Annotated in this window: 53 protein-coding genes and 1 pseudogene (1 of these 54 running past the window's edge); 23 read left to right on the forward strand and 31 right to left on the reverse strand. The window is 45.7% G+C overall.

Annotated features, from left to right (window positions below):
- From QUB44_RS04190 to QUB44_RS04230, 9 genes and pseudogenes are all read left to right on the forward strand, one after another.
- Positions 1 to 389 (forward strand): annotated as a pseudogene (locus tag QUB44_RS04190) (ATP-binding cassette domain-containing protein); the annotation flags it as partial.
- Positions 390 to 429: 40 nt separating this feature from the next.
- The gene (locus QUB44_RS04195) at positions 430 to 1230 is read left to right on the forward strand and encodes an ABC transporter permease (protein ID WP_333363512.1); all 801 of its coding nucleotides are present in this window, start codon (positions 430 to 432) and stop codon (positions 1228 to 1230) included.
- 115 nt (positions 1231 to 1345) lie between these two features.
- Positions 1346 to 2248, forward strand: coding sequence for an Rpn family recombination-promoting nuclease/putative transposase (locus QUB44_RS04200; protein WP_333161785.1), 903 nt, complete (start codon positions 1346 to 1348; stop codon positions 2246 to 2248).
- A 44-nt stretch (positions 2249 to 2292) separates the two neighbouring features.
- Entirely contained in the window at positions 2293 to 4293 is a 2001-nt protein-coding gene (locus QUB44_RS04205; RefSeq protein ID WP_333363515.1) for a Gldg family protein, read from the forward strand.
- Between the two features lie 168 nt (positions 4294 to 4461).
- On the forward strand, positions 4462 to 5100 hold the full coding sequence (locus tag QUB44_RS04210) for a DUF4340 domain-containing protein (protein ID WP_333363518.1): 639 nt from the start codon (positions 4462 to 4464) through the stop codon (positions 5098 to 5100).
- A 186-nt stretch (positions 5101 to 5286) separates the two neighbouring features.
- Entirely contained in the window at positions 5287 to 6417 is a 1131-nt protein-coding gene (locus tag QUB44_RS04215; RefSeq protein WP_333363521.1) for an ABC transporter ATP-binding protein, read from the forward strand.
- A 172-nt stretch (positions 6418 to 6589) separates the two neighbouring features.
- A complete protein-coding gene (locus tag QUB44_RS04220; RefSeq protein ID WP_333363524.1) occupies positions 6590 to 7726 on the forward strand; it encodes a spermidine/putrescine ABC transporter substrate-binding protein in 1137 nt (378 codons plus the stop codon).
- A gap of 154 nt (positions 7727 to 7880) precedes the next feature.
- Positions 7881 to 8792: an ABC transporter permease gene (locus QUB44_RS04225; protein ID WP_333161794.1), complete on the forward strand. Its 912-nt coding sequence runs from the start codon at positions 7881 to 7883 to the stop codon at positions 8790 to 8792.
- A gap of 140 nt (positions 8793 to 8932) precedes the next feature.
- Positions 8933 to 9778 carry an ABC transporter permease gene (locus tag QUB44_RS04230; RefSeq protein ID WP_333363526.1) on the forward strand — a complete coding sequence of 282 codons (846 nt, stop codon included), beginning with the start codon at positions 8933 to 8935 and terminating at the stop codon, positions 9776 to 9778.
- Positions 9779 to 9868: 90 nt separating this feature from the next.
- Here the strand turns inward: QUB44_RS04230 and QUB44_RS04235 are convergent, their stop codons facing one another.
- Positions 9869 to 10684, reverse strand: coding sequence for a fatty acid desaturase (locus tag QUB44_RS04235; protein WP_333161798.1), 816 nt, complete (start codon positions 10682 to 10684; stop codon positions 9869 to 9871).
- Between the two features lie 359 nt (positions 10685 to 11043).
- On the reverse strand, positions 11044 to 11856 hold the full coding sequence (locus QUB44_RS04240; RefSeq protein ID WP_333161800.1) for an acyl-CoA desaturase: 813 nt from the start codon (positions 11854 to 11856) through the stop codon (positions 11044 to 11046).
- 80 nt (positions 11857 to 11936) lie between these two features.
- Here QUB44_RS04240 and QUB44_RS04245 point away from each other — a divergent pair, with 80 nt between their 5' ends.
- Complete coding sequence (locus QUB44_RS04245) at positions 11937 to 13184, forward strand: methionine gamma-lyase family protein (protein WP_333363529.1); 1248 nt, start codon at positions 11937 to 11939, stop codon at positions 13182 to 13184.
- Here the strand turns inward: QUB44_RS04245 and QUB44_RS04250 are convergent.
- The 6 genes from QUB44_RS04250 to QUB44_RS04275 all read right to left on the reverse strand — a co-directional run bounded on the left by QUB44_RS04250 (position 13174) and on the right by QUB44_RS04275 (position 18311).
- Complete coding sequence (locus QUB44_RS04250) at positions 13174 to 13911, reverse strand: DevA family ABC transporter ATP-binding protein (RefSeq protein ID WP_333363532.1); 738 nt, start codon at positions 13909 to 13911, stop codon at positions 13174 to 13176. The genes QUB44_RS04245 and QUB44_RS04250 overlap by 11 nt on opposite strands.
- Positions 13912 to 13972: 61 nt before the next feature.
- Entirely contained in the window at positions 13973 to 15127 is a 1155-nt protein-coding gene (gene devC, locus QUB44_RS04255) for an ABC transporter permease DevC (protein ID WP_333363536.1), read from the reverse strand.
- A 41-nt stretch (positions 15128 to 15168) separates the two neighbouring features.
- Positions 15169 to 15501: a DUF2834 domain-containing protein gene (locus QUB44_RS04260; protein ID WP_333363539.1), complete on the reverse strand. Its 333-nt coding sequence runs from the start codon at positions 15499 to 15501 to the stop codon at positions 15169 to 15171.
- Between the two features lie 46 nt (positions 15502 to 15547).
- The gene (locus tag QUB44_RS04265) at positions 15548 to 16180 is read right to left on the reverse strand and encodes a Vat family streptogramin A O-acetyltransferase (protein WP_333363543.1); all 633 of its coding nucleotides are present in this window, start codon (positions 16178 to 16180) and stop codon (positions 15548 to 15550) included.
- A gap of 21 nt (positions 16181 to 16201) precedes the next feature.
- A complete protein-coding gene (locus QUB44_RS04270) occupies positions 16202 to 17719 on the reverse strand; it encodes an HlyD family efflux transporter periplasmic adaptor subunit (RefSeq protein ID WP_333363546.1) in 1518 nt (505 codons plus the stop codon).
- A gap of 19 nt (positions 17720 to 17738) precedes the next feature.
- On the reverse strand, positions 17739 to 18311 hold the full coding sequence (locus tag QUB44_RS04275) for a TetR/AcrR family transcriptional regulator (protein WP_333363549.1): 573 nt from the start codon (positions 18309 to 18311) through the stop codon (positions 17739 to 17741).
- A gap of 320 nt (positions 18312 to 18631) precedes the next feature.
- Between QUB44_RS04275 and QUB44_RS04280 the strand changes: the two genes are divergently transcribed.
- Together QUB44_RS04280 and QUB44_RS04285 are read left to right on the forward strand one after the other, a co-directional pair.
- Positions 18632 to 19093: a GNAT family N-acetyltransferase gene (locus QUB44_RS04280; protein WP_333363552.1), complete on the forward strand. Its 462-nt coding sequence runs from the start codon at positions 18632 to 18634 to the stop codon at positions 19091 to 19093.
- 49 nt (positions 19094 to 19142) lie between these two features.
- A complete protein-coding gene (locus QUB44_RS04285) occupies positions 19143 to 19514 on the forward strand; it encodes a DUF2237 domain-containing protein (protein ID WP_333169875.1) in 372 nt (123 codons plus the stop codon).
- A gap of 119 nt (positions 19515 to 19633) precedes the next feature.
- Here QUB44_RS04285 and QUB44_RS04290 read toward each other — a convergent pair whose 3' ends face one another.
- Entirely contained in the window at positions 19634 to 20446 is an 813-nt protein-coding gene (locus QUB44_RS04290; protein ID WP_333363555.1) for a leucine-rich repeat domain-containing protein, read from the reverse strand.
- Between the two features lie 181 nt (positions 20447 to 20627).
- Entirely contained in the window at positions 20628 to 21827 is a 1200-nt protein-coding gene (locus tag QUB44_RS04295) for a Coenzyme F420 hydrogenase/dehydrogenase, beta subunit C-terminal domain (protein WP_333363558.1), read from the reverse strand.
- Positions 21828 to 22237: 410 nt separating this feature from the next.
- Between QUB44_RS04295 and QUB44_RS04300 the strand changes: the two genes are divergently transcribed.
- Complete coding sequence (locus QUB44_RS04300) at positions 22238 to 22783, forward strand: hypothetical protein (protein ID WP_333363561.1); 546 nt, start codon at positions 22238 to 22240, stop codon at positions 22781 to 22783.
- A gap of 159 nt (positions 22784 to 22942) precedes the next feature.
- Here the strand turns inward: QUB44_RS04300 and QUB44_RS04305 are convergent, their stop codons facing one another.
- From QUB44_RS04305 to psbZ, 15 genes are all read right to left on the reverse strand, one after another.
- Positions 22943 to 23203 (reverse strand): hypothetical protein, encoded by a 261-nt coding sequence (locus tag QUB44_RS04305; RefSeq protein ID WP_333363564.1) that lies wholly within the window; start codon positions 23201 to 23203, stop codon positions 22943 to 22945.
- 2 nt (positions 23204 to 23205) lie between these two features.
- Positions 23206 to 23391, reverse strand: a complete 186-nt coding sequence (locus QUB44_RS04310) for a hypothetical protein (RefSeq protein WP_242725046.1) — start codon at positions 23389 to 23391, stop codon at positions 23206 to 23208.
- 91 nt (positions 23392 to 23482) lie between these two features.
- The gene (locus QUB44_RS04315; RefSeq protein ID WP_333363567.1) at positions 23483 to 24949 is read right to left on the reverse strand and encodes a DEAD/DEAH box helicase; all 1467 of its coding nucleotides are present in this window, start codon (positions 24947 to 24949) and stop codon (positions 23483 to 23485) included.
- A 775-nt stretch (positions 24950 to 25724) separates the two neighbouring features.
- Complete coding sequence (gene rimO, locus QUB44_RS04320; RefSeq protein WP_333363570.1) at positions 25725 to 27035, reverse strand: 30S ribosomal protein S12 methylthiotransferase RimO; 1311 nt, start codon at positions 27033 to 27035, stop codon at positions 25725 to 25727.
- A 271-nt stretch (positions 27036 to 27306) separates the two neighbouring features.
- Positions 27307 to 27930 (reverse strand): Uma2 family endonuclease, encoded by a 624-nt coding sequence (locus QUB44_RS04325; RefSeq protein WP_333161820.1) that lies wholly within the window; start codon positions 27928 to 27930, stop codon positions 27307 to 27309.
- Between the two features lie 229 nt (positions 27931 to 28159).
- Positions 28160 to 28798, reverse strand: a complete 639-nt coding sequence (locus QUB44_RS04330; RefSeq protein WP_333363573.1) for a Uma2 family endonuclease — start codon at positions 28796 to 28798, stop codon at positions 28160 to 28162.
- Positions 28799 to 29244: 446 nt separating this feature from the next.
- Complete coding sequence (locus QUB44_RS04335; protein ID WP_333363576.1) at positions 29245 to 30267, reverse strand: ATP-binding protein; 1023 nt, start codon at positions 30265 to 30267, stop codon at positions 29245 to 29247.
- Between the two features lie 17 nt (positions 30268 to 30284).
- The gene (locus QUB44_RS04340; RefSeq protein WP_333363579.1) at positions 30285 to 31664 is read right to left on the reverse strand and encodes an ATP-grasp domain-containing protein; all 1380 of its coding nucleotides are present in this window, start codon (positions 31662 to 31664) and stop codon (positions 30285 to 30287) included.
- 240 nt (positions 31665 to 31904) lie between these two features.
- On the reverse strand, positions 31905 to 31991 hold the full coding sequence (locus QUB44_RS04345; RefSeq protein ID WP_333363800.1) for a hypothetical protein: 87 nt from the start codon (positions 31989 to 31991) through the stop codon (positions 31905 to 31907).
- Positions 31992 to 32106: 115 nt separating this feature from the next.
- Positions 32107 to 33498: an ATP-grasp domain-containing protein gene (locus tag QUB44_RS04350; protein ID WP_333363581.1), complete on the reverse strand. Its 1392-nt coding sequence runs from the start codon at positions 33496 to 33498 to the stop codon at positions 32107 to 32109.
- 231 nt (positions 33499 to 33729) lie between these two features.
- The gene (locus tag QUB44_RS04355; protein WP_333363584.1) at positions 33730 to 34533 is read right to left on the reverse strand and encodes a class I SAM-dependent methyltransferase; all 804 of its coding nucleotides are present in this window, start codon (positions 34531 to 34533) and stop codon (positions 33730 to 33732) included.
- A 2-nt stretch (positions 34534 to 34535) separates the two neighbouring features.
- Positions 34536 to 35774 carry a sedoheptulose 7-phosphate cyclase gene (locus tag QUB44_RS04360; protein WP_333363587.1) on the reverse strand — a complete coding sequence of 413 codons (1239 nt, stop codon included), beginning with the start codon at positions 35772 to 35774 and terminating at the stop codon, positions 34536 to 34538.
- Between the two features lie 487 nt (positions 35775 to 36261).
- Positions 36262 to 36402 (reverse strand): hypothetical protein, encoded by a 141-nt coding sequence (locus QUB44_RS04365; RefSeq protein ID WP_333363590.1) that lies wholly within the window; start codon positions 36400 to 36402, stop codon positions 36262 to 36264.
- Positions 36403 to 36557: 155 nt separating this feature from the next.
- Positions 36558 to 37148 (reverse strand): 6,7-dimethyl-8-ribityllumazine synthase, encoded by a 591-nt coding sequence (ribH, locus tag QUB44_RS04370; protein WP_333363594.1) that lies wholly within the window; start codon positions 37146 to 37148, stop codon positions 36558 to 36560.
- Positions 37149 to 37360: 212 nt separating this feature from the next.
- The gene (gene psbZ / locus QUB44_RS04375) at positions 37361 to 37552 is read right to left on the reverse strand and encodes a photosystem II reaction center protein PsbZ (protein WP_015177377.1); all 192 of its coding nucleotides are present in this window, start codon (positions 37550 to 37552) and stop codon (positions 37361 to 37363) included.
- Positions 37553 to 37868: 316 nt separating this feature from the next.
- On the opposite strand from psbZ, the gene QUB44_RS04380 reads away from it, so the two are divergent.
- On the forward strand, positions 37869 to 40817 hold the full coding sequence (locus tag QUB44_RS04380) for a CBS domain-containing protein (protein ID WP_333363596.1): 2949 nt from the start codon (positions 37869 to 37871) through the stop codon (positions 40815 to 40817).
- Between the two features lie 132 nt (positions 40818 to 40949).
- Positions 40950 to 41225, forward strand: coding sequence for a DUF2127 domain-containing protein (locus tag QUB44_RS04385; protein ID WP_333363599.1), 276 nt, complete (start codon positions 40950 to 40952; stop codon positions 41223 to 41225).
- A 669-nt stretch (positions 41226 to 41894) separates the two neighbouring features.
- Here the strand turns inward: QUB44_RS04385 and QUB44_RS04390 are convergent.
- On the reverse strand, positions 41895 to 42239 hold the full coding sequence (locus QUB44_RS04390; RefSeq protein ID WP_333333688.1) for a DUF4870 domain-containing protein: 345 nt from the start codon (positions 42237 to 42239) through the stop codon (positions 41895 to 41897).
- A gap of 102 nt (positions 42240 to 42341) precedes the next feature.
- Between QUB44_RS04390 and prfC the strand changes: the two genes are divergently transcribed.
- From prfC to QUB44_RS04410, 4 genes are all read left to right on the forward strand, one after another.
- Positions 42342 to 43970, forward strand: coding sequence for a peptide chain release factor 3 (prfC, locus tag QUB44_RS04395; protein ID WP_333247650.1), 1629 nt, complete (start codon positions 42342 to 42344; stop codon positions 43968 to 43970).
- Positions 43971 to 44194: 224 nt separating this feature from the next.
- Positions 44195 to 44419: a hypothetical protein gene (locus QUB44_RS04400; protein ID WP_333363602.1), complete on the forward strand. Its 225-nt coding sequence runs from the start codon at positions 44195 to 44197 to the stop codon at positions 44417 to 44419.
- On the forward strand, positions 44419 to 44865 hold the full coding sequence (locus QUB44_RS04405) for a hypothetical protein (RefSeq protein ID WP_333363605.1): 447 nt from the start codon (positions 44419 to 44421) through the stop codon (positions 44863 to 44865). The genes QUB44_RS04400 and QUB44_RS04405 overlap by 1 nt, the downstream gene beginning before the upstream one ends.
- A 363-nt stretch (positions 44866 to 45228) precedes the next feature.
- A complete protein-coding gene (locus QUB44_RS04410; protein WP_333363607.1) occupies positions 45229 to 45498 on the forward strand; it encodes a hypothetical protein in 270 nt (89 codons plus the stop codon).
- Positions 45499 to 45726: 228 nt separating this feature from the next.
- Here QUB44_RS04410 and QUB44_RS04415 read toward each other — a convergent pair whose 3' ends face one another.
- Both QUB44_RS04415 and QUB44_RS04420 read right to left on the reverse strand, forming a co-directional pair.
- Positions 45727 to 45888: a PIN domain-containing protein gene (locus QUB44_RS04415; protein WP_333363608.1), complete on the reverse strand. Its 162-nt coding sequence runs from the start codon at positions 45886 to 45888 to the stop codon at positions 45727 to 45729.
- Positions 45885 to 46235 carry a hypothetical protein gene (locus QUB44_RS04420; protein ID WP_333363612.1) on the reverse strand — a complete coding sequence of 117 codons (351 nt, stop codon included), beginning with the start codon at positions 46233 to 46235 and terminating at the stop codon, positions 45885 to 45887. Before QUB44_RS04420 ends, QUB44_RS04415 begins: the two co-directional genes overlap by 4 nt.
- 437 nt (positions 46236 to 46672) lie before the next feature.
- On the opposite strand from QUB44_RS04420, the gene QUB44_RS04425 reads away from it, so the two are divergent.
- Together QUB44_RS04425 and QUB44_RS04430 are read left to right on the forward strand one after the other, a co-directional pair.
- Positions 46673 to 47584, forward strand: a complete 912-nt coding sequence (locus QUB44_RS04425; RefSeq protein ID WP_333363614.1) for a hypothetical protein — start codon at positions 46673 to 46675, stop codon at positions 47582 to 47584.
- Between the two features lie 37 nt (positions 47585 to 47621).
- Complete coding sequence (locus QUB44_RS04430) at positions 47622 to 48137, forward strand: hypothetical protein (RefSeq protein WP_333363617.1); 516 nt, start codon at positions 47622 to 47624, stop codon at positions 48135 to 48137.
- Positions 48138 to 48196: 59 nt separating this feature from the next.
- Here QUB44_RS04430 and QUB44_RS04435 read toward each other — a convergent pair whose 3' ends face one another.
- The gene (locus tag QUB44_RS04435; RefSeq protein ID WP_333363619.1) at positions 48197 to 49528 is read right to left on the reverse strand and encodes a hypothetical protein; all 1332 of its coding nucleotides are present in this window, start codon (positions 49526 to 49528) and stop codon (positions 48197 to 48199) included.
- Positions 49529 to 49842: 314 nt separating this feature from the next.
- Between QUB44_RS04435 and QUB44_RS04440 the strand changes: the two genes are divergently transcribed.
- Together QUB44_RS04440 and QUB44_RS04445 are read left to right on the forward strand one after the other, a co-directional pair.
- A complete protein-coding gene (locus QUB44_RS04440; RefSeq protein ID WP_333363622.1) occupies positions 49843 to 52368 on the forward strand; it encodes a zinc metalloprotease HtpX in 2526 nt (841 codons plus the stop codon).
- Positions 52369 to 53437: 1069 nt separating this feature from the next.
- Entirely contained in the window at positions 53438 to 54001 is a 564-nt protein-coding gene (locus QUB44_RS04445; protein WP_333363625.1) for an RNA-binding protein, read from the forward strand.
- A 339-nt stretch (positions 54002 to 54340) separates the two neighbouring features.
- On the opposite strand, the gene QUB44_RS04450 is transcribed toward QUB44_RS04445, so the two are convergent.
- Together QUB44_RS04450 and QUB44_RS04455 are read right to left on the reverse strand one after the other, a co-directional pair.
- The gene (locus QUB44_RS04450; RefSeq protein ID WP_333363628.1) at positions 54341 to 55348 is read right to left on the reverse strand and encodes a tellurite resistance TerB family protein; all 1008 of its coding nucleotides are present in this window, start codon (positions 55346 to 55348) and stop codon (positions 54341 to 54343) included.
- Between the two features lie 315 nt (positions 55349 to 55663).
- Positions 55664 to 57671 carry the 3' end of a CHAT domain-containing protein gene (locus tag QUB44_RS04455; protein WP_445299867.1) on the reverse strand. The gene runs 4598 nt beyond the window's last position, so only the last 2008 of its 6606 coding nucleotides appear in the window; its start codon lies off the right edge, out of view; its stop codon occupies positions 55664 to 55666.

Below are 57671 nucleotides of genomic sequence, written 5' to 3' on the forward strand. Positions count from 1 at the left end.
AGTCGATCGAACGTTCTCAACCCGAACCCGAACCGATTTTAGATACACCAAAGTCGATCGAACGTTCTCAACCAGAATCCGAACCGATTTTAGATACACCAAAGTCGATCGAACGTTCTCAACCCGAACCCGAACCGATTTTAGATACACCAAAGTCGATCGAACGTTCTCAACCAGAACCCGAACCGATTTTAGATACACCAAAGTCGATCGAACGTTCTCAACCCGAATCCCAACCAGTTGTAAAAAATCGGCCACTTAAAAAAAAGCCACAACCGAGTAGCGATTCTCAACCAGAACAGCCACCTGTTACCAAAAAGCGACAAATAGAAAGAAAAAAACAGGATAGCGACAGCAGCGAAACACCACCCGCAGGCGACTCAGAATGAACCAATTACCAATAGCCAATTACCCATTCCCAATTCCTAAATGTTAGTAATGATTAGTAATATTGTCGCAATTTACCGCAAAGAACTACAAAGCTATTTTGCCTCGCCATTAGCCTATGCCATCGCAGCAGTTTTTTGGCTAATCACCGGCTACTTTTTAATAGCCATCCTCCTAGCCCCCGACGGGTTAATTCCCCAAATCGGCCAGCGAGACCAAATGGGAATTACCGAACCTCCGATCGACGTAGCCTACGAATTCCTGCAACTATTCCTGCGAATAATGGGTTCCCTATCCTTGTTCGTACTACCCGCACTCTCAATGGGACTTTACGCAGAAGAACGCAAACGTGGAACCTTAGAACTATTAGCCACATCGCCCTTAACAAACTGGGCCGTTGCTACTGGCAAACTCCTCGGTGTTTTAACATTTTATACCACGATGTTGGTGCCGCTGCTGTTCTGCGAGGCGATCGCCCTCAGTTCCTCAACCCCACCCGTACCCCCCGGAGTTCTTCTGCTAGGACACGGCGGCTTAATCTTACTAGCAGCAGGAGTATTGTCCCTCGGAATGTTTATTTCCTCCCTCACCGACAGCACAATTTTATCAGCCATCCTCACCTTCACTCTAGTATTATTTCTCTGGGTGATCGATGCAGTCGCCGTCAGTATCGGTGGCCCCTTCGGAACAGCATTAGGACATTTGTCGCTGCTAACAAATTACACCAATCTTGTCAAGGGAGTTTTCGACACCAGCAGTTTAATTATGTTTGCCAGTTACATCATTTTAGGAGTATTTCTGACCGCCCAATCCATCGATGCCTTGCGATATCAGCGTTCTTAAAAACATTAGGTAAGGCAGAGACAGAGAAGGTTATTTTTGCCAAAGTAAAGAGAAGTAAAGAGCAAAGGGAAGGTTATTTTTTCCCTGTTAATCATTCTACAAAATACCTCAAACAATGAGATTTATCAATCCCAAAATCGACTTTGCGTTCAAAAAAATATTCGGTTCCAGCGACAGCAAAGACATCCTGATTAATTTTTTAAACGCCATCCTTTATGAAGCACAGCCGATCATCGAAGACTTAGAAATAATCGACTCCCAACCAGAACCTCAAAATCTCGCAACCCAAGACACACACCTAGATGTCAAAGCCACAATTAACGGCGGCAGAATCGCCCTAGTTGAAATTCAACTGATAAACGTGCCTTCCTTTGGGAACAGAGTTTTGTACAACGCTGCCAGAAGCTACAGCCAACAATTAACAGGAAAAGAACGCTACGAAAGACTAAAAACAGTAATTTCCTTGAAAATTGCCGACTTTGAAATGTTTGAAAATCAGCCAGAATTTTTGTCGCGGTTTGTTTTTCAAGAAAAAGAGCAACAGTTTGAGTGTCCAGATACTGCAATAGAATTAGTATTTATCGAACTGCCAAAATTTACCAAGGAATTAGCAGAATTAGCAACAACAGCAGAGCAATGGATTTACTTTCTCGAAAAAGCCAGCACTCTGGAGACAGTACCAGAAACACTCAGTGCAGTTCCCGAAATTCAGAAAGCTTTTAGAATTGCCACCGAAGAAAACTTCACTCAGGAAGAATTAAATGAGTTGCAGAAGCAAGAATTGTGGATTCAAGACCAGCAGATTGCCATAGATGTAGCAAGAGAACAGGTGACAAAAACCGCTCAACTCTCGTTAATATTGCGTCAGTTAGTGAAGCGCTTAGGCACAATACAACCGGAAACCGAAAACTGCATCCGTCAATTAGGTATACAGGAATTAGAAGAACTAGGAGATGCCGTGCTGGATTTCAACAAGCCGTCAGATTTAACAGCATGGTTGCAGGCTAATGCGATATAGAATAACATCCTCAAACCGGAATTTTGTCACTCAATATTTACATTATGAAAATTAGCAAAACAAATTGGAAATACGTTTTTTTGCTGGGGCCCCTCCTCATCGCAGCGGGGGTAACAGCAGCATTTGTATCTGGAGTATGGGATCCCCTGACAGTCGGTTTAGTTATTGCCGGAGCAGTGACGATCGCACTTTGGCTGCTATATTTGAGTTACGAACAAAGCTTTTGGGGGCAGCGTTCCACTCAAGCCAGCACCAACGCCCTAATTGCTACCCTCGCCGTCTTTGTGATTCTCGGAGTAATTAACTTCATAGCCGTTCGCTATCCCGTCCGCATCGACTTAACCGAAAGCCAACAATTTACCCTTGCCCCGCAGACTCAACAAATACTGCGAAACCTGCAACAAACAGTCAAAGTTTGGGTATTTGACCCCATCCAAAACCCCCAAATTAAAGAATTGCTGCAAAGCTACAAACGCGAGGGAGGCGAAAAGTTCCAATTCGAGTTTGTTGACCCGCAGACCCAACCTGGAAAAGCGCGGGAATTTAGTATTACTAGCATCGGAGAAGTTTACCTGCAATCCGGCGACAAAAAACAAGTTCTGCAAAAAGGTGGCACTGCTTTTGGTAGCGACCCAAATCAAGGTCTTTCAGAGATCAAACTGACCAATGCCTTAGAAGAAATCCTGAGCACTCGCGTTGCTACAGTTTACTTTTTGCAAGGCAAAGGAACCCGCCCGATAAAGGAAGGTCAAGGCGGAATTCAGCAAGCTGAAAAAGCTTTGAAAGATAAATACTACAACGCCCAAACGCTGAATTTGACCGAACGCAAAGAAGTGCCAGAAGATGCAGATGCTTTAATCATTCCGGGGCAGGACAAACCGTTTTCCGATACAGAAATTAAAGCACTAAGAGCTTATCTCGATCGCGGCGGCAGTTTATTGTTAATGGTAGACCCGGCAATTGATACGGGATTGGGCAAATTGCTGGAAGAATGGGGCGTAAAACTAGACGCCCGTTTGGCCATCGATGCTTCGGGCACTGGTCAAAGATTTGGCCTGGGCCCCACGGTTCCAACAGTCAGGCGCTACGGCGAACATCCGATTACTCAAAGTTTTGGCAACGGTATTTCATTTTATCCATTTGCGCGTGCTTTGGAAACCTCGCCAGTAGCAGGGATAGAGGAAAAACCGCTGATTTGGACGAGTCAGGAAAGTTGGGCGGAAAGCGATTTGACGACTAAGAAATTGGAGTTTGATCAGAAGACCGATAAACAAGGCCCGCTATTATTAGGTGTAGCTTTAGTTCGATCGTCCACTGACAGCACTCCCTTAAAGCCCTCACCTTCACCAACACCAACTTCGCCCTCGCCTTCACCCCAAGCATCGCCGACAGATTCACCATCGCCGACAGATTTACTATCTCCGACAGATTCGCCATCACCTTCACCCCAAGCATCGCCGACAACTTCGCCATCTCCGACAGATTCACCATCGCCGACAACTTCGCCATCTCCGACAGATTCCCCATCTCCGACAGATTCACCATCGCCGACAACTTCGCCATCTCCGACAACTTCGCCAACAGCTTCCCCAATCAGCTATTCGGTGATTGTGTCGCAAGAAGCAACGCCTCCAGCATTACCGACGACTTCGCCAACGCCCACAGCATCTCCCACAGCATCTCCCACAGCATATCCAGAAAGTTCGCCAACACCCACAGCATCTCCCACAGCATCTCCCAGTCCAACCGCAACTCCTTCTGTGCCTTCAGCTTCTCGAAAAACATCGCGAATGGTAGTAATTGGCACATCTCAATTTGTGACTAACGGTTGGTTTGACCAACAACTCAATAGCGACGTGTTTCTCAATTCAGTCAGTTGGTTGAGTAAACCAGACCAGCAAAGCTTTTCTATCAGTCCGAAAAAAGCTACCAACCGCCGCATTAACATGACGGCCATTCAAGTAGGATTGCTGGTTTTAGCTTGGCTAATGTGGCCTTTACTCGGGCTGGGAATTGGCGGCGCTATCTGGTGGAAGAGAAGATAAGTTAGTTGACTGTTGACAGTTGTCAGTTGTCAGTTGACAGTTGTCAGTTGACTGTTGTCAGTTGTCAGTTGACTGTTGTTATTAATAACAAACTCCCCAATTCCCAATGCCCAATTCCCAATTCCCAATTCCCAATTCCCAATTCCCAATGCCCAATTCTCAGTTATTATGAAATTGCAGAAAAATACATTAGTATTGATAGCCGTCGCGCTTAGTATGACTGGGTTGGTTGCTTTGTTCGAGATGCAAGTATCTCCGAAACAGGAAGCCGCTAAGGAAGAAAAACAGAAAATTTTTGCTTTTAACTCCGATCGCATACAATTCTTTACAGTCAAAACTCCCGAAAAAATCTTGACTTTTGAACGAGTTTATGCGACAAAAGGAGGCAAGTCTAGCTGGGAAATGAAATTGCCAGTGCAAGCACACGCAAGTCAGGCCTCGGTGGATTTTTTGCTAGACAGGCTGGCAACAGGAAAGAGCGATCGCACGATTAATATTACTGCTGCTAAACTGCCAGAATACGGTCTCGACCAACCCCAAGCTACAGTCACAGTAAAACTGGACAACCAGGAAACTCACCGCCTAGTTTTAGGCAAAACAGACTTTAGCGGCCGCTTCTTGTACGCTCAAGCCAATCCACCGGAAGCGCCCCCTCAAAATTCAGCCCAAAATTTGCCCGTGCTGCTAGTGCCTTTTGACTTTAAAAATGCCGTCCAGCGACCTTTGTCAGAGTGGAAAAAAGCAGAAGCACCCAAAACAGACAAACCGCAAAAACCATCTCCCACGCCAAGTCCTGAGAATAAATAGATGGCCGATTGCTCGAATAGGGTGCGGGGCACAGGACATTCGGTATGACCCGGTAACACTCTGGGATAGAATTTAAAGAACAAATCCCAAAACCTGTTACATCCAACATTCCTCACCTAAAATACAGAAAAGTCTAAACTTAAACTGTATTTAAGTGGCGTGCATTACCCCCAGGAAAGGGCGAATATGTTTCAGACAGCACTCAACCAAGGTACGACAGCAACGGATACAGCGCTTGACGTTGAACTCCGCAAGGTCTTTAAGGTATTTAACGGCGAAACCGCAGTCCGCGGAGTAGACCTCAGCATTCGTCAAGGAGAATTTTTTAGCATCCTCGGGCCCAGTGGCTGCGGCAAGACTACGACGCTGCGCTTAATCGCTGGGTTCGAGACTCCCTCGGCGGGCGAATTGATGATTCGCGGGCAGTCGATGACCAACACTCCAGCTTACCGCCGTCCGGTAAATACTGTGTTTCAAAGCTATGCTTTGTTCGGACACATGAATGTCTGGGACAATATCGCTTTTGGATTGCGGATAAAAAAGCAGGGGAAAGCGGAAATTGAAGAACGGGTACGGGAAGTTTTGCAATTGGTGAAAATGGAATCTTTCGCCAACAGGTTTCCCGGTCAAATGTCGGGCGGCCAGCAGCAACGGGTGGCTTTGGCGAGAGCTCTGGTAAATCGACCGGCGGTTCTGCTGCTGGACGAGCCCCTGGGTGCCCTGGATTTGAAGTTGCGGAAGCAGATGCAGTTGGAACTGTCGAATTTGCACCAAGAATTGGGTTTGACTTTTGTGATGGTGACTCACGACCAAGAAGAGGCGATGAGTCTGTCTGACCGGATTGCGGTGATGCACGAGGGCAGGATTGAGCAAATTGGCTCTCCTGAAGAAATTTATGAGTGCCCGCAGACGGCTTTTGTGGCGGATTTTATTGGCGATACGAATTTGTTTGCGGGTACGGTAGAATCGATCGACCGATCGACTCTCACAGTTCGCACCTCGGCCAATCTGAAAATAATCGTTCAGCAGTCGGATATGTGGAATGGTGTCACAGGCGACTCTGTTGTGGTCAGCGTTCGGCCGGAAAAAGTATATTTGAATCTCTACCAGCCGGAAGTGTCGGTCAACTGTTTTGAAGGGCGGCTCAAAAATACTATGTACATGGGCACGCACGTTCATTACGTAGTTGAGTTGGCGTCGGGCGATAAAATTACTGTACGCCAGCCAAACACCGGCGGCTCTTTCCCAGATCCGCACACGCCGATTTACGCTTACTGGGGAACTACTGATTGTCTCGCTTTGACCGATAGGAATTAGTCAGTTTGCAGTTGGCAGTTGGTATTAGTCATTAGTCATTAATCATTGGTTATTTGTTGGTGGTTGGTTCTCCTAACAAATAACATAGGACAATTCCCAATTACCAATTCCCCAATCTTCAATCCCCAATTCCCCAATCTAAAATCTAAAATCTAAAATCTAAAATCTAACTGTGCCTCCGACTAACTTACCAATTTCCAGGATTTTCCCGGCTAATTCTACACGCCGTCAGTTCCTAAAAAATTCGGCGGCGACAATTTCCGGGTTAGCTCTTTCTAGTTGTGGCTGGCGGCTTGCAGACGTACAATCTGCTCCTCCCGTCAAAGGTGATGCCGACCAACTTTTCATCTATACTTGGGCAGGATATACCGATAACGCTTTGCTCGATCGCTTTGCCGAAAAAACCGGCATTCGCGTAGTGGCCGACGTGTTTAGCTCCAACGAAGAGATGCTGGCGAGAGTTCAAGCCGGTGGCGGCCGCGCCTACAGCGTCATTTACCCGTCTGACTACATGGTGGTTCAGATGACGGAACTCGGGCTGCTGATCCCATTAGACCAGTCGATTTTGGGCGGGATCGATCGGCTCAGAAAACAGTTCCAAAACCCTGTATATGACCCAGGAAACCGCTACAGCGTCCCTTTGAGTTGGGGAACCACAGGCTTGATTTACAACAGCGAACAACTCAAAGAAGAACCTGAAGATTGGAATTATTTGTGGCAGCACAAACAGGAGTTAGCAAGGCGAATGACCCTGGCTAGCGATGTTCGAGAAGTCATGGGCGCTGCGTTGCGGATGCTGGGCTATTCTCTGAATTCTACGAACCCAGAGCACGTGAAACAAGCTTACGAAAAGTTGGTGGAACTCAAACCGGCGATCGCATCTTTTACTACTGATGCTTGGCGGCCTCAAATGCTGACCGGGGACTTGAAGGTAGCTATGTGTTATTCTTCTGATGCTAATGAAGTAATTTCAGATTCAGAGAACGATAAATTGAAGTATGTCGTCCCCAAAAGTGGTTCTTCTCTGTGGACTGACACTTTAGTAATTCCTAAAGGTGCTCCCAATCCCGAAGCAGCTTATAAATGGATTAACTTTATGCTGCAACCCGATGTCGCTGCTTCTTTAGTAGAGCGACTCAGTTTTTCAACTCCTTTGGAAGATGCTTTTAGTTTGTTGCCGCCGGAAGTCCGCCAAAACGACATTCTTTTCCCTCCGGAATCTGTTTTGAAAAAGTGCGAAGGTGTGGCTCCGGTAGGGAAATTTATGGAAGTGTACGATCGCTATTGGACTAAATTAACCAGCGGCTAATCGTCAAACCTAGGGCGGGTTTTACACGCAATTTCTGATTCTTACCCAATATTTACATCAACCCGCCCCCGTACAGCCGATCGCACACTCTATCCGTATTATATCCGCGTTAATCCGCGTTAATCAGCGGTTAAAAACTCAAAAAAATTGCTCTATGGCTGTTTCAACTAGAACTCCCCCTCCTCTTCCTCCCAATTCTTCCTTGAAGGCTGAAACTGTTTCCCCGTGGTCGGCGTGGGCTGGGCCGCTGGCATTGCTCGGCCCTTCTGGATTGTTGCTGCTTTTATTATTAGTCATACCAACTTTGGTGATTTTTCAGCTTAGTTTGGTGCCGAATATTAAACCGGGAGATTTGGTGAATCCTTCGGGAATCGGCAATTACCTGCGAGTGTTTGAGCCGCTGAATTTGCAGGTGATGGGTCGATCGCTCTTTTTCGCAACGGGGACTACTATTCTGTGTTTGCTGCTGGGATTTCCCGTGGCTTACTGGATCGCCCTCAATGTCTCGAAAAAGTGGCGGAATTTAACTTTGTTAGGCTTTGTTTTGCCGCTGTGGACTTCTTCGCTGTTGCGATCGTATGCTTGGATTACAATTCTGCGTCCTACGGGGGTTCTCAACTCGCTGCTGGCACTTGTAGGCATTCCTCCTCTGGAATTGCTCAATCAAAGTTCCGCAGTTTTAATCGGCATGGCTTACAGTTATTTGCCTTATATCGTGACAATTCTCTACGCTTCTTTGGAAAAGTTAGACCGCAGGTTGCTAGAAGCATCTCAGGATTTGGGCGCGAATCCAGTGGAAACTTTCTGGAAAGTGACAGTACCTCAGACAATGCCGGGAATTGCTGCGGGTTCTTTGCTAGTATTTATTAGCTGTTTGGGCGATTTTGTCGATCCGGAGTTGCTTGGTGGAGCTTCGAGCATGACGGCGGCTCGTTTAATTTACAATCAGTTTTTGGGGGCGACTCAAAATTGGGGTCTGGGTTCGGCTCTGAGTATGGTATTAATCTTTGCAGTGAGTATCGGAATTGCCCTTTTGCTCAAATATGGCGATCGTAATGCAATTTAAAGAAGTCATTAGTCATTAGTCAGTAGTCATTAGTTATTGGTTACTTTTTATTGGTAGCTACTCACAAATAACAACTGACAACAACCGATTACCAATTACCAATTACCAACTACCAACTACCAATTCCCCATTAGCGAGACATGGAAAATACCGCCGAAAATCCACAGGAGGAAATCCAAGCCGATATGTACTTAAAACCTAAATTTAAGATTTCTTGGCAGGTAATATTTGCCGTTTTGATGTTTTTTTATATGTACCTGCCCATCCTGGTACTCACCTTTTACAGCTTTAACAAATCGCGTTTTAGCGCAGGTTGGGAAGGATTTACTTTAGATTGGTACGTTAAATTATTTAGCGATACGCGGATTTTAATTGCCCTGAGAAACAGTTTAACAGTAGCTGTTTGTGCAGTTGCAATTTCGGCTGTACTCGGCACTTTGATGGCCGTTGGTTTAGCCCGCTACCGCTTTCCTGGCAAGAGTTTATATCAGGGAGTTTCCTACTTGCCGATTATTATTCCAGATATTGCGACCGCAGTTGCTACTCTGGTATTTTTAGCGGCGCTGGCTATTCCTCTGAGTTTGTGGACAATTGTCGCCGCTCACATTGTGTTTTGTCTGGCTTACATCGCCCTAGCTGTTTCTACTAGATTGGCAGATTTAAACCCGTATTTAGAAGAGGCTGCCTTGGATTTGGGTGCAACGCCTGTTGAAGCTTTTATTCAGGTTTTGCTCCCTCAATTAATACCCGGAATTGTTTCCGGTTGTCTGCTGTCTTTTGTCCTCAGCATGGACGATTTTTTGATTGCTAGTTTTACCGCAGGTAGCGGGACTACAACTCTGCCGATGGAAATTTTTAGCCGGATTCGGACTGGGGTGAAACCTGATATTAATGCTCTCAGCGTGCTGTTGATAGTAGGTTCGGGAGGATTGGCGTTTTTAGCGGAATATTTGCGCGGCCGGGGCGAGCAAAAACGGACTCATTAGGCAGTGGGCAGTTGACAGTGGGCAGTTGACAGTTGGTTATTTGTGAGTTGTTACCAATTCCCCATGCCCCATGCCCCATGCCCCATGCTGCTACTTAGCTGGTAATTTCACCTTAGTAGCCAAACCTAGTGCTTCCAAGACTTGAATTGTCATCCAAGTGAAGTCAATTTCCCACTTTTCCATACCGTGACGGGCCGAGTATTGATAAGCATGGTGGTTGTTGTGCCAGCCTTCGCCGTAAGTCAAAAGCGCAACCCACCAACAGTTAGTAGAACTATCCTTTGTTTCGTAAGTGCGGTAGCCAAATTTGTGAGTGGCGCTGTTAACAAACCAGGTGCAGTGATACACCAAAACTAAGCGTACAAAAATTACCCACACTACAAACGGCCAGCCTGCTGCTAAGTAAAGCAAGACGCCAAAGACGATTTGCATTGGGAGAAAGTAGTTTTGCAAAAATTGGTAAAATGGATCGCTCGAAATGTCTTTTGTGCAGCGGGCAATTTCAGCGTGAGCTGGACCTTTATATAGCATCCAGCCGATGTGACTCCACCAAAAACCCTTTTGGGCATTGTGAGGGTCGAGCGCATTTTGGTCAGAGTGGGTGTGGTGCAATCGGTGCAGCCCAACCCAATCAATTATTCCTCCTTGACAGGCAAGGGCTCCGCAAAATGCTAGAAAGTATTCTACGAATTTTGGTGTCTGAAAGCTACGGTGGGTGAGCATACGATGCCATCCGAGAGTTATTCCCAAACCGCCGGTTATCCAGTGCATAAATACTGTTAAACCAACTGCTGTCCAATTGAAGTTACTGGGTAGCAGTGCGAACAAAGCGCCGATATGAAGTCCTGCTAAACTAATAACGTGCTTCCAATTGTATTGGAGTTTTTCTTGAGTTGCTATTGTCATTCTTTTTTTGATTTCTGATGAGATGCCGACCGGGATTCACGCATAATAGTTTGGATTGAGCAGTGAACTTTTTTTGCTGCACACTTGCCCAAACTAATAAAGAATCAATGATAGATTTGGGATTAGGATTGAAAAAGATTTACGGTTGTATTTTGAAAATAAAAAATTTGGTGGCCAAACAAATTTTTTTGTTCCCAATTATATTATAACTGATTCTGGTTTTGGTTGGGTCGATCGCACCATACGGATCGATCTCTGTTCAACCCAACCTATACCGATCGCAAAGACAGGATTAGGCATTGGTCACCAGCCATTAGTCCAGAACTGATGAGCGACAACCAATGACTAATTGCCGATCTCTATTTTTCTGCTAATTTCACTTTGGTTGCCAAACCCAGCGATTGCAGCAATTGAATTGTCATCCAGGTGAAGTCGATTTCCCACCATTGCAGGCCGTGGCGAGCCGAGTATTGAAAGGCGTGGTGGTTGTTGTGCCAGCCTTCGCCGTAGGTGAGCAGAGCCACCCACCAACAGTTCGTCGAGCTATCGCCCGACTCGTAGGTGCGGTAGCCGAATTTGTGGGTAGCGCTGTTAACCAGCCAAGTGCAGTGGAACACCACCACGATCCGCATAAACACGCCCCAAACCACGAAAGACCAGCCGCCTAATAAATAAAGCAAAACACCGAAGACAACTTGGATGGGGATAAAATATGCTTGGAGAAACTTGTATACTGGGTCGTCGCCGATGTCTTTAGTAAAGCGAGGGATTTCAACTCTGATCGGGAGATCCGAGAGCATCCAACCCATGTGGCTCCACCAGAAGCCTTGATTGGAATCGTGGGGATCTGTTTCGGTGTCGGAATGTATGTGGTGTAACCGGTGCATTCCTACCCAGTCGATCGGGCCACCTTCGCAGGAAAGCGTACCGCAAATAACTAGAAAATACTCTAGCCATTTCGGTGTTTGAAAACTGCGGTGGGTGACGAGGCGGTGAAATCCGAGAGTAATTCCTAAACCACCTGTTACCCAATGCAGGAATACTGCTAGCCCGACCGCAGACCAGCTAAAATTACCCGGCAGCAAAGCAAATAAAGCACCGATGTGCAGAAAGGCCATAAAGCCTACGACAGGCCAATCAGGAGAAGTTTTTTTGGAAGTTGCAATCGTCATGAATATATTATGTTTACAAACTAGGGGCCGCATCTACGCCATAATGAACAGCGCGCACGCAAAGGGTGAGCGAGGTATAGATGAATAGCGTTTCACGGCTACAGGAAGCAGAACAGGCACTCTTTCAGATTTTTTCTGGTATTGACACTACAGTCAAGCAAAATCTTCAACGAGTCTTAAAAGCTTTTCGCAGCCACCGGGTTGGAGTCCACCATTTTGCAGGGGTTACGGGTTACGGCCACGATGATTTGGGTCGGGAGACTTTGGACGGAGTGTTTGCCGAAGTGGTAGGGGCCCAGGCCGCGGCTGTCCGGGTACAGTTTGTTTCAGGTACTCACGCGATCGCCTGTGCTCTTTTTGGCATCCTGCGTCCTGGTGACGAAATGTTGGCAGTGGCTGGTTCTCCCTACGATACTTTAGAAGAAGTGATCGGCTTGCGGGGGCAAGGTCAAGGTTCACTGCTTGAGTTTGGCATTAGTTACCGTCAGTTGCCTCTAACTCGCGAAGGAAGTGTGGATTGGCAGGCATTGAGCTCTACTATTTCAGCAAAGACTCGCCTGGTTTTTATCCAGCGCTCTTGCGGCTATTCTTGGCGGTCGAGTTTGTCTATTTCTGAGATTGAAAAAATCGTCGCCATAGTCAAACATCAGAATCCTAGCACAATTTGCTTTGTTGATAATTGTTACGGGGAGTTTGTTGATGATTGCGAACCTACTGCTGTGGGTGCGGATCTGATGGCTGGTTCTTTAATCAAAAATCCGGGGGGTACGATCGTCCCTGCAGGCGGTTACGTGGCCGGGAGGGCTGATTTAGTGGAGGCGGCAACTTGTCGCTTGACGGCGCCGGGAATCGGCAGCAGCGGCGGTGCAACTTTTGATTTGAATCGGTTGCTGTTTCAGGGTTTGTTTATGGCTCCCGGTTGTGTGGGGGAGGCGATGAAGGGAAATCATTTGACGGCTTATGTTTTTTATAAGTTGGGTTATCGAGTGAATCCTATGCCTTTGGCTAGAAGACGAGATGTGATTCAGGCGATCGAATTCGGTTCTGCTGATAAGTTAATTGCTTTTTGTCGGGCTGTTCAGCAAAATTCTCCCGTCGGTTCCTATTTAGATCCGGTGCCGGCTCCGATGCACGGGTATGAAAGTCAGTTAGTGATGGCTGGGGGTACTTTTATTGATGGGAGTACGTCGGAGTTTTCGGCTGACGGGCCTCTGCGGGAACCTTACGTGGCTTTTTGTCAGGGGGGAAGTCATTGGACTCATGTATCGATCGCCCTGGAAGCCGCGATCGAGGCTGTGGGCCCAGCAAATAAAATGACTAATCACTAATTACCAGACGCGGATTTGTTGCTAATCGACCGTCTTCCATGTAGATAATTCGATCGGCAATGTCGAGAATGCGGTTATCGTGCGTTACTAGCAAAATCGTGCAGCCTTGTTCTTTTGCTAGTTTTTGCATGATTTCTACGACATCTCGCCCGGATTTTTTATCTAAAGCGGCGGTTGGTTCGTCCGCTAAAACTATTTTAGGGCGGCTGACTAACGCGCGGGCGATCGCAACTCTTTGTTTTTGCCCTCCCGACAAATTTTCGGGGTAATAATTAGCCCGCTCTCCCAAACCCACTGCTTCTAACATAGCTATTGACAAAGCATCCATATTCTGATTTAGCATTTCTGCGTGCAGTTCCAAAGACATTCGCACATTTTGCTTGGCTGTCAAGAATGTCATCAAGTTATGTGCTTGAAAAATATAGCCAATTTGCTTTCTGAGTTTAGTTAACTGAGTTTTGCTAGCTCCGTGTATTTCTTGCCCAAGAATTTTGAGACTGCCTTCTTGAGCCGAACGCAGCCCCCCTAACATTGTCAATAAAGTTGTTTTGCCGGAACCAGAGGGTCCCGTCATAATGACTATCTCTCCGGGGTTGATTTCGAGATTTATGTCAAATAAGGCTTGTTTTTTGAGAGAGCCTTGACCGAAGTAATGGTTGAGGTTTTGGACTGAAATTACTGGTTCGGTTGCGGTAGTTGGGTGAGCGGGATAATTTAGGGTTTGCATGGTAATTTTGGGGAGTTTTTTTGACCGCAGATGCAGGCAGATTGACGCTGATGAACGCAGATTAGAAGATGTCTGCCGGGTCGGCTGATTGGAGTTTGCGGAGGGCGAGGGCGCCGGAACCGGTACACATCACGATCGTCAAACTTAACACTACAACCGCTCGATTTGTTGTCATCGCAATTGGCAGTAAAGTGGCAGATTGTGCTAGCGAATACAGCCCGTTGGCTAAAACAATTCCCGGCATAAAACCTAATACAGCTAATAGCAGAGCTTCCTGAATTAAGACTCCGACTAAATAGCGATCGCTATATCCCATTGCTTTTAAAGTCGCATATTCCGCTAAGTGATCGGAAACGTCCGTGTAAAGAATTTGGTAAACAATAATCAGACCAACAACGAATCCGATAATTGTACCGAATCCGAAAATAAAGCCGATCGGAGTAGCATTTGCCCAATAAGCTTTTTCAATTTCTGCAAATTCTGCTAGGGTTAAAACTTTGACATCATCGGGCAATATAGCTTTGAGCATTGACTGGGTTTTTTTGATATCGGCATCGGGTTGTAGGTTGATTAAGCCGACATCAACTTGATCTGGTGTGCGATCGGGAAATAAGTTCATGAATGTAGAATCGCTGGCAATGACATTGCCGTCAGCCACGAAGGAAGTACCGAGAGTAAAGACTCCTCCTACTTGAATATTGCGTTTATTGAGTTCAGTTTCGAGGGTAGATTGTTTATTAAAAATATTGGCAATCTCGCCGTATTCAGGTCGAGAAGATTGGTCAAACAACACATGATTAAACATTTGAATTTGAGGCAATTTTTGATTGACATCAGGCAAACTAAATGTTATGTTTCCGGGGTCAATTCCAAAAATTAAAATCGATCGAGTAGTGCGGGTTGTGGGATTTCGCCACTCTCCCATACCAATATATAAGGGAGTGACGGATTTTACTCCTTCTACTCCTTGTGCTTGGTAAAGTCGCTCTCGGTTGAAGTCTTTTACCGCAGCAAAAGTTTCAAATTGAGGATTGATTAAAACTAAATCTGTCTCTAAACTTTGGTGCGGCTTAACGGCAGAATCGAATAGTGCATCTTGAAATCCCAGTTGCACAAAAATCAGAATATCTGCAAAGGCAATTCCTGCAATAGCAACAGCGAGGCGGGTTTTTTCTCTAGTTACTTGCAACCATGCAAGGGGTGTTTTGCGAAACATAAATTTTGGGAGTTGGGAATTGGGAATTGGGAATTGGGAATTTATTGTTGGTTACTTAAAGCTGTTTCTTCAAGTTTGCGTTGCCGCATTAGGAGAAATAAAGGCAAACCCAGGGAAACACCAACCAGTAAAGTGGCAATATAAATCCACAAGTTTTTCATTTTCAGACGCGAACCTTCGCTAAATACAAAAAACAAAAAAACCACGGCAGAAACGATTACATCCATACCAAAAAAGCCGGATATTTGATTTGCAAACAATTGTCCGAAGAAAGCGTTAATATTCAACCCTTTTTCTAAGAGAAACGGGACAAACTGGGAATACGGTAAAGCAGTGCCCAGAATACAGAGAACTAAGTATGCAATTTGAAGCATTGGAAAACCTCCAGGTTGTTAATTTTAAATCGCTATATTTGCGAGTTTACTCAGCATTACTGAGCGCTTTAATATCAGATTGCATAATTAAGTTAATGTTGCGAGAAATCTTGTCAATTTCCCAATCCCACCACCGAATTTCTAATAGTTGTGCAACTTCAGCATCGCTGAAACGCTGCTTGATTGAACGTGCCGGGTTTCCACCGACAACGGTATAAGCGGGAACATCTTTTACTACAACTGCTTTGGCGGCCACGATTGCACCGTCGCCGATTTTGACTCCCGGCATAATCACCGATTCATAGCCGATCCAAACGTCATTGCCGATCGCAGTATCGCCTTTACTTGGCAGTTCGATTAATAGATTCATGGCTGTTTCCCAACCATTCCCAAATACGGGAAAAGGATAGGTAGAAATGCCGTCTAATTTGTGGTTTGCACCGCTCATAATGAATTTGACGTTAGTGGCGATCGCACAAAATTTACCAATAATTAATTTTTCACTGCCGTAATTGTAAAGTACATTTTTCTCAAAGTTTTCTGGGTCGATTGGATCGTCATAATATGAGTAATCGCCGACGATAATATTGGGGGATTTTATGAAGCTTTTGATAAAGCAAACCCTGCGCTGGTCTGCCATCGGATAAGGTCGGTTCGGGTCGGGGCCAAATTCTACCATAACTTCAATCCTCCAAGGTTTTTAATAAAGACTGTAGTTTTGTTTAATTGCTACTTGTACCTGCAAATTTGTCAATCCCGCAACTTGTTTGCTAGCTTCAGGATTCAGGTGAATTTTTACTTCCACTACTCGGCTGTCCAAGTTTTCTCCCGGTTGATTGCTAAACACATTTTGTTTGCTTACTTTTAACGCAATCTCTTTCACAGTTCCCTGCAACTCTCCTGAAAATGCTTGGCCGATCACCGCTGCTTTTTGTCCTAGCTTAATTTTGCTGATGTCGGTTTGATAAATTTCCGCAACGACTACCATTTGGTCAGTTTTTCCTAAGTCTGCAATGCCGTCATCGCTAATTTTTTCACCAGCGCGAGTATGAATTTTCAGGATTTTTCCAGCATTGGGCGTGCGAATGGAAGCTTGATTTAGTTCGGTTTGGGCGCGCTTCACTTGGGCGATCGCACTTTCGATCTCAGCTTCGGCTGCTTGCACGTCCACGGGGCGCACTTCGGCTATTTTGTCAAGAGTTGATTTCGCTTCTTCTAGTTGTTCGATGCCAGTTTCTTGAATGCGCTTGAGTGTTGCTTGAGCTTCGTTAAGCTGCTGGATTGATGTACTGTTAATTCGAGTTAGGTTTGCTTCTGCTTCGTTAAGTTGCTGTTTGGCTGTATTGTTAATTCGCTCCAGGTTTGCTTGTGCTTCTTCAAGTTGCTGCTTTGCCGTATTATTAATTCTGCTGAGATTGGCTTGTGCTTCTTTAACTTGCTGGCTGCTTGTTTCTAATGCCAGCCTCTTAGTGTCTGTTACCGATTTAGAAATTGCACCTTCATCCGCAAGTTGCTGATGCCGCAAATCTTCAGCTTTAGCATTATTAAACTCGGCTTGCAATTTGTCGATCGCTGCTATTTGTGCTGTTTTTTCTCCTTGCCATTGTGCCGCTATGCGACTAATTGTTGCCTGTTGTGCTTTCCTCTCCCCTTGCCACTGAGCCGTGATTCGGCTGATAGTTGCCTGCTGTGCGGTTCTGTCGCCTTGCCATTGTGCTTGCAGGCGATCGACTGTTGCTTGTTGTGCAGTTTTGTTGCCTTGCAGTTCCGCTTCTAGCTTGGCAATTGTGGCAGATTGTGCGGCAAGTTCTCCAGACTTTGCACCAGCTTTTACTTGTGCTAAACGAGCTCGCGCAACTTTGACTTTCTCTTGAGTTTCATCTAAAACAGATTGCAGCCGATCGCGCGCATCCAAAATCGCGATTAGTTGTCCTGCTTTGACTCGATCGCCCTCTTTGACTAAAAGCTGGGAAATGCGATCGCCATCTAAAGTTTGCGATACTCCCAAGCGAACCACCTCTCCTTGCGGTTCCAATCTTCCCAATGCCGTTATTTTCCTCACTGGCGGTGTTTCTGCTGGCAAAGGTTCCGTATTTTGTGCCAACGGTGCAAACTGAGAAATCCCGTAAAAAGCTGTGCCGATGGTAATTATGCTGCCAGCAATTGCCATTCCGATTACTAATCTATTTTTAGGTTTAATAAAAGATTGAAAGTTCATACTTGTCCTCTATTTGCAGCTAGGTTTTTTCTAAATAAGCGAGCAACATCTCTTTTAGTACAATCGATTGTTCTGCAATAGATATTCTTTCACCTTGATAAAACCTTCTTACCAGCAAACCGTCAGCATAACAAATGATAAATTTAGCGATCGCTGGATTGGATATCCCTAAGTAGCAATTTACTGCCTCTTCGTAACGCTTTCCCGATTGCTGAAGCGCTTGATTATCATTAATTTGTTGGCGATTTTTTTGTTGGCAAAAATCAAAGATCATTAACAAGCTTTTCAGAATGTAATCCTCATTTTGGCTGAGGTATTCCATCAGTTTTTCAACTTTTTTTGCTAGGGTTGGCGGATTTCCCAATTCAGCAAGTGCTTCTTCTTTTGTATCTTCATAGCTCAAGTATTCGATTAACTGCTCGAACAAACTTTCTTTACTCGGGAAGTAGTGGTAAAGGGTTCCTGTAGAAACTCCGATTCCCGATCCAATTTCGCGCATAGTTACTGAGGAGTAACCTTTTTCGGCAAATATCTCAAAGCATTTGTTGAGTAGTTCTTTGCGGTATTGATCGCGGTCAACTATTTTTGGCATGGGTGAATAGATTTTAGATTTTAGATTATCTAAAGTCTAAAATTTATTGGTCTGATAATTCTATCTCGAACGTGCGATATAGTATCAATCACTACAAAATTGATTTTTTGGGTCAGCGGGCAAGATTGATATATATCGAACAGTCGTTATATTTAATAGAACACAGAGTCGTAGAGTTTGTCAAGGGATAGGGAAGAATTTTTTGGCCCACCGCCCTGCCAGAAATAAGACAAAATGGTAAAAGCCAACATCCATCCGCGTTCATCTGCGGTTAAAAATCTCAAATTAATATTAAAGAAGCGATCGCAGTGAGATAATTTATGAGAGTACGAACCTACGAAATCGGTGATACCCAACAAATTGTAAAACTGTTTTACGACACCGTACACGAAGTAAACATCCGCGATTACACAAAAGCACAAGTAGATGCTTGGGCTCCAGCCGATATCGATATTGAAAGTTGGACTAAAAGTTTAAGCAGTAAATTTACTTTCGTAGCAGAAGAGGGTGAGAAAATTGCAGGTTTTGGGGAATTAGAAGCGAGCGGCCATATCGATCGCTTTTACTGTCATCAAGATTTTCAAAGACAAGGAGTTGGCAGACTAATTTTAAAACAAATTGAGTCAAAAGCCAAAGATTTAGGAATTAACAAGTTATTTACCGAAGCCAGTATTACAGCTAGACCTTTTTTTGAAAGCCAGGGATTTATGGTGATTAGAAAACAAGAAGTAGAACGCAGAGGACAAAAATTCATCAACTTTGCGATGGAAAAAAATATATAAACAACGATTTGTGTAAAATTAGATCGAAGAGTTTTACTCAGGAGTTGCGATGGTGACGGAAGCTACAAATGTGGTGGGCGGAAAGTTAGAGACTTGCTGCACTTCGCCAATGACAGGATATTATCGGGACGGCAAATGCAATACAGGTGGTGGTGACTTTGGGGCTCACACTGTTTGTGCTCAACTGACAGAAGAGTTTTTGCAATTCACTAAATCGAACGGAAATGATTTGAGCACTCCGGTTCCCGAATTTAACTTTCCCGGTTTGAAGCCTGGGGATTGCTGGTGTTTGTGCGCCTCTCGGTGGAAGGAGGCAATGGATGCGGGAGTTGCGCCGCCTGTGGTTTTGGCCGCGACTCACGCCTTGACTTTGGAATACGTTTCTTTGGATGAATTGAAGCAGCACGCTGCTGATTTGTAGGAGGATGTTGGTGGGCGATCGCTTTTAGTCAATAAGGGCGATCGGGTTTTTCTGATGAATAGCAAATTTATCCTTCGTAACTGAAATATTTAAGTGCGATCGGGCGTCACTGTAAAGTTTTATGGTTGAGTTTGTGGTTCCCACTTACAGATAGACTCTGGTTTGAGAGGGCAATTTTTGGGAGCGATCGGATTTCCGCTGAGTTGTAACCAAGTCAGGTTAGTTAAGGATTGCAATCGTTTGATGTCATTGATTTGATTGTTTTCGAGATTTATCGCAGCCAGTTTAGTCAAAGATAGCAATGGTTTGATGTCGCTGATTTTATTATTGTTGAGGTCTAACCAAGTCAGTTTAGTCAAGGATGCTAGCGGTTTGATGTCACTAATTTGATTGTTGCTGATATCTAACCAAGTCAGGTTAGTCCAAGATGCTAGCGGTTTGATGTCGCTGATTTGATTGTTGTTGAGTTGGAGAGTAGTCAGGTTAGTCAAGGATGCTAGCGGTTTGATGTCGCTGATTTGATTGTTGCCGACGGAGAGTGTAATCAGGTTAGGCAAAGATGCTAGCGGTTTGATGTCACTGATTTGATTGTTACTAATGTGGAGTGTAATCAGGTTATTCAAAGATTCTAAAGGTTTGATGTCGCTGATTTGATTACCCCAGAGGAAGAGTGCGGTGAGACTCGAAAGTTTCTGATTAGCCGCATCGCACTCAGTAGTTTCTGCTTCCTTCAACAGCACCTCAACTGTATGTTTAGCTTCTGGACTCAAAGAATCTTTTTCGCGACACCATTCAGCAAATGTTTTGTTTCCAGATCGCACTTCTGCAGCCTTCGCAGACAGTCCATTTCCAGATAATGCTAGAAGCACACAACAAGTAAGTGCGATCGACCTTGGTAAATTGATATATTTCTGTGCCACTATAAGTGTCATAATCTTATATATCTAATTGAACGTTAAAGCCATCTTGCACCACAAACACAACCAATAATTGATTCAGTCCTTTTCAAAGAACTTAAGCTTTGAGGCAGAGGTTTCACCCCCTGCCGGACTGAAGGAAAGAGGGCAATATCATGTCCCTGCAAAATACCTCTTAAAAACTCTCCGAATCACCTCACTCAGGCAACTTATACTGCCCCACAATCCGCTTAGCATATTCCGGCACATGAGCCTCTAATTTCTCCGGGTAATTGCGCTTCACGTACAGATAATTGCGAGTGAAATGAGAATCAATCGAAAACCGAGCATATTCCAAACCCTTCGGCCCAATTCTCTCAATAAAAACTCCCATTAACTTCGCCGCCCACATCGGCAAAGTCACTCCTTTTTCATAAGCAGGAATGCTTTGCTGAACGGCTTCTTTTCGGTTTCCCTGAGACATCACCGGCTGAGTATTTAACTGATCCGTTACCAAATCTAACATCTCTTGCCCGGTGTCATTTCGCACCACAATCCACTGCCAGCCAAAGGGTGCGCCCATGTAGCCCACAACTAAATCTGCTAAAGAATTGACATAATCAAAACAGCTCAAACAAGAAGGAGCAAAAACATCTTTCAATTCCTTAGTATTCAATCCAAAAAACGGCACTTTTTCCTCCGAACCATCTTCGTGTTTGAAGTGAACGTTAAAGTCTTGCATAAACTCATAAGACACAACTGTTTCAGGAGAACGGCTAGTCGTGTCTAGGAATTTCTGCAAGCCTGCACGGCTGACATTATCTACGCAGGGAGTTCCCAAAACGTAGAGCTTTTCTAAACCGAGTTTTTTCTCGACTGTTCGCAAAGCTTGAATTTGACAGCCGACGCCAATTACTAACAGCCGCTTCATCCCAGATTCTTCGATTTGTTCTAATACGGAAAGATTGGGAGAGAGAGTGGGTTTGTTGACTTTAGCTGCGAGAATCTCTTCACGATTCCTAGCAATAATCGGCATCGGTTGAAAGCGGTCTGCTTCGGTATTTTGGACGCAAACAACGCCTTCTACAATTCCTTTTTCGAGCATTTCAATCGCAATTGTGCTGACGATCCCCGTCCACTGAGCGCCCTCGATCGGCTCTTTTTTCCGAGCCGCCATCATATTTTGACTGACTCCGAAATACCAATCGTCGGGATTGTCGAGATTGCGCGATCGCCCGTGAATCTCTTCTTCTAATTCCGCGATGTGCTGTGTTAAGAAAGCACAAGATTCCTTGACATAATGGATGTAATATGTATCGCACAAACCGCACTCGCTGCAAAGTTCTTTAGCGGGGCGGCGGCTACCCGGTTTCAGGGCCTTGGATTTTTGGTGTTTAGTAGAATCTGTTGCGGTCATCTAAATTACTTATTTTATGCAGATATGGCTTTTGTTAGGATATCACAGCAATTTCCGTTGATTTACCTCTTTATTCTTTCTTTCAGTCCTCGCAGGCGGACGCAAGCTTGTGCGGGAGCAACTTCGGTTCGCCCGAAATTGGCGGTTTTCAAAGCTTAAAAAATATTAGCCACGACTTACCTAGGTTGCGCTAGAAACCCAGTTTCTTGCTGAATACCTCACTGTTAAACCTAAGATTTATGGTAAAAACCGGGTTTCTTTGTGTAGTTTTGGTAAAAAAATTCGGTTTCAGAGGATTGCCGTGCGCCCAGGAATGTTGGTCTAAGTCCTATTAGTATAGATCCGGATCTAGCGGGCGATCGCGCGAATACATTGCCAAATAAAGCTATAAAAAAATGGTAAAAATGTTTGTGACAACAGCCGTCGCGGGCATCATGATGAATCTCGCAATTTCGAGCTTAGGATTTGCTGCTTTAGTTCGCCCTGTTCCCGCTATGAATCAAACTGTTGTGACTCTAGAAAGAATGCTCAGCGCGACACAAAAGCCGGCGGCGCTGAACTATTCGCGCCTGGGGATTGGGGGCGTTCGGTTGGGGATGTCTGTAGAAGAGGCAAAACGTAAGTTGGGAAAACCGCAGCGCGACGAAACTAAACCTGCTGGGCCTGGCATTGGCGGCAAGATTCGCACGCTAACCTACTCAGGATTGACGGTAGCAGCATGGGAGGGCAAAGTTTATTTAATTTCTGCTACCAATCCCAAGTTTCTGACAATGGATGGTGTCAAGCTAGGAGATAACCGCCAAAAAGTCGTTAAAACTTACGGTTACGGGTCGCAATCCGTGCAGGGTGGAGTGACTCGATTGACTTACAGCAATGACCAAAAGGCTTCTAATTTGATTGTGGAAATTAAGGGCGATCGCGTGCAAAAAATTATTGTGAGCACGCAGCTAAACTGAAATATTAAACCACATTGCAAAAGTCCCGGTTCACAAGTTTGTAGTAAGGACTTTATTTCTTATTTCTTAGGATTTTTAGCCTTTCTGTGAGTTGACTGGAGGGCTTTTTCCTCATGTGCGTGAAGCGTAGCTATCCCGTAGGGAATCGCCCGCGTCTCCTTAATCCTCTTCATCATCATCCGACAATTTTGTCATTTCCTCAGCAATTAGTGTCTGAAAATCCTCTCCGCAGTGAACGTTGAGATGGATTGCAGCACTCAGGAACTCTGCTAGAATTTCAGCTTTTTGTCGATCGCTCAAATCCGGTAACTGAAGCTGATGGATTAAAGTAATCACATTTTGACACTCAGTACCCAATTCATCAATTAACGTTCTCAGTGTATAATTAGTTACAGAAATTGTCCGATCGCTAACTTGCATCTTTATTTACCCAATCGTTTTAAAGCTTGCTGAATTCCTTTCTCAAAAGCTCGAATTTCACTTTCCCAATGCCGGATTAAGCCTTCATCGGGAAAATCCTTCTCATATTCCAGTCTAATCTTTTCTTCATGTTCTGCAATCCGCTTGTTCAACGAACGAAGAGCTTTTTTGTGATTTTTATTCCCCATAGAGTCTCATACCCATACAAAAAAGTAGAGGTGCGATCGATCGCATCTCTACAATAATTCTAAATAAGGTGCACCGAGTGCACCCTACCAATTAGCGGTTCTGGGGAACAGGAGCACTCGGTGCTCCAGAAAAACTCGCCTCACCAGTCTTAGCCCGCTTTTTGATCAAGATAGGCTTGACGCTGTTTTCTCCACCAATCGGGGGATCTTCTTGTTGAGCGTAATCAGCGCCCATCCAAGCAGGACGGCTTTGATCGAAAGCCATTTGCAAAGCAGCAGCGGCGATCGCGTGGGAGTCGTACTCCTCGGATAACTGAGATACCAGAGGCAAGAAAGATGCCATGCGTTCGCCAGCCAAAGCTTCGCGAACTTTACCTTGCATTTTTTCCAACTGACGTGCTTCAATTTGCGCCCGTGTGGGAATGTTTCGCACCGTCAAGCTCGATCGCACGTGGCGTTCAATCAAGCGCAGTTTGCGGCGATCGACCGGTTGAATCAGCGTAATCGCCGTTCCTTCGCGACCAGCCCGGCCCGTGCGTCCGATCCGGTGAACGTAGCTTTCCACACTGTCGGGCAAATCGTAGTTAATTACGTGAGTCAAGTGATCCACGTCCAAACCCCGCGCCGCAATATCAGTCGCCACTACCCAGCGCACCTGACATTGGCGGAACCGATGCAACAAACGTTCCCGCTGTGCCTGATTCAAATTACCGTGATACTCATCAACGCTGTGACCTGCTGCTTGCAGTTGGCTGGTGAGTTCTGCAGCCGACTGCCGAGTCCGCACAAAAATCAGTGCAGATTCCGGGTCTTCCATTTCTAGAATTGGCTGTAGGGCTCTTGCCTTCGACCAGCCGCGGGGAATCATGTACACGCCTTGGCTGATGCGCTTTGGCGTTGCTTTTGGCTGTTCTACGGTGACGTTGACTGGGTTACGCAAATGTCGCGCCACCAATTTCCGAATGGAAGCTTCCATCGTCGCCGAGAAAAATGCCGTTTGACGTTCTTTTGGTGCAGCATCCAAGATTTTTTCCACATCTTGGATAAAGCCCATGCTCAGCATTTCGTCAGCTTCATCCAAAACTAGCCATTTTACCTTGTCTAGTTTGAGGCTGCCGCGGCTGAGCATATCCAATATGCGTCCCGGTGTACCCACAACGACGTGAACGCCGCGCTTCAAACGCTGCATTTGACGATCTATCGATTGACCGCCGTACACCGTCAGAACTTGCAGAGAGCGACCCACTTTTACCGGGCCGTCGCTGCTGATGCCGCTCAAATCGCGGATGGCTTCAGTTACTTGCATCGCCAATTCGCGAGTCGGCGTCAGCACCAGTGCTTGCACTGCAGTTACATCTAAATCAATCCGCTCCAAGATGGGCAACGAGAATGCTGCCGTTTTGCCTGTCCCTGTTTGGGCTTGACCCACAACGTCGCGACCTGCTAACAGGTGCGGAATTGCTTGTACTTGGATGGGAGTAGGTTCTGTAAAGCCTAGTGTTTCCAGATGGAGAACGAGTTCTTCCGAAAGACCTAAGCCTTCAAACAATAAATTCATTAATGCTCCTAATAACGAGTCTTAGCCTTCTAAGTTGCCCAACTCGGATGCGGATTTCTGCTCGGCGGCAGGAACTCATAAGAGTTCTTTATGGTGCTGCGCCTGCGCGCACCTTCTTAAATAGCAATCGAGTATAGGGCAGCTCCGTCGATGGTGACTAAATTTACCAATTCGACAGCCGTCTTTGATTTTGTGACATCACCGATACCAACCGCCAGGGGTCGGGTTATAGGCTTCCAACATTCTTAAAATAGGACATTGGACTTCCTGTGAGGTACTTGCAAGCTTTCCCTCTTAGGCATTTTATAGTGAGGATCATGACCAGCCCCACTTCACTACATAGTAGTAACAGGTTGTTTGGTTCAGGCGCTATCCCGCAATCCGTCGCCTGCGGGATTGAGCAGGGGATGGGGCGACCGTTACCGCCTATCCATCTCAACACTCTTTCGGGATACCGTTGTGGTGTAGGGCGGACGGCGAAGCAATCTCAAATTATCCCCGCTTATTTCTGGCTTGTTATCATCATAACTCTTTACATTCAGAAACAAAACATTAAATTCGTTAAAATTTTCCGATCGTTCTGTAGAGATAACCGCACCCCGAGGGGGAGCGTCGATTGCCAGATAGGGGCTAAAAAAGTTTAGGCTCCCTTTGCTACATATCTTTGCACAATATTGTACAAACCGTTACTTTTGCTGCACAATCCGCTAATCATTTTTGGCTGGTGTCCGGTTTTTGTTCGCCACACCGCCGATCGCGACAGTTTCAGCAACACTTACACTTGACCGTAGAGGTCGTAGACATCTGCACCAGTAACTTTCACAGATACGATTGAACCCAGCCGCGCTTCTCCTGTGACGTAGACGAGTCCATCTACTTCTGGGGAAAACCGAGCGGATCTACCAATCAACTCGCCTGTCTCTGGTTGTTCTTGTTCTATCAGGACATCAACTACCTGACCGACAGACTCTTGATTCTTCTTCAATGATATAGGTTGTTGTGCCGCCATTACCGCATTGCGCCGCATTTCCATTATTTCTGCAGGTATTTGCTGGGGCAAGCTGAAGGCTGGGGTTCCTTCTTCTGGCGAAAATACAAAAACTCCTACGTGATCGAATTCGTGGCGCTTGACAAATTCCAGCAAGTGTGCTGCGTGTTCCTCGGTTTCGCCTGGGAAGCCGACAATAAAAGTTGTTCGCATCACAGCGCCGGGAAGTGCTGCTTTGAGCCGATCGACTATAGCATCATTGATCCCAGCTTGAAAAGGCCGATTCATCGCCCGCAGAATTTCCGGGTGCGAGTGTTGCAGGGGTAAATCCAAATACGGCAAAACGTTGGGCGTTTCGCGGATGGCTGCGACAACTTGCGGAGTCAAACCTGTAGGATAGGCGTAGTGCATCCGAATCCAAGGCACATCTACTTTACCCAAAGCGCGAAGCAGTTCGGCTAGTTTCGGTTCGCCATAAATATCTTTGCCGTAGTTGGTGGTAATTTGAGAAATTAAGATAATTTCTTTTACCCCTTCCGACGCCAATTGCTTAGCTTCCGCGACGATAGATTCGATCGTCCGCGACCTTTGATTTCCGCGCAAGTGCGGGATAATGCAAAATGCACAGCGATAGTCGCAGCCTTCTGCTATACGCAGATACGCGACACCTTCCGATGTCGTGCGGTAGCGGGGAGTAGTTTCGTCAGCGATGTAAGTAGGTTCTGAGGAGACGAGGGAAACTCGATCGCCCTTTTCCACCTGCTGCATAACATTGACGATTTTATGATAGTCGCCAGTGCCGACAATTGCGACTGCTTCCGGCAATTCATCCAGCAATTCCTGCTGAAAATGCTGTGCCATGCAGCCGGTGATGACTACTTTTTTATTAGCTTCTGCCAATTCTACCAAGGTGCGGACTGACTCTTCTCGCGCCGCTTGGATAAAACTGCAAGTATTGACTACAACATAATCGGCTAATTCTTCATTAGAATCGACTTGATAGCCCGCTTGAGCCAGCAAGCCAATCATGTGTTCGGTATCGATGCGATTTTTTTCGCAGCCGAGGTGAGTAAATGCGATCGTTGGCTTCGTTGCCATGCAGTAATAGTTAGTGTTGCGCTATTTCTAAGAACGTTTTATGATATCACACAATTAAAAAAATTGCAATGTGTATGTGGAAGCTCTGGACTGTTGTGGTGTTCGCAGTTGTTGTGTGATATTTGTGCAATCGTGGGCGAGATGAGAATTTTCAGGCTTTGTGCGATCGTACTTTCCCGCTTTTTCGCTGCCAGATTTTGACCCAATTGTCAGGTTTTGGTGTCGTCGGAAGGCTTCGACAATCTTACGCCCTTTGCATAATTTCGACTTGCTAGTTCGGCAAGCCAGCAAGAAAAATCTTCTCTGCTGTTAAGCTCAATTCTGGAAAAGCCAGCGACTCAACATTCTCGCTTCCCCTAAACTGTTTTACCTGATACTCCCCATCTACTAGCTGGTAAATCGAGAGAGTGGGTTGTTTGGGATTGCCGATAAACTTGCGACCGCCTAAACCAAGATAGTCTACAATCCAGTATTCGGGAATGCCCATTTCTTCATAGTCGGAAGCTTTGAAAAAATAATCATCCCGCCAGTTCGTACTGACCACCTCTACAGCTAGTCGCACCGAAGAGCCCATCGTGATGACTGATTCTTTTTTCCAGCGCGGTTCGCTTGCAAGTGCGGTTCGGTCTAGGACAATTACATCTGGCTGGTAGCCAGATTCGTTACGCGCCAGCTTGAGCAAGCAATCACCAGGGATTGAGTAAGGCAATTGCAGTCGCCTGATTTCAAAATTGATTTCGCCCGAAATGAAACCTGTAACGTCGGAATGGTCGCCAGTTCCTAAAGGCATTTCAACAATTACTCCATTGTGTAGTTCGTACTTGTGGACAGAGTTCTCTGGATACCAAGCAACGAACTCATCAAACGTGATTGTTTTGGATATGGTTTGGATCATGTTGCGGTTTCCTCTGTCTGGCGATTAGTATGCGGAAAGCTCAAATATTACAAAAGGATTACAGGCAACGTTGCCTCTAATCCTTGACAAATTAAACTGTAGCTGATATAATTTCGATCGACCGTCCTGACAAAACAGCACTTGGTACAAAACGCCGATTTGTCACAAAATTGGTGTCCTTTTGTACCCATTTGATATCCTTTTGATACCCGATCGCCCCCCACTCCTTCTAGCTCGGCTCGGTTAAGGGCAGACCGCCTCGAAAAATCAACTCGGCAGTCAACCTCAACTCTGGGAAAGCCAGCGATTCAACTCGGTCATCTCCCCGAAACTGGCTGATTTGATACTCGCCGTCAACCAACTGGCAAACCGAGAGCGTGGGTTGCTTGGGAGTGCCGATGAACTTGCGACCGCCCAAACCAAGGTAGTCCACAATCCAGTATTCGGGGATGCCCATTTCTTCGTAGTCAGCGAATTTGAGATGGTAATCGTCCCGCCAGTTGGTACTGACGACCTCTACAGCCAGTCGCACCGAAGACCCCATCGTGATGATGGATTCCGTATCCCAGCGCGGTTCTCTCTGGCGCAGAGCTGCTTCGTCTAGGACAACTGCGTCTGGCAGGTAGCCCGCCTCGTTGCGGACGGGTTTGAGCAGGCAGTCGCCGGGGATGGAATAAGGTAAGGAGCGGCGGTCAATTTCGATTGATAGTTTTGAACGGATGAAACCTGTAACGCGGGAATGACGGCCGGTTCCTAAAGGCATTTCAACAATTACTCCATTGTGTAGTTCGTACTTATGGACAGAGTTCTCTGGATACCAAGCAACGAACTCATCAAACGTGATTGTTTTCGATATGGTTTGGATCATGTTGTGGTTTCCTCTGTCTGGTGATTAGTATGCGAAAAGCTAGAAGATGACACAAGTCTTTTCCGTAAAATACGGAAAAGACTTGACATAGGAAGTGAAGTTTGCTATTTTATGTGACCCACAATGTCAAAATACCGATCGCGCCGATCAACTGAATCTGAAATTAGTATCTAGGCGATCGACCGTTGTGAGCGAACGCACTCGATTAGAACAAATCTGCTGAGATTGACAAAGTGCGATCGTCATTTCAGAAATTTTGTGATGTTTTAGCTACTCTTATCCCGAACTTAGGTTAAGTTATGTCCTTCAAATTCTCCCATTGCTCCAACTCGAGCAGGATCAGCTAACACAACCCAACTTTTACCTGGAAACACCGATAAGTCAGCAAATTGCTGGGTTGATCAATCTTGAAAAGTTTGAGTCATTAGTTTCATCCTCACATTTATTTATATTAAGGCATTTTGCAGCATACTCTGAAACAAAGTATCCAGAGAAATTCCTGATGCTTTGGCCATAACCGCAATCACGCTTTTTTCGGCCAAACAACAGTACAGCCCCGCTTCTAAGAACCAAGGTTTTCCATCGGGGTCGATGCGAAAATCAAATAAACTGTAGTGGCGACAGCCCAAAGCGATGTGGCATTTTCTGGCCTCGGCCCAAACTCTCTCCGTAATCGGATCGCTCTTGTCAACTACCCACGGCCTGGTACTATTTTTAGTGGAACCAGTCAAGCTACCATCGTCATTTTGTTGGAGCTTATCGGCATAAGTCCGAATCGGTTGGGTATCAGGATCTACAGGATACTCTTCCAGCGGCAAACAGACTAACTCGCCAGCTTGGACAATAATCCCACAGCGAACTTCTCTACCCAATTCAATGAATTTTTCTACTAGCACTTCCTCTGAATGAGTCAATGCTGTCTGCAAAGCCGCATCATAGTCAGCAGCATTTTTAACTAAGGCAACTCCCAGAGAATTATCCGCATTCAGTGGCTTTACCACCACCGGAAAATCAATTGAAGGTCTCACGCCCGCGCGGACAACTTCTCCCAACGGTACGCTTACCCCAGCCGCCGCTACTACTGCCCTAGCCTTCGCTTTGTCAGCAGTCAGTGCCATCACCTCTGGGGTATTACCCACATAAGGAATATTCAGCAAATCGAACAAGCTACGGTATTGAGTCATGCCGGGGATGCAAAACATCTGCGGTACCATTACGTCAATCTTTAGCTGTGTCAGCACCTGTAAAGCGTCCGCTAGAGACATGGGATTAGCGGCCGCGATCGCACTCGGATCGAGAGAGGTGGGAAAACGCCATTGGCCACCGGGAGAAATATAGGCTATATGAAATTCATAGAGTGCTGGATTAGCAGTTTGCTCCAGACAATATGGGGCATAAAAGCGCGACAATTTATCGTAAAATTCACTGTCTGCCGCTCCGACTAAATGCAAAATCCGTAATACTGACATACTCAATCTCCCCCTATTTACAGAAGTATTCCACTATGAAAATAAATTTTAATCCACTCTTTCGGCTGACGCAAATTTCCCCATAACAACAAGGGAATGTGCCAATGATGCACCATGAAAAACGGTAGCGGATCGTCCCACTCGAAGATGGCATCTTTGCCTTGGGCGATAATTTTTAACCGCTCAGAAACTAGCTTGGGCGACCACAAATGAGTCACCAATCGCCAAATTTCCTGGTAAATCCAGTAAGTCGGGCGACTAGATGCCAAAGGCTGCACTGTCTGCGGTAAAGGGTCCGGTTCCAAATAAGCTTTTGCCACATCGGGATGGTTGTAAAACATCGTGATGGCTGTATGGGTGCGCGGGTTGCATTCGATCGCGTAAATCTCTCCATCATCCGCCGCTTCAATGAAATCAAAAGAAACTTGTCCTGTCAGATTGAGACTCTTGGCAAACTGACGAATCCAATTTTCGATATCCGGGCGATCGACATTCTGGTAATTGAGCTGAAACGCCGATGATTTGCAGCAACAGTGCAACTGAAGATGACCGTTACGAACTGTACTGTGAGTGCAGTATTCTTGCCCTGGAATATACTCTTGCATAATCCAAGGTTTACTCTCGGAAATTGGTAATGAGTTGACAAAAGCGGCTGTTTCTGCTGGGGTCGCGCAGGGTAACTTAGTGAGATCAAACCTGTGGACACAATCGTAGGGAATACTTTTGAGAATATATGGACGCTGTGCGTCACTAAAATCAAAATCGATTACTTGCTGGGGATTAGTAATTCGGTAGGACTTCGGAACTCGCAGCCCCAACGCTTTGGCGGCGGTGGTCAACTCATACTTATCATCCAAACGTTGCAGAGTTTCGACATCTAGCTGCATTACCGTACAGTGAGGAGAAAGTACCTTTTTGGCTTTGGCATCGTAGTAACTGCCCTCTGGACTACTGACGGGAACGTAAACATTAACTCCCTCTTGTTGGACAATTTTTAAGAGTGCTTGAGGGTATTCCTCTGCCTGGAGACTTGGTACTGTGTAAAAGCGATCGACTGCCCAAGAGTATCGATTACCCATCAGCCTGTATTCGTGGGTTTCAACCAAAATTACCCGATGACCGGCCTTATGGAACGATCTCGCTAGCTGTAATGCTTTGGTCGTCTTGCCGCCGTTAATCAAAATCGTTTGGGGAGACTCGGCGATCGTTCGAGACTGAAACGGTTTGATGATGATGGATCTCAGTATGGCGATCGCTGTTAAAGCGAGATTCAGGGGCAGTACCAATAGCAGCAAAATGAAGGTTGCTATGGTTTTGACTGCTGTCTGGAAGCGCCTAGAAGCCTCGTTTGTTTCCTGTTCAGATGGCATCGCTGCCGTTGAAACTGTTTCCATCATAATTTTTTTACTAAGTAACTACTCTAATTAGCGGCGGTTTTTGAATGATTAAACCGCTGTTGAAGCTACGCAGGCGCATAGTCTCCATAAAAGATAGATGAATCATGCCTATGAAGCGCGGATTTGATATTACGCACGGGTGGTTAAAAACCGGGTTTTTTGACATCGGACGTGGTTACAGCCCGCCGAATAGGGCAAAAAACCCGGTTTCTTTGGTTTTGACGCGTAAGTTTTGGTCTACTAAACGCGCCTAATTAAAGTCAATCCATCTCTGGGCGGCAGTAACACTTGCTCTACGCGCGGATCGTCAACTAGAGCCTGGTTGATGTCAGATAAGGGCTATCAATTGCTAGTCCGAGGCGACTCATTAACCCTGATAAATCACAGTAAAAATCGCTAACTGCCGAGCCGAATAAATGCAAAACCCGTAATACTGACATACTCACTCTCCCCCTATTTCCACAAGTTCGCCAATATTAAAATCAATCCCAATCCACCCATTCGGCTTCTGTAAATCTCCCCATAACAACAAGGGAATGTGCCAATGATGCACCATCAAAAACGGCAGCGGATCGTCCCACTCGAAGATGGCATCTTTGCCTTGCGCGATTATTTGTAACCGCTCATAAACTAGCTTGGGCGACCACAAATGAGTCACCAATCGCCAAATTTCATGGTAAATCCAGTAAGTCGGGCGACTCGATGGCAAAGGCTGCAGTGTCTGTGGTAAAGGGTCTGGTTCCAAATAAGCTTTTGCCACATCGGGATGGTTGTAAAACACCGCGATGGCTGAATGGGTGCGCGGGTTGCATTCGATCGCGTATATCTCTCCATCATCCGCCGCTTCAATGAAATCAAAAGAAACTTGTCCTGTCAGATTGAGACTCTTGGCAAAGTGACGAATCCAATTTTCGATATCCGGGCGATCGACATGCTCGTAATTTATCTGAAACGCCGACGATTTGCAACAACAATGCAACTGAAGATGACCATCACGAACTGTACTGTGAGTGCAGTATTCTTGCCCTGGAATATACTCTTGCATAATCCAAGGTTTACTCTCGGAAATTGGTAAAGATTTCACAAACGCGGCCGTTTCTGCTGGGGTCGCGCAGGGTAACTTCGTCAGGTCTAACCTGCGAATAGAATCGTAGGGAATACTTTTGAGAATATATGGACGCTGTGCGTCACTAAAATCAAAATCGATTACTTGCTGGGGATTAGTAATTCGGTAGGACTTCGGAACTCGCAGCCCCAACGCTTTGGCGGCTGTTGCCATCTCATATTTATTATCCAAACGTTGCAGAGTTTCGACATCTAGCTGCATTACCGTACAGTGAGGAGAAAGTACGCTTTTGGCTTTGGCATCGTAGTAACTGCCGCCTGCACTAGTGACGGGAACGTAAACATCAACTTTCTCTTGTTGGACAATTTTTAAGAGTGCGTGAGGGTATTCCTCTGTCTGGGGATTTGGTACTATGTAAAAGCGATCGACTGCCCAAGAGTAACGATGACCTGTCAGCCAGTATTTGTGGGTTTCAAACAAAATTACCCGATGACCGGCCTTATGGAACGATCGGGCTAGCTGCAATGCTTTGGTTCTCTTGCCGCCGCCGACCAAAATCGTTTGGGGAGAGTCCGCGATCGCTCGAGACTGAAACGGTTTGATGATGATGGATCTCAGTAGGGCGATCGCAGTTAAAGCGAGATTCAGGGGCAGTACCAATAGCAGCAAAATTAAGGTTGCTATGGTTTTGACTGTCTGGAAGGGACTATTCGTCGCGTTTGTTTCCTGTTCAGATGGCCTCGCTGCCGTTGAAACTGTTTCGATCATAATTTTTTACTAAGTAAATACTCTAATTAGCGGTGGTTTTTGAATGATTAAACCGCTTTTGAAGCTACGCAGGCGCAGTCCAGAACTGAGAGATGAATCATGCCGATGAAGCGCGGATTTGATATGACGCACGGGTGGTTAAAAACCGGGTTTTTTGACATCGGACTTCGTTACAGCCCGCCTGGGCAAAAAACCCGGTTTTTTTGGTTTTGACGCGTAAGTTTTGTTCTACTAAACGCGCCTAATTAAAGTCAATCCATCTCTCAGCGGCAGTAACACTTGCTCTACGCGCGGATCGTCAACTAGAGCCTGGTTGAATTTGGCGATCGCCACTCCGTTCTCAGTAGCAGTACCCGACAAATATGGCTGTCCCTGCATTAAAGTGTTATCGACGCAGATCAAGCCATTGGGAGCCAACAGCTCCGTAGTTAGGAGTAAATTGAGATAGTCTATGTATCCAGCTTTATCGGCATCGATAAATACCAGATCGAACACTTCTCCATTAGCAGCCAATTCTTTCATGGTTTCTAGAGCCGGTGCCACCTTCACTGAGATTTTGTGACCGGCAGTAGATTCGTGAAAACACTTCTGGGCAAATTCAGCTACATAAGCATCTACTTCGCAGGCTACCACCACTCCATCCACCGGCAGTGCTTCCGCCATCGCTAGTGCTGAGTACCCGGTAAACATCCCTATTTCCAGTACGCGCTGTGCTTTGGTGAGATGGACGAGAAATTTCAGCATTTGGCCTTCGAGATGACCCGATAGCATTTCCTGTTCCAACTGCCGCACTGTCTCGCCGTCAGAGAATCGCTTACTCCAATCTTCTGATTGGGTGCGCTTCACTAACGTGGCTAAGGCAGGAGATTCCGGCGTGGTACAAAGATCCAGGTACGGATCGAGACCATTTGCCAATTCGTAGGCTTGTTGTAATTCTGCCTTGAAAGCTCGATCGAGATTATCGATTTTTTCTACTTGCGAGGCGAGACTTTCGAGTTTAGCCGCTAAAATCCCGACTGGGGTAACGGGTCTCATGGTCATACCCCGGCTGTGGAACGAGTTCCAACTTTCTGCAATACCACATACATATCCTCGCCATCGCCATGACGCGGGTAGCCCTGACAGATTTCTCGATGCACCGCTAGGGCTTCATCCAACTCAGTTCGAGTCAAATCGTTCATGAAAAAGCAGTCACCAATGGGGCATGGAGCTGCAGCGCGTTGAAGGCCATCACGGGTACGACTGATCGATGTTGTCGCTTTCCAGAGCAGTTCTGATGTGAGATAAGGGCTATCAATTGCTAGTCCGAGGCGGCTCATTAATCCTAAGATCCGATCGCGATCGGCGATCGAAATGTAGCCCCGCTGCCCAGCAATGGTGGCCGAAAAAGCCATATCGATGGCGACACTGTGGCCGTGGAACATCGGAATTTCCGGCGTTAGTTCCAGCGTCGGACTCCAGGTGTGACCATAGGCAATGACCCGATCCAAATCTAGCTCGTGGAGGTTTGGTACTTCTAAGGCCAGCATCGACTGAATCGCGTTGTAGGTTAAGCGATGGGCCACTTCGCGCAGTTCAGATGTGCCGTCTAAATAACCAAAATGGCTGTGCAGCAATGCTTCGCCGTAGTTTTCTAACAACTCGAAGATTTCTTTGTTGCCTACTACGGCGATCTTAATTAACTCTGCCATGCCGTTTCGTATTTGGTCGATCGGCAGAGTTTTCAGAAAGGAGAAATCTAAAATTACTTTCTGCGAAGCGTGGTAAGCACCGAGGCGGTTTTTCAGCTTACCGTGGTTCACAGCTACTTTGATTGCCACACTGGCATCAATCAGCCCAATTAAGGTTGTCGGTACGCGAATGTAGTTAGTCCGACGGCGATAGGATGAGCAGGCAAAACCAGCTACGTCAGTAGTCAATCCACCACCGACTACCAAAACAGGCTCCTTCCGCACGAGTCCGAAATCAACGAAGGCATCTATGATGCTTTCAAAAGTTTTTAACGTCTTATCAGGTTCCTTGATATTAACTGGAAAGACTGTTAAATCTATCTCGTGATGCTTGAAATAATCCTGCATCTGTGCACCATACAGACGATAGACTGTTTCATCTACAACCATTAAACAGCGACCGAATTGGCGGTAACTATCGGCAATCTCAGGATTCTCCAGCTTGAAAGCACCATCGACGTATAGCAGGCTGAAATCTATTTTTTCGTACCCCTCAATCTGAAAAGCTCGATCGGTAGCTGTAAAGGTAGCTTGAATGTCACCCATAAAATTTTTGCACTTTCATGTTGATAAGTAACTGTAAGTATTCAGGTAATAGCAAAAACGCTGAATCCTTTTGCAGGAAAGCTTTCTAGGCATTCGATTGACAAAATTGTCATTCGATAATATAATCTCAACAATTAATCTAGAAAGTTGTTTTCAGAGCTGTTTATTAAGAAGAGGTTAAATACTTATCGTACAGCATTTATAATGAAATCCCTGCTAGGAGCGAGTTTAGATAACCTCAATACTTACACCTCAGTTAACATAACGGATTTCTGATATTTATTCAACCTTATTCAACAAAATTCCATAATACCTCTTTGGGAATAGACGATAATCTAGCTATTCCACATTATTCAAAAGTTTAGGAGGAGATCGGTCTTTGAGAAGGTATGTGTGCTCCAGAACAGGAAGTGAATCAAATGCTGGCACTTGTCTAAATCTGAATTTGGAATTGTGGCCATTGTTGGCAAAATATGCTTTGTAGAAATTACAGTATTCGATCTGACGATACATCAGGGGCGATCGCCAAATTCGCTTCGCCCGACAGCACTTGAACAGCAGCAGACGCAGGTAATGGATCGTCAGAATTTCCGCCCAAAGCATGAACTTGACGCATCAAAGTGTTCATTTCCAATTGGCAAGATATTGGTCTAATTTGTCGATCGGCCAAGAGTGGAATTTTTACCTTGGGGGCGGGCTTCCTCATCGCCCCACAAGAGTCTTAAGATTTTTCCCGATGCAAATCTTGATGTTTTTTGAGCTTAAAAATACTGCTAAGCGAACTTACGAGGGGATTTGATCCGACGATACATCGGGGGCTATAGCCAGATTTGCTTCACCCGAAAGCACTTGAGCAGCAGATCCACTAGCTAATTGACCGTAAGAGTGTGTTCCCAAACCCTTAACTTGGCGCATCAAAGTGCCCATTTCCAAAGCACTCATCGCATAATTCCAGCCCAAATTGCTTTTAATTCCGGCCCTTTCCAAAGCTTGCTGCATCGTATCAGTCGTCACCACCCCAAAAATCACCGGCACCCCTGTCTGAAAAGCAGCAGCAGCAATTCCCTTAGCAACCTCACCAGCCACAAAATCGAAATGAGGAGTTTGGCCCCGAATTACCGCACCCAGACAAATTACCGCATCGTAGCGGTGAGAAAGAGCAGCTTGGCGGGCAACCAAAGGAATCTCAAAACTTCCCGGAACCCAATAAAAGTCCACCTGAGAGCCATGAGGATTAATATCAACCCCGTGGCGTTTCAAACAATCTTGACATCCCTCCAAAAGTTTGTTAACCACCAAATCGTTAAAACGACCGATAACAATAGCAAATCGCAAAGATTCAGTGTGAGTAAAAGTTCCCTCGAAAACAGTCATAGTGCTCTAGTTTAGGTTTTAGATTTTAGATTTTTGTTTGTGAGAAGGCAAAAGTCAGAAAGCAGCGGCATCTCATCTGAATCTCAAGTGCAAAAACATACAGGTTGCGTGGTCTGGAAAATTCCTAGCTTCTGCCGAATGCCTTTCAATAGCTGGTGAATGCCTTCATCCTTCTATCTTTTACCTTCTTTATTCGATAGACTTGGGTGAAATTAAACGACTAAAAAGTTCAATACACCCACTGCAATAACCAGCAAAAACCACAGACCAGACCCGGCATAAATCAGGGATTTAGACTGATTCCAGTTTTGGGGAGAGGCATAAGCAACTGGCACGCCAACGACCATCACAAAAGACAGCAGTACCAGACCTAGTAAAACCACTTGAAACAGAATTGATAACATCTTTTCTCCTTTCGATATAACCGTGCGTTGATCAGAAATAGTTTCCCAGAACCGAAAAAAATCTTCCAAATTCTAGTTTTTGACAGTTTCCCGATAATTGAGCGAGAAATTGTCGGTTGATTGATACGAAAGAACCAGTGCAAATCCGGGCGTTGCGCGAACAAGCGTCAGCGGCTCTTGAGATTTCGATCAATTTTATCATTGTTCGCTACACGACAGAAAACTGGAAAGGTTAACTTAAAGCCCGATCGACACATCCGGTTTCAGAGGGCGAGAAATTGCTACTGTTTGAGTTAGAGATGCGGGATTTTCGGCTATGGACTTAGTTTTGTGCCACACAACAGCAGATTTTGACGCCTTGGGCGCGGCGGTGGGACTTTGCGTGCTGCGCCCCGGTAGCAGGATCGTATTGACGGGCGGGTGTCACCCGACGGTGCGGGATTTTTTGGCGCTACACCGCGACGAGTACCCACTGATAGAACGCCGATCGGTCAATCCGCAACAAATTAGATCGATTAGTATAGTTGATGCCTCACAGCGCGATCGTTTGGGAAAAGCCGCCGAGTGGCTGGATTTGCCACACCTGAGCGAAATTGCTATTTTCGACCACCACCTAGAGGCGCATTCAGACATCCCCGCTACTGTTACGCAGATAGAAGCAGTCGGAGCCAGCACAACATTAATTGTCGAAAAGCTCAAAAATCAAGCAGAAAACAGTGACATACCCTTCCGCCTTCTGCCTTCGGAAGCAACAGTAATGGCCCTCGGCATCCACGTCGATACAGGTTCCCTTACCTTTGAGGGCGCAACTGCGCGAGATGCAATAGCTTTGGCCTGGTTGATGGAACAGGGAGCGAGTTTGGGGGTCATCGCTGAATATGTAGAACCCGGTTTGTCTCCTCAATTGCAAGATTTGTTGAGAGAAGCGCTGAATAATTTGCGATCGGAAACTTTGCACGGTTACAGCGTAGCTTGGGTGCTGCTATCTACTGAAGCTTACGTTCCCGGACTTTCTTCCCTGGCTTCTCGCTTGCTCGATTTAACTGAAACCGATGCTCTGCTGTTAGGTAATGTTTATAACTTTGGCGAAAACGAAAACAACCGCAACATCGATCCCGAATCGCCAGTTTCCAATCGATTAACTATTATCGGTCGATCGCGCATCGAAGGAACAAACCTCAGCGAATTGTTCCAACCCCTCGGCGGCGGAGGCCACGCCCGCGCCGCTTCCCTCGCCACCCGCGATGTTGACCCCCTGCTGACTTTAAATCAGTTAGCTGACGAACTCAAAACTCAAATTCCCCACCCTCCGACAGCGCGCGAATTAATGTCGTCTCCCGTGCGGAGTATTCGCCCGGAAACATCGGTGGGGGAAGCTCACCGTATCCTCCTACGTTACGGACATTCGGGGCTTTCTGTGGTCGATGCGGACGATCGACTAGCTGGCATTATCTCGCGCCGCGACATTGACATTGCCCTGCACCACGGTTTCAGTCACGCCCCGGTGAAGGGTTACATGAGTCCGCAGTTAAAAACGATCGCCCCAGATACCTTGCTGCCGGAAATTGAATCTTTAATGGTGACATACGATATCGGGCGCTTGCCAGTATTGGAAAACGGTCAACTGGTAGGAATTGTGACTCGCACTGATGTGTTGCGGGAATTGCACCAGCAAAAAGCGCGAGACAGGGGAAGTAGTGCAGAATTTTCTAATTGTCCCGTGCCCGAATCGGTTGAGCAGTTGTTGCGATCGCGCATAAGTGCCGAATTGTGGCAATTATTGTCGATCGCCGCCAATATTGCCCAAAATCGCGGCTGGCAACTTTATCTGGTTGGTGGAGCAGTCCGGGATTTACTCTTAGCCACGGATGATACACTGGCGCTAACAGATATCGATTTGGTTGTGGATGGAAAGTGCGGTTCCGACGATTCCGGTGCTGGTGTCGAGTTAGCTTCCTCGCTGCAAAAACTTTACCCAGAATCGCGTTTGGACGTTCACGGTCAATTTCAAACCGCCGCGCTTTTGTGGCACAAAGACTCTCCTTTCGGCTCCCTGTGGGTGGATATCGCTACGGCTCGTACTGAATTTTACCCTTATCCGGCTGCAAATCCAGAAGTTGAAGCGAGTTCAATTCGCCAAGATTTGTACCGCAGGGATTTTACAATTAATGCGCTGGCTGTGCGTTTGGGTGTTCCTCGCAGCGGCGAATTGTTAGATTTTTTCTGCGGTTTGCTGGATTTGGAATCGAAGCAAATTCGAGTTTTGCACGCCAATAGTTTTATCGAAGATCCGACGCGAATTTATCGCGCTGTGCGGTTTGCTGTGCGGTTGGGATTTGAAATTGAGCCGCAGACGGAAGGATACATCCGCAACGCTTTGGCTAGCGGGATTTATTACCGAATTCAGGGGGAAAACGGCCGAGCTCCGGCTTTGGAAACTCGGCTCAAAAGCGAATTAAAATACATTTTGCAAGCTCCTTACTGGAAAGTTGCTTTGCAAATGCTGGGAGATTTGCAGGCTTTGCGCTGCATTCATCCTACTTTGGAGTTGGATCGGGAGTTGTGGCGGCAACTGCGTTTGCTCGATCGATGTTTGCAAGGAAAGAAGAAGGAAGAAGGAAGTTCGGCAACGGATTCTGTAACGGATGTAAAGGAGGCCAGGAAGGAGGAGGGAAGAGGGAAAAAGAAAGAAGGAAGAGGGAAGAAAGAACAAACTATCCCCAATTTCCAATTTCCAATTCCCAATTCCCGATGCCCAATTCCCGATGCCCAATTCCCGATGCCCAATTCCCCATTTCCCATTATCAATATTCCCGATTGGCAGATGCGGCTGGAAGTTTTGATAGCTTATTTAGCGCCGGAATATCGCGGGAAGGTGGCTGCAAATCTTCAGTTACCTGCTGACAGTATTAAGCGGTTGGAAGTTTTAGAAGCCGGAAAGAACCAGTTAGCAGAGAATTTGCCTAAGTGCGAGTTGCCAAGTCAATTGGTGTTGCTGTTGAGAAATTATGAGTTGCCGGTGTTAATTGCGATCGCCCTACAAAGTCCGCGAAGTGCACGCCGCCAAATCTGGGAATATCTCACCAAATGGGCGAATGTTGAGCCGCCTTTAAATGGCAACGATTTGAAGGCTTTGGGTTATAAGCCGGGGCCTGGGTTTAAACGAATGTTGGATGATTTGTTGGCGGCGAAGTTGGATGGCGATTTGGGCGATCGGGCTGCTGCTATCTCTTTCTTAGCACAACGTTATCCTCAAACTGAGTAAGGTGCGTCAGCAGCGCGTTATTTTATCTCTACTTGATTAACTAATTGCTGACGCACTCTACTGAATTTTTAGTTTTCAATCCCAAACAGGCTAACCAGGCGATCGCACATTATTTATATTTTGATACTTAAGGTGAAAAAACAGCGCGATCCTGGTTTAATCACAATTGTCCTTTACCACAGTTTTGTTGCTTCCATCTTGACAGTAACTTCTATCGCTTTGCTTTTTGCACTGAAGAATCATCAAGTATTAGAGAAATTTGCGGCATCTTATTTGTTAAAAAGCCAAGTAAAAATTGTGGAGTTTTTATTAGATCCAGTTCTAAGTATCACGCCTCAAACCTTACTATTTAGCGGACTGGCGACCGGACTGTATGCAATTTTAACTGTGTCACGGTACTTAAGTTAGCGGTATTTATCACAAATGTAGCCATCTTATGGTATTTGCTCCACCATTTGCCGAAGCATGGTAAGGGAGCTTAAAGTTTTGATTATTCAGAGGAAACTCACTGGATTTTATAAATGTCAGCATTTTCCATTTTAATTTCATAAAATGGCTGATCAGTCAAATAAAAACCTCAATCTTTACAAAAATTTTGTGATTGTAAAGATTCGATAAAGCTACGAGGGGTTATACCCCCCATGAGTTATAGTGACATATATATAGATGCACCCTGATGGCTTTCCCGTTCCACAAGAGCGGGATTTTTATTGGAAAAATATTGTATTAAGTTTTAAAATTCCTGGTGGAGATAGAATTGGTGGACAATTTCAATAAAACGATCGCCCGATGCAAAAATAGCACAGCTAAAGCAAAAACGATGGTTCCGAGCGATCAAACATCCGCCCTAACTCTGCGAAATAACCCAAAGGCGGTAGCATAGTGTGGGAACCGACATCAATGGAAGATCAACTTAGCGTTCACAACAGCGCTGAAACAGGGCGAAGACACCATAATTAATAGTTGATTGGGCTCTAATTTTTGAAGTTTTAATGTGAGTTAGAAAACAATTAAAAACCCGGTTTCTGCTTAAAGAAATCGGGTTGTTGAAATCGATGGTGAAGCGCGATTTTGTGTCTAAACTATTCGGAAAATAAAAGGGTAGCGGTAAGGTGTGTTAGGCTCTTGCAAAACGTGGAGGATAGCCATTATTGTCAGTCCCCAATGCAGCAGATAACCTATTGGTACTAGGATAAAGCCGGCCAGACCGAAAGTGACGACAGTTAACACCACAATCACGGTGCTGTACAGCCATACATTAAGGTGAAAATTGATGGCTTCTGTGGCGTTTTCTTTGACAACGGGGTCATCTGATACTAACAATACAGCGATCGGCGCTCCGATCGAGAACACTAACGTGCTGAAAAAAATAGCCCCGTGGCACACCAGTGATAGCAGCTTCCGCTTGTCGGAGTCGTACATATTACTTTTCTTCCTTGACTTTATTGATAATTTTACCTTTAATAGCAACTGTAGCACAGGCTATAATGGCGATCGGGTGATGATTCCCCTACCTAATTTGTGATGACAACAGAACTCGAAACTGAACTGCTAACTGCTGTTGAGCGCCGGCGCAACTTTGCTATTATCTCGCACCCTGACGCGGGAAAAACTACTTTGACAGAAAAGCTGCTGCTATACGGAGGTGCAATTCACGAAGCAGGTTCTGTGAAAGCGCGGCGGGCTCAGCGACACGCTACCTCTGACTGGATGGCGATGGAACAGCAGCGGGGAATTTCTATTACTTCTACTGTTTTGCAGTTTGAGTATAAAAAATATCACATTAATCTGCTCGATACTCCGGGACACCAAGATTTTAGCGAAGATACTTATCGAACTCTGGCGGCGGCTGACAATGCGGTGATGCTTGAGGATGCTGCTAAGGGTTTGGAACCGCAAACTCGGAAGTTATTTGAAGTTTGTAAGCTGCGAAGTTTGCCTATTTTTACTTTCTTTAATAAGCTCGATCGCCCTAGCAGAGAACCTTTGGATTTGTTGGACGAAATTGAGAAGGAATTGGGGTTGCAGACTTATCCGGTAAACTGGCCGATAGGTACGGGCGATCGCTTTAAAGGTGTTTTCGATCGCAGGGCGCGCAAAATTCACTTATTCGAGCGGACTAAACACGGTTCTCGTGCTGCTGTTGATACGGTCATCGAATTGGGCGATCCGCGCATTGAAGATTTGTTGGAACAAGACCTTTACTATCAGCTCAAAGAAGAGTTAGAACTGCTGGATGAGTTGGGAACTGAACTCGATTTAGACTTGGTTCGGGCTGGCAAAATGACGCCTGTTTTCTTTGGCAGCGCGATGAGCAATTTTGGGGTCGAACTGTTTTTAGATGCGTTTTTAGATTACGCTATGAAGCCGATCGCCCGCAAGAGCAGCGCCGGAGACTTGCCCCCAACTTATGAAGACTTTACCGGGTTTGTGTTTAAACTGCAAGCGAATATGGATCCGAGACATCGCGATCGGGTGGCGTTTATTCGGGTTTGTACGGGCAAGTTTGAAAAGGACATGAACGTGACTCACGCTCGCAGTGGTAAAACGGTGCGTTTGTCAAGGCCTCAAAAGTTATTTGCTCAGGATCGGGAGTCGATCGAGGTTGCGTATCCGGGCGATGTGATCGGTTTGAACAATCCGGGGGTTTTTGCGATCGGCGATACTATTTACACCGGTCAAAAACTGGAATATGAAGGGATACCCTGTTTTTCTCCCGAACTCTTTGCTTTTTTGAGAAATCCCAATCCTTCTAAGTTTAAGCAGTTCCGCAAAGGCGTTTCTGAGTTGCAGGAAGAAGGCGCAGTGCAAATTATGTACTCGGTTGATGAGTCGAAACGCGAGCCAATTTTGGCGGCAGTCGGACAGTTGCAATTTGAAGTTGTGCAGTTCAGAATGCAGTCGGAATATAATGTGGAAACGACGATCGATATGTTGCCTTACAGTGTAGCTCGTTGGGTTGACGGCGGTTGGGATGCGCTGGAAAAAGTTGGGCGGCTGTTTAATACGGTGACGGTGAAAGATACTTGGGGAAGGCCGGTTTTGCTGTTTAGAAATGAGTGGAATTGCCGACAGGTGGAAGGGGAGCATCCTGTTTTGAAGTTAAATGCGATCGCCCCTGTGGTTTCTGGTTTGGCTGTTAGCGAGGAGTGAGGGGGATAATTGGTTTGTAGGGAAAGGACACGGTGGGGTGTCCTTTTTAGGGCTTACGCATTAACCAACAGTTAAAGGCTTGGAATAAAGAGGGTATGAAAGCCTGGTTTGGTCTTATCATAAAATACATCAACTCTAAAGATGCGCCTTGACGCAGTGCCGCAAACACCGCGTCAAGACGACTTCTCCAATGTTGTAGAGCCAACACAGGAGCTATATCAATAATGACAAATAACGATCCAAATAGGTGGCTGCGCTACGATTCAGAGCAGGATATCTCTCGACACAACGCCACCAACCCGCAGAAATGCCGGGATATGCAAAAGAAGTATGGCTGGAAACTGATCGACATTGAGGAAATCGAAAATAAGTACATTTTTGAAGTTGATTGCGTGTTCAAAGGGAAAACAGAATTTCCCAACTATCTCGAAGAAAAGGAGGAAGAGTGATGCACAAGTACATTATTTTTCAGGCTGAGTCAGGTGAGGATGAAGGCTGGAGAGAGAGAAAACTCCAACACAGCCAAGCTCTAACTTTTATCATTGCAGAAAACTGGGACTCTTCTAACGAACCGATTCCTGAACCGGGATATCGCCCTGTAGAATTTGTGCGGGTGGAGTCAGAACACGATCCAAAGGAACACGCACACAATACTCACTATCGCGTCAGCAATTGGGAAGTTGTGCGGGTGCAAACATACACGCCTGACATTCCAACTCCGATGAGCGAATATGACGTAATTGTGATGTGTTACTGTCGGTACAACCCGATCGATGCTCCTCTCAAACCGATGCCGAAACGACAGGTATCGATCGATTCTTTTGGTGGCGATGAAATAGCTTACAAGCAATACCTAGAATCGGAAGAGGGCAAGAAGTATGCACAGTCAATTTAAGCGTCAAGTCCTTTATAAGGCTAAATCCTCAGCCCTGCCCAAAACCTCCCAATCCCGATCTTCAATCCAAAATCCAAAATCTAAAATCCAAAATCGATTGACGGCGGCCCCCATCTGCGGCTACGCTTTGAAGTGAGAGGTTGCTTGCTTGTAGAGGAGGCAGCCCGCGTCGCCCAAAAATCTAGTTGCACTGCCCAAAGCTGCGCTAACAGCAATGGACAGCTAACCGCCAAACTGGAATCAGCAGTCTGGAGGCTAACGGAGTATCTTAACATCCTCTGTAGCCGCCCTGCTATGTCTTGAAATGCGGGGCGGCTGGGTTTTTGGGTTTTTCTAGAAAACCCAAAACCAGGAGAACATATTATGTCACAGGAATTCGTGCCTGACGACAACAAATCTGATCGCCCAAATGACGACTCAGCAACAGTATGCGAACAGGAAGTGGTGCTGTTAACGGTTGTCGGTTCGCCCAAGGGTGTCCGGGAAACCATACTCACTTTGTACCGGCTGGGATTTGCAGAAGTGGGCGATTGGAGTCCCGTACAGCGTGCGGCTAACCCGAAGCAGGTGATGAGCGTGCTGATCCGTCGGAAGCGGGCTGATGGTACATCGCCGAGACAATCTGGGCGGTAAGCTGCAAGGTTAAGTTCTTTTTAGGGCTTACGCATAGGGATCAGAAACCGGGTTTTTACGAGAATACTTGGTTGTGCCCACACATTCGGTAAAAAACCCGGTTTCTTTGTCGGAGTGCGTAAGTCCTATTAATCTTATTCCAAACGTTTTAATAACTCTTTAGGTGATAGAATTGGTAAGGTAGCCCCAGCGAAATCTCCTGCATCGCGGGTTACAATCGCCTCCAGGTTATCTGACAATATAGAAGATATTTGTTAAGGTTGTTGCCGTTACATATCCCTCAATTTGCTCATTTTCGATCGCCTCAAATAAATCATCAGCATCTTCTACAAACGGTTCTCGTTCTAGCAAACTATCGAGGATAATGTTGGTGTCTATTAATACCTTCATTTTAGGTATTTCTCCACCAAACGCTCTTCTAACATGAGTGCAACTTCGGCATCTGTTGGAGGTGGCGTATCGGTTTTTGCTAGCCCTCTGAGTCGCTTGGCCGCACCTTTGCGATCGCGCCGCAATCTGAGTTTAATTTCGGCATCTGTTGCGGGTGGTGCATCAGTTTTTGCTAGCCCCGTCATGGGTTCCAAAAAGTCATCTGGCAGAGGTTGGCTGGATCTGAGTTCCTGCCTGATGGACTCAACAATCGCATTGACTAGAGCTAATCTGTCGGTAACTGATAGTTTGTGGGCTTCTCGGCTTAATGGCAGCCAAGGAATTTGGGATATTTGGGATTCGTTCATATTTATATTTTGATATTTTGATATTTTATAGCGCTATTGTAGCAAATTTAGGGCTTACGCGCGGGTGGCCAGAAACCGGGTTTTTATGACAATATTTGGTGGTGATTCGCAAATTTGGGAAAAAACCCGGTTTCTTTGTCGGAGTGCGTTCAGGACTGCGCGGGTGGGCAGAAACCGGGTTTTTATGTGGGGCCAGTAGTTTGTGTGACGACTCGTTATCCTTATTGTGTGTTGAATTTGGAGTGATTAGTCTGCCAGACTGATGTGTGGCGCTAGACAAACGAAGTCCGCACCGGCGGACTTTCTGTTTTTAAGTCTTGGATGAGGTACGGGAAGTGCGATCGCCCTTTGATGCACTATTCGTGTGGTTGTGATAGAATGCAAGTAAACCTACTTTCATTAGTACAAGTCAGCCAAGTGCTGAGAGGTTCAATGGTATGACACAGTTTGTTTTGGATAGCTTTCAAGCTCTCAGCTCTAGTATTCAAACTAAAATAGAGGAAGCTAGGCAAAAGTTTGAAACTGAATTTGTTACTTCCGAATTTGAGAGCTTAATGTTGACATTGTATCGCAAACTTGATGAAATACAATATTTATTAGATGAAAGTTCAAGTGGTAAAGATTATTTTCTAATTTCCAATAAATTTCACGAAGCAAATGAATTTTTATTTGCTTCTATCAATAATTACGCTGAAAAAAATTCTATTAATGAAGAAAAAATTGATTTTATAAAAAATTTGAGTAATGATTTAAAAGTCAGCAAAATATTTTTTGAAGCAGAGGGTTTGATTGTTTTAGCTGGTAATACAAAAGATGAGATAGATAAGTGCGTGCATTATCTTAGAGCTTATCAGCTATTTCGAGAAGTTGTTACTAATGATTGGGAGAATATTTCGATTGAATGTCGCAAATCCATTACAGATATGGCTTTATTTTTAGTGAACATTTTATTAGTTCCTAATATAAAAAAAATAGAAGCAGAAAAATCTTCGCTTCTTTCAGTGTTTGAAAAAAATAAAGACATTGAAATAATACATAAAAAGCAACTAGAAGATCCGTCTATTTCTGAGGAAATCTCGCAATTAAGTCCTTTGAATGGGATAAGTAACTACTTACCAGAACTAGAAAAGCTGATCAATGTAGCTGTGGAGCAAACTAGGAAGTTAATGGAACTGGGTATTGATATTAGCGATCCATTTATGGTAACGTCTTTAGAACTGATAGCAGAAGACTGTCCAGAAATTGCGGAATACTGCAACGATCGCTTAATAGAACTGGTGAAAGAACAAATGAATCAAATGAAAAATTCTTTACCAGATGTAAACGAAGAAGTTTTAGATGAGTTTTGATGATAAAATTTTAAGGAAAAAGTATGATTAAGTATTTATGACTTGGAAAGAATTTTTAGCTGAAGGAGATTATGCTGTAACACTTATTCGTAATGGACTCAAGAAACGGGGAATTAAGGCAGGAGAGTCTATTGTTACTCAGTTTAATACTGACGAAGATATTCCTGTGTATGATAATTTAGGCAATAAAATCTTTTGGATATCTGTAAAAACAGTGTTTCACCGTATTACAGATCCGATTCGACAAATACCGCCCGGTTATAAAGGTTGGATGTGCGGTGAAGTAGAAAGTAAACAATGGGTAAACCCGCCAGCAGTAGTTATTTGGTACTGTCGAAATACCAGCACAGCTTGGGGAGCAATAACGCCAACACGTCCCAGTACCAAGTGGATTATTTATCCAGATAGATACGGTACAAAAATAGACAAACGCAAAAAAGCAGCGACAGGTCAAACTTATTATATTTACCCTTCTTATTGTGTGCCAACTTCTGAAATAATTAGTAAAGATGAAGTTATCAACTATATTCAGCAGTTATCCACATCATGTTAATTCACAATGATACAAAGCTTGTCAGGTGTGGAAATAAAAATTGCCGCCAACAACATCAATCAATGTTGGAGTGCGTCAGCCAATCGCACTTCCCGATCCACATACAAAAGCAGCCGATCCGTTAACTCCGCCGTCTTATTTTCCAACTTCGGAATCCGCGAAAAATCCGACGCCAGCAACTCAATTGCCCGCCTTCTTTCTGCCAGCACCACATCCGCGCACAAACCTAAATAAAACGGATGTACCTGCAAATTATCCCAATTATCATCTGGATTGACGCTGGCATATTTAATTACAGCATCTGCCAAATCTGTCTTGTCAATCTCCACTTTGTGCAAGTAATCCCTCGCATCATCCGGCGACAAATGCCAAACCAATTGTGCATCTATATAATCTGCGGGAATCGGAAACTTCGACGCATTTGGCCACCGCAATTGCGTCACCGGACAATCTCGCCCCGCCACAGCAACCACAATCCCCAATTTGTAATCCAATGCCCTCAACAACCGCCTAAACCACTCATCTTGATACCAAAAAGTTGCGCCTTGAGAATTGCGTTTTTCATCCCACATTTTCTCGTGAGTATCGAACAGCATCACGAGGCGTTCTGGCTTATTTTTGCCAGCCATTGCCGCATTCAAATCCCCGGCAAATAATTTCGGCAAACAGTCCCTTAATTCAGTATCAATATCTTTACGGCGAATTTGATCCGCCGTTTCGTCGCTGACACCCAGGCGCTGTTGAATTAATTTCATCACTCCCTTAATCCCGCTCAATTTAACTATGCCTTTAATCACGGCTACTGCTTGCGCCACTACCGGAAATCCTGCAAAAGTTTCAATAGCAGGTGTCACCAATTGAATTACATCATCGGGAAAAAGCTGGTTGAGAGTTGCGTCAGATTCGCCTTTGTTCAGCAAATACCAAAAGCAAGCAAAATCATAATTGGGAAACTTAAATTTATATCTCTTTGCTGCTTCTGCCAGATTGCGCCGCAGCATCAGCAAGCCGTAAAATCTATCTTGCGGTTTATCTTCTTTAATCGGTATCAATCCGAAATCGTGCCTGACTACGGGTATGGGAGTATAGGTTTTAGGTTCAGCGTGGCGGACGAAATCAGCAACTTCGGCGGCTTTTGATTCTGGGAGTGCGCGCCATTGTTGCCAAACCTGCGGCGAAAATCTTTTGCAGCAGTTAACCTGCAAGTGTTTGAGCAGCAATGACTTGCCGTTGCCTCCATCGCCGAAAAAATACAAAATTTGTTCCCGGGGCGGGTCTTCGTTTAAATAAAAGGCAAATCGGCGGGTAAATTCGTGTCTGTCAGTGAATAGTTGCAATTGGCGATCGCCGCTAATAGATTCGCTTTCAAAATCTTCGTCGTCAATTGGCATAAGTGTGCAGGTGAGGTGTTAATTTATTATACCAATGGGGGATTGAAATTGGGCGTAGATATCAATTAGGGGCGATCGCATTTAGGGTATATGTTAAAACTGAGATATTGCACCATTCTCAATCAGCTTTTGTGAACAGGCAAGATGCCTGTTCCACAAGAAAATTTATCTTTTGTGGAACAGGCACTATTCTCAATAAGCTTTTGTGAACAGGCATCTTGCCTGTTGCTGACAATGGCACAAGATGTGAGTTAAAACCGTAATCGATCGACCAGCCAAGCTATCTTAGAAAGGACGCTAGCGAAAGCACAGTCATGGCACCTCCCACTAATCCAAATCCGGCGGATTCATCTGCAAAACAGTCTCTAGAGGCTGGGCTAGCAGCTTTGAAACAGCAGGATTACCCCACCGCGATCGCCCTTTTAGAATCCGTTACTCAAACCGCAGCTAATCAGCCGTCGGGAATCCGCGCGCAGATGGGGTTAGTGGCTGCGTACAAAGCAACCGGTAATGTGAAAAAGGCGATCGCCCTGTGCTCTTCCCTCGCCAAAAGTCCCAACTCTCAAGTCAAAACTTGGGCCGATCGCGCTTTAACAGAATTAACCCCCCCTCGCCCCCCAAAACCACCGGAAAATAAACCAAAATCCGCAGAAACTCCCCCCGAAACAGGCTTTGTCGCCTTTGATGCCGGAACAAAATCGCCGAAAAAAACGATTGGGGGCGATGGCTTACGCCCCGCTTCGCTGCGACCGACCGCAGATAAAAAAACAGGATTTTTACCTTTAGAGCCTGCTGTAGAGCCTGAAAACGCCAAATCGAAACATATTTCCCCGCCACCTCCACCCCCCACACCGCCGATTCGCCCGACATCAGAGGGCGGGCACGGGGGCACCGCCCCTACAGAAACCGCACCCGATACAGAAACTAGCGGCGAAAATAGTTCCGGTTCCCCAACAGATATCCCCGGATTCGCCAGCCCAGATACTTACCAACTCACTTGGCGCGAAGCAGGCCGCGCCAAAAGCCCGCGCCCCCTCAAACCCCTGAAGTTGCTGGAGTTTCGGGTGCAAGCCGTTGCAAGTGCGATCGCCCTATTTTTCCTAGCCCGATTTGTCCTACAATTCCTGCTGACAAACACTAACTCTCTATTAGTTCAGCTTTTCATATTTACTAGATTGCCAATTTTCCAGCCGATTCAGCTTTTTTACCGCGATCCAACTCCCTTCCTGCAGTTTGTTTTTGGATTGCTTTTGGCCTCCTCTCCCTGGCTGACAGACGCGCTGCTGAAACTGTTTTGCGACATCGAAACCCTGCGCGGATCGGTTTTATCCAAACACAGCAAGGAAGCTAGTCGGGTACTTCGCAGTTTTTGTACCAAGCAAAATATGCCGGTACCGGTGCTGAAACTATTACCAGTAAATGTTCCTGTGGCTTTCAGTTACGGATGTTTGCCCCGTTTTGCTCGGATTGCTGTCAGTCAAGGGCTGTTGGATCAATTGACGGATGATGAAATTGCTACTATTTTCGCGCGGGAATTAGCCCATATTTCTCACTGGGATTTTGCGCCGATGTCGCTGGCGATGTTGGTGATTCAGATTCCTTACCTTATATATTGGCAGACTGCTTACTGGGGCGAGCGGTTGTGTGATTTAATGACGATCGAGTTTTTGCGTTCTGCTGTCAAATTTGTGGCCGCTGCAATTTCTGCTACCAGTTATGGGATTTATAAGTTGTTGCGCTGGCCGATGTTGTGGCTGTCGCGCAGCAGAGTATATTTTAGCGATCGCACTGCTGCGGAAATTACGGGTAATCCTAACGGTTTGACGCGGGCCTTGTCTAAAATTGCGATCGGCATTGCTGGTAATATCGAACAGCAAAAACAAACTAGCTTTTTCCTCGAAAGTTTCGATCTATTGTTACCCGTAGGTGTTGGACAAGCTGTAACCCTTGGTTCTGCTGCATTACACGCGCCGCTGGAACAGATTTTGCTGTGGGATGTCAGCAATCGAGAGCGCAATTGGTTGACGGTTAACCGCGCGCATCCTTTGCTGGGAGAGCGTTTGAAGCTGTTGGCTCTTTATGCTCAATTCTGGAAGCTAGAGACAGAGTTAGATTTGGCAAACGCGGGAGTGCAAGAACAACCCCGCAAAGGAAAATTATCTCTGTTTAAGTCAATACTCGAATTTAAAGATTCAAAACTATTTTTACAGGGTGCGCCGTTTTTTGGGATTCCGATGAGTTTGGCGATAGTCGGGGTGCTGTGGCTGATTGGGGGGATTTTTTCGAGGACGAGTATTTGGCAGTTGGATTGGCTTTGGGGCGATCGATCTATTCTTTGGGGCTGTTTGCCGATCGGATTTAGCATCGGTACTTTGATGCGGATTAATTATTTCTTCCCGGATATTATACCGCGAGAAACCGCTTCGCCGAGTTTGCCGGAAATTTTGTCAAATCCCGATAGTTTGCCGCTGGATGCTGAACCGGTGCGGCTGGAAGGGCAACTTTTGGGTCGATCGGGTATGAGTAATTGGCTGGGACAAGATTTGATTTTGCAAACGGCGACGGGTTTGGTGAGGTTGCACTATGTTTCCAAGTTTGGCTACATAGGCTCTTTGTGGCCATTTTTGTTCAAAGAGACTACTCGCCCTAGCGATTTGATCGGAACATCTGTTGTGGCGACTGGTTGGCTGCGCCGGGGTGCTACTGTGGCGATCGACCTTGAAAGTCTCCGCAGTCAAGGAGGGAGGGTTAGTGACAGCGGACATCCGATTTGGTCTGCGATTTTGGCTTTTGCTGCTGCTTTTTGGGGCGCATACATCATTATCCAGGGCCCAAGGTGAGACGATTTTGGATTTTAGATTTTGGATTTTAGATTGAAGAATGGGAAATGACTTACTGCATAAGGGTTTCGAGGTTGCCTACAATTGCTTTTTTTACAGGTATGAGGAATAGTTATCAGATTGCCGCACTCGATCGCGCACAACGCGCAGCCCCAGATGAGTTTTGAGTTAAACGGGGGATGGGCGATCGATCTTCTCGGTGCGCCGTGTACACCCTACCCGATGTTCTCGGTGCGCGGTGAGCACCCTACACTCTTGTTGCTTGTTCATTCGTAAAGAAAAGTTGCTTTTTTGCCAGCGGTCTGTTACATTAGTTTACATGAATTGGATTGAACCAAATAGCGCGATAACTTCAGTTGGCTAAAATCCCTTAAGGCATTGCGTAAAAATTGTCAACATCCCAACACAGCAAGTACAGCCAGCCGCTTGTCGGCTGTTTTTTTTCGATCGCTATTTTTGCTGGGCGGGATGAATTCTCAAAAGTGATTCAGATGTGGTTTCCGTTAAATTCAGACTGAAATCTTCCTAAATAACTAGCTCTGTTACCAAGGCTGTGATACCTTTAAAGAATGCTCGGACTCTGCCGGGCCGGATTTAAGGGATAGCGGGTAAGTGAGTAGTTCTCAGCATTAGGAGCGAGGTAAGATTACTGGCTAAAAAAATGTTAGCCATTTTATCCATCACTGTATTAAACTGAATACTGGCATTCCGATCGCTTACAATTGACATCCTTGGACATAAATTTCTAGACGGCGCTGGCTATAAACATTCTGAATCAAAACCGGAAGCAAGTAATACAGAATAGCCAATAGCCTAAACATTTGAGTGATGACTAAAAGTTTACACAACAACCTGAGATTTAAAAGCTCTCTGCATCGGCGGTTAAGTTCCGGCCTTATCAGAGTAAATCATCTTTTTGTTCTAAAAGGTGGGGGGAGCTGTCAAGGTTGGTGGGAGGAATGCGCCAATTTTCGGGTTATGTGGTGTTTGCCTGAAGTCAATATTCAGTTGACTTCAGGTAATTCTGTTCGAGCAAATTAATTAAAATCCAAGTCGGGAGGAATTTTTCATGTCTATTCGTCTTTATGTTGGCAATCTACCGAAGGAACTCGATCGCCTAGAATTGCAAGAAGTTTTTGCACCGGAGGGCGAATCTGTTACCACCAAGGTAATTACAGACCGCAAAACTGGTAAATGCAGAGGATTCGGTTTTGTGACGGTGCTAACCGACGAACAAGCCGACCAAGTTATTGAGAAATACAACGGCTTGATGTTCAAAGAAAACCCGCTGAAAATAGAGAAGGCACTGCCCCGCTCTAAGGGTAAATCTGAGAAGGGCGAAGACGATCAGCAGCAGTCGCCGCAGTCACCGCAATTGGTGTCGGCATCGGCGTCTGTGCCTATGCCTGTGCCTGCGCCGCAGCAACAGCAGCGCTCGGCTCCTCCTACCCAAGGTGGAGGCGGTTCCAGCAAAAGCAATCGCCGTCGGGGTGACAACAACAAGTCTCGCCGCAATCAGTCAGCAACAACGGTGTCGAGCGCTGATTCGGGCTCGGTGCAGCCAGATCCGCGCTGGGCGAGTGCTCTGGAAGAACTCAAGCAAAGATTGGTGGAAGCTCAGACTACTAATTAGTCGAAAATGGCGGCTAATTGCTGCTGCCTCTCGACTGTGGTTGATTGAATGTATCTGGAAGTGCGATCGAGAATGGGTCAAAAAACCCTGTTCTCGATCGCACTCTTTTATGGTAAAAAACCTCTAATATCTAGCAGTGCGGTAAAATAAGTGCGATCGGGCAAGTAATGAAAACTCAAGTCCTGACTACCAACGAGTTGGATTTTGGTCGATCGAGCGGACACGATGCCATATTCTGAGAATGGTTGGCAAAAAACCCGGTTTCTCTGAAAATATAGGGTTGAGCAGCGAGACATCTAGAAAGAAACCAGGTTTTTAGCCTGTCTAAACAAGTCCTTTTTATTCTATCGGCCCGAATTCGATTGTCTCAATAAACTCAAAAATCTTGTTCATAATTCCCTCAACTTCAGACTCCAGGGAACCCAATTCATCCCCCTCCTGATAAATGCGCTGACAGCTTACCGTGTAGCAAAAATCATCAGCAATAAAAGCCATAAGTCCCCGGTAAGCATCCAACCGAGTCAGAGGGCGATCGTTTTCTTGTACGCTGATAGTTGCACCCGCAGGCAAATCTAAAACCACGAAATAAGCTTCTTCATCTTCTAAATATTCCGCGTGGAGTAACTTAGAATTCGCAACATTAGTAAGAATTGCTTGAGAAACAAAATTGTCGAGAAAAGACTTGAGATAACCTTCCTCGCCAACCGACTCGATTGTTTGTTCAACTTCACCAGCAACAGGGAAATAATCAATTTTCAGCAAAACGCCAAAGTCATCTGAAAATGCGACACAGCCTTCTTGCTCATCAATTTTACCACCTCGTTGCTCGTCAACTGGAATGGGAACGCTAAAATTGCCTTCAGGAGATACGTACCATGCCGCATCGAAATCAGACTCTTCGCCCTCTACTTCCGAGTAAGCAGCAATTACATCCTCAATAATTTCTGCTGCTTCCTCGTCTTCCACACCTAATGCTTGTTGGAATTCCTGAAGAAAAGCCTGGTGCTTCTGAGAGATTTCGCCATCTGCGACAAACATTGCTGCGGTTATTGCAAAAGTATCCAAAACTAACTCATCGGGCATGGATTCCCCAGCAGTATTAAATAATGCTCCTAAACCGTCTTGGGCGACAATACCGGCGAGTCTTTGAAACATTGCTGACATATCATCTTCCGAGTATTCAGCAAATATTTCTGATTCCCAAAGTATGCTTTCTAAGATATCAGCATCCGTATCAGGGGAATTTGCCTCTGCTGCCACAAATGCTACCGCTGCTACGGATTCTTCTAAAGTCAAGCTTGCTTCGGATTGGTCTTCTGAATTGAATATTTTATCAAACTTGCTCACAGGTTTTGCCCCGCTAGTGTTTAGTTTTGCTATTCATAGCAAATTTATGACATAAAAAGATAGTAGTCAATCGATTTTAGATTTTAGATTTTAGATTTTAGATTAAAGAATTGAAGCATTGACCCCACGGATAAATTCGGGGGGCAAGTTTCATCGGATACAGGTTTTTTATTTCTGGACGGATGAATCACGTGGCGGGTATCCTGGATGCTTTCGGTCAGGGATAATCTGGACGCCGGACACGGCGCCGTGCTGTTTCCCTACAGATATCGCACCCGACACGGTGCCGTGCCGTTTCCCTACAGAGATGGCCTATTACCAAGGACTGCCAATTATTGTGAATCCGGCCCAAAACGTCGGGTGAGAGAAATCTGCATTTGCTACTTGTGTAGCTTGATTTATGTCGATCGCGCCTTCAGTCCCCCGCAATTGACCGTTTTTAATTAAAATTTGTTTGTGGATCATTGCCAGTTGAGCTTTTCTGAGCGCTTCAGCTTTAATTGGCGCTGATCGCAAATTGCCATAAAACTCGGTCATCAACGCCAAAGTGCCGATATCCTTAACTTTCCACAAACTCGCCAAAGCTGATTTTACACCGCTGCGGACGGCCAGTCCAGCAAATCCCATTTCTGCTGTATTGTCCCCGATCGCAGTTTCGCACCCACTCAGCACTAATAACTCGACTGGTGGGCGATGGTACCACTTCGCCGACCTAAATTCATCCAGTGCCAAAGAGCTGTCCCACAAATCAATCTCAGCTTCTTTTCTTCCATTTTCGCCTTGAGGAAAACTGGCGTGAGTAGCTAAGTGAACGATTCCAAATGCCTGTTGTTCTCGCTGTTTTCTCAGGTTTTGCAGGGTAAATTCTTGATTGAGAAAAGAGCGACCTTGCCACAAGGGAAATGCTGCTTGATTTTCCGTTTCTGTTCTCCTCCCAGCGATCGCAGATAATTCGATCGGCACTGCAGGCAAACGCTCTTTCTTGGTGTGTGGAAACTCTGAAGCACCCATTGCTAAAACTTCGGCATTCAGCAAACTTTGATAATTGGTGTTAGTCAAGCTGATGCTGGGAATTGAACCTAGACTGTATTTTTCTATTAAAAATTGGTTGCCGTCGTGCAAAGCTGCTATCGGCAATTGGCGCAAACCGGCATCAAATGCAAAAATGAGCGTGTCGATATTTAATGATTCTAAATTTTGAGAAATCGGTGCAACTAACCATTTGTAAAGTTCCTGGGCACTTGGCAAATATCTTGTATCTTGCGAATCCAAAGGATTCCCTAAATATTCCTGCAAATATTTCACAGTTTTCTTTAATTCTATTATTGTGGTAATGGCGACTTTTTTGATAATTGGAGGGCCATCTGGAACTACTAAAATTAGCCACAAGTCTCCTATACCGGCCACAACGTAAACAATTACAGCTTGCTTCCCGGTTTCTTCCTTAATTGTTTTAAGAGTTTCTCTCAGATATTGAACGTTGATTTTTTTATCTGTAAAGTTTTCCCCATAATAATTTTCGTAGTCTTGTTCAAAGAGTTGGTCAATTAGAGCAATAGCATCGTTAGCATTGCCTTGTTCTAAAGTTTGTTCGACGAGAGATCTGCTAATTTGTGAGGGAAAGAGATTTGGGATATCTGCAGGTAAGGGATTTTCTGCGATCGGAGTTGTTACGGGCGCTGGAGTTGGTGCGGGTGTTGGAGTTGGTGCGGGTGCGGGAATTGTTGCGGGCGCTGGAGTTGGTGCGGGAATTGGAGTTGGTGCGGGAATTGGTGCGGGCGCTGGAGTAATAGTCGGTGAATCTTGAACTGGCGCTGTATTTATTGCAGCTATTCTCTCCCAAACATCAGAAAGATTGAAATCAAATGGTTCAGAATTAGCAATCGGTAAACTAGGAGTTTGCTCGATTATTTCCGGCGGAGTTTCTGCGACTGAAACAGTTAAATTGTCAGTAGATGTCTGTGTGGAAATCGGGTTATTAGCTTCGGCTCCGGCAATGGTGTTAACTGACGGGGTGTAAGGAAGTTCTAGGGAGATAATTGTTTCATTGTTACGCTGCCAATCTAATTCGGTATTTCCCGTTTCAGCATTTTGGCTAATAGAAGTTTCAGCACCCAATAAATCGCCAATTAAAAAAGCTAACTCCTGTTGGGGAGTTTGGCTTGAGCTAACAGCAGGCGCGGGTACGATCGCACTTGCAGGCACGGGTACGATCGCACTTGCAGGTGCTGGCTGAATCTGAGTTACAGGCTGGGTTACAGAGGCAAGAGGGGCTGTGGGGGCTGGATTTGGTGCGTTTGAAGGTTGGGGGGCGATCGCAGGT

Source organism: Microcoleus sp. AT3-D2 (assembly GCF_036705715.1).
Taxonomy (GTDB): domain Bacteria; phylum Cyanobacteriota; class Cyanobacteriia; order Cyanobacteriales; family Microcoleaceae; genus Microcoleus.

Coding starts and splice junctions, on each gene's coding strand:
- QUB44_RS04405 (WP_333363605.1), top strand. CDS start 44,419: ATGCACAAGTACATTATTTTTCAGGCTGAGTCAGGTGAGGATGAAGGC.
- QUB44_RS04415 (WP_333363608.1), bottom strand. CDS start 45,888: ATGAAGGTATTAATAGACACCAACATTATCCTCGATAGTTTGCTAGAA.
- QUB44_RS04435 (WP_333363619.1), bottom strand. CDS start 49,528: ATGCCAATTGACGACGAAGATTTTGAAAGCGAATCTATTAGCGGCGAT.
- QUB44_RS04335 (WP_333363576.1), bottom strand. CDS start 30,267: ATGTCAGTATTACGGATTTTGCATTTAGTCGGAGCGGCAGACAGTGAA.
- devC (WP_333363536.1), bottom strand. CDS start 15,127: ATGTTTCGCAAAACACCCCTTGCATGGTTGCAAGTAACTAGAGAAAAA.
- QUB44_RS04380 (WP_333363596.1), top strand. CDS start 37,869: ATGGACTTAGTTTTGTGCCACACAACAGCAGATTTTGACGCCTTGGGC.
- QUB44_RS04340 (WP_333363579.1), bottom strand. CDS start 31,664: ATGATGGAAACAGTTTCAACGGCAGCGATGCCATCTGAACAGGAAACA.
- QUB44_RS04260 (WP_333363539.1), bottom strand. CDS start 15,501: ATGCTTCAAATTGCATACTTAGTTCTCTGTATTCTGGGCACTGCTTTA.
- QUB44_RS04425 (WP_333363614.1), top strand. CDS start 46,673: ATGACACAGTTTGTTTTGGATAGCTTTCAAGCTCTCAGCTCTAGTATT.
- QUB44_RS04195 (WP_333363512.1), top strand. CDS start 430: ATGTTAGTAATGATTAGTAATATTGTCGCAATTTACCGCAAAGAACTA.
- QUB44_RS04290 (WP_333363555.1), bottom strand. CDS start 20,446: ATGACACTTATAGTGGCACAGAAATATATCAATTTACCAAGGTCGATC.
- QUB44_RS04355 (WP_333363584.1), bottom strand. CDS start 34,533: ATGAGACCCGTTACCCCAGTCGGGATTTTAGCGGCTAAACTCGAAAGT.
- QUB44_RS04390 (WP_333333688.1), bottom strand. CDS start 42,239: ATGTACGACTCCGACAAGCGGAAGCTGCTATCACTGGTGTGCCACGGG.
- ribH (WP_333363594.1), bottom strand. CDS start 37,148: ATGACTGTTTTCGAGGGAACTTTTACTCACACTGAATCTTTGCGATTT.
- QUB44_RS04445 (WP_333363625.1), top strand. CDS start 53,438: ATGTCTATTCGTCTTTATGTTGGCAATCTACCGAAGGAACTCGATCGC.
- QUB44_RS04210 (WP_333363518.1), top strand. CDS start 4,462: ATGAAATTGCAGAAAAATACATTAGTATTGATAGCCGTCGCGCTTAGT.
- QUB44_RS04200 (WP_333161785.1), top strand. CDS start 1,346: ATGAGATTTATCAATCCCAAAATCGACTTTGCGTTCAAAAAAATATTC.
- QUB44_RS04285 (WP_333169875.1), top strand. CDS start 19,143: ATGGTGACGGAAGCTACAAATGTGGTGGGCGGAAAGTTAGAGACTTGC.
- QUB44_RS04250 (WP_333363532.1), bottom strand. CDS start 13,911: ATGCAAACCCTAAATTATCCCGCTCACCCAACTACCGCAACCGAACCA.
- QUB44_RS04305 (WP_333363564.1), bottom strand. CDS start 23,203: ATGCAAGTTAGCGATCGGACAATTTCTGTAACTAATTATACACTGAGA.
- QUB44_RS04360 (WP_333363587.1), bottom strand. CDS start 35,774: ATGGGTGACATTCAAGCTACCTTTACAGCTACCGATCGAGCTTTTCAG.
- QUB44_RS04315 (WP_333363567.1), bottom strand. CDS start 24,949: ATGAATTTATTGTTTGAAGGCTTAGGTCTTTCGGAAGAACTCGTTCTC.
- QUB44_RS04230 (WP_333363526.1), top strand. CDS start 8,933: ATGGAAAATACCGCCGAAAATCCACAGGAGGAAATCCAAGCCGATATG.
- QUB44_RS04235 (WP_333161798.1), bottom strand. CDS start 10,684: ATGACAATAGCAACTCAAGAAAAACTCCAATACAATTGGAAGCACGTT.
- QUB44_RS04215 (WP_333363521.1), top strand. CDS start 5,287: ATGTTTCAGACAGCACTCAACCAAGGTACGACAGCAACGGATACAGCG.
- QUB44_RS04350 (WP_333363581.1), bottom strand. CDS start 33,498: ATGATCGAAACAGTTTCAACGGCAGCGAGGCCATCTGAACAGGAAACA.
- QUB44_RS04365 (WP_333363590.1), bottom strand. CDS start 36,402: ATGAACACTTTGATGCGTCAAGTTCATGCTTTGGGCGGAAATTCTGAC.
- QUB44_RS04295 (WP_333363558.1), bottom strand. CDS start 21,827: ATGACCGCAACAGATTCTACTAAACACCAAAAATCCAAGGCCCTGAAA.
- QUB44_RS04420 (WP_333363612.1), bottom strand. CDS start 46,235: ATGAACGAATCCCAAATATCCCAAATTCCTTGGCTGCCATTAAGCCGA.
- QUB44_RS04270 (WP_333363546.1), bottom strand. CDS start 17,719: ATGAACTTTCAATCTTTTATTAAACCTAAAAATAGATTAGTAATCGGA.
- QUB44_RS04410 (WP_333363607.1), top strand. CDS start 45,229: ATGTCACAGGAATTCGTGCCTGACGACAACAAATCTGATCGCCCAAAT.
- QUB44_RS04245 (WP_333363529.1), top strand. CDS start 11,937: ATGAATAGCGTTTCACGGCTACAGGAAGCAGAACAGGCACTCTTTCAG.
- QUB44_RS04280 (WP_333363552.1), top strand. CDS start 18,632: ATGAGAGTACGAACCTACGAAATCGGTGATACCCAACAAATTGTAAAA.
- QUB44_RS04265 (WP_333363543.1), bottom strand. CDS start 16,180: ATGGTAGAATTTGGCCCCGACCCGAACCGACCTTATCCGATGGCAGAC.
- QUB44_RS04400 (WP_333363602.1), top strand. CDS start 44,195: ATGACAAATAACGATCCAAATAGGTGGCTGCGCTACGATTCAGAGCAG.
- QUB44_RS04225 (WP_333161794.1), top strand. CDS start 7,881: ATGGCTGTTTCAACTAGAACTCCCCCTCCTCTTCCTCCCAATTCTTCC.
- rimO (WP_333363570.1), bottom strand. CDS start 27,035: ATGGCAACGAAGCCAACGATCGCATTTACTCACCTCGGCTGCGAAAAA.
- QUB44_RS04275 (WP_333363549.1), bottom strand. CDS start 18,311: ATGCCAAAAATAGTTGACCGCGATCAATACCGCAAAGAACTACTCAAC.
- QUB44_RS04205 (WP_333363515.1), top strand. CDS start 2,293: ATGAAAATTAGCAAAACAAATTGGAAATACGTTTTTTTGCTGGGGCCC.
- QUB44_RS04440 (WP_333363622.1), top strand. CDS start 49,843: ATGGCACCTCCCACTAATCCAAATCCGGCGGATTCATCTGCAAAACAG.
- QUB44_RS04310 (WP_242725046.1), bottom strand. CDS start 23,391: ATGGGGAATAAAAATCACAAAAAAGCTCTTCGTTCGTTGAACAAGCGG.
- psbZ (WP_015177377.1), bottom strand. CDS start 37,552: ATGTTATCAATTCTGTTTCAAGTGGTTTTACTAGGTCTGGTACTGCTG.
- QUB44_RS04240 (WP_333161800.1), bottom strand. CDS start 11,856: ATGACGATTGCAACTTCCAAAAAAACTTCTCCTGATTGGCCTGTCGTA.
- prfC (WP_333247650.1), top strand. CDS start 42,342: ATGACAACAGAACTCGAAACTGAACTGCTAACTGCTGTTGAGCGCCGG.
- QUB44_RS04325 (WP_333161820.1), bottom strand. CDS start 27,930: ATGATCCAAACCATATCCAAAACAATCACGTTTGATGAGTTCGTTGCT.
- QUB44_RS04330 (WP_333363573.1), bottom strand. CDS start 28,798: ATGATCCAAACCATATCGAAAACAATCACGTTTGATGAGTTCGTTGCT.
- QUB44_RS04430 (WP_333363617.1), top strand. CDS start 47,622: ATGACTTGGAAAGAATTTTTAGCTGAAGGAGATTATGCTGTAACACTT.